Source organism: Kitasatospora sp. NPDC001660, assembly GCF_053596725.1.
The window spans coordinates 1-56,313 of the sequence record NZ_JBSFGU010000017.1; the positions used below are offsets into that span (position 1 = coordinate 1).

General features: G+C 73.5%; 51 protein-coding genes, 5 tRNA genes and 1 pseudogene (1 of these 57 only partly in view). 18 read left to right on the forward strand and 39 right to left on the reverse strand.

Annotated elements, in window-relative coordinates:
* On the reverse strand, positions 1-196 hold a 196-nt coding region (locus tag ACWCXH_RS19790), incomplete at its 3' end, for a hypothetical protein (RefSeq protein WP_449802726.1).
* Positions 197-359: 163 nt separating this feature from the next.
* Between ACWCXH_RS19790 and ACWCXH_RS19795 the strand changes: the two genes are divergently transcribed.
* A complete protein-coding gene (locus ACWCXH_RS19795) occupies positions 360-929 on the forward strand; it encodes a CGNR zinc finger domain-containing protein (RefSeq protein WP_449802727.1) in 570 nt (189 codons plus the stop codon).
* A gap of 30 nt (positions 930-959) precedes the next feature.
* On the opposite strand, the gene ACWCXH_RS19800 is transcribed toward ACWCXH_RS19795, so the two are convergent.
* Entirely contained in the window at positions 960-1,412 is a 453-nt protein-coding gene (locus tag ACWCXH_RS19800; protein WP_449802728.1) for a hypothetical protein, read from the reverse strand.
* Between the two features lie 109 nt (positions 1,413-1,521).
* Here ACWCXH_RS19800 and ACWCXH_RS19805 point away from each other — a divergent pair, with 109 nt between their 5' ends.
* Complete coding sequence (locus ACWCXH_RS19805) at positions 1,522-2,022, forward strand: DsbA family protein (RefSeq protein WP_449802729.1); 501 nt, start codon at positions 1,522-1,524, stop codon at positions 2,020-2,022.
* Between the two features lie 12 nt (positions 2,023-2,034).
* On the opposite strand, the gene ACWCXH_RS19810 is transcribed toward ACWCXH_RS19805, so the two are convergent.
* The 3 genes from ACWCXH_RS19810 to ACWCXH_RS19820 are packed head-to-tail and all read right to left on the reverse strand — an operon-like array spanning position 2,035 to position 4,845.
* Positions 2,035-2,877, reverse strand: coding sequence for a GNAT family N-acetyltransferase (locus ACWCXH_RS19810; RefSeq protein ID WP_449802730.1), 843 nt, complete (start codon positions 2,875-2,877; stop codon positions 2,035-2,037).
* Between the two features lie 47 nt (positions 2,878-2,924).
* Positions 2,925-3,755: an aminotransferase class IV gene (locus tag ACWCXH_RS19815; protein ID WP_449802731.1), complete on the reverse strand. Its 831-nt coding sequence runs from the start codon at positions 3,753-3,755 to the stop codon at positions 2,925-2,927.
* Between the two features lie 40 nt (positions 3,756-3,795).
* Positions 3,796-4,845 (reverse strand): chorismate-binding protein, encoded by a 1,050-nt coding sequence (locus ACWCXH_RS19820; protein WP_449802732.1) that lies wholly within the window; start codon positions 4,843-4,845, stop codon positions 3,796-3,798.
* 227 nt (positions 4,846-5,072) lie between these two features.
* On the opposite strand from ACWCXH_RS19820, the gene ACWCXH_RS19825 reads away from it, so the two are divergent.
* From ACWCXH_RS19825 to ACWCXH_RS19845, 5 genes are all read left to right on the forward strand, one after another.
* A tRNA-Gly gene (locus tag ACWCXH_RS19825) sits at positions 5,073-5,145 on the forward strand.
* A 40-nt stretch (positions 5,146-5,185) separates the two neighbouring features.
* Positions 5,186-5,259 (forward strand) — tRNA-Cys (locus ACWCXH_RS19830).
* A 34-nt stretch (positions 5,260-5,293) separates the two neighbouring features.
* A tRNA-Val gene (locus tag ACWCXH_RS19835) sits at positions 5,294-5,365 on the forward strand.
* Positions 5,366-5,406: 41 nt separating this feature from the next.
* Positions 5,407-5,478: transfer RNA gene (locus tag ACWCXH_RS19840), tRNA-Val, on the forward strand.
* A gap of 41 nt (positions 5,479-5,519) precedes the next feature.
* Positions 5,520-5,591, forward strand: a tRNA-Val gene (locus ACWCXH_RS19845).
* Positions 5,592-5,864: 273 nt separating this feature from the next.
* On the opposite strand, the gene ACWCXH_RS19850 is transcribed toward ACWCXH_RS19845, so the two are convergent.
* Positions 5,865-6,062, reverse strand: coding sequence for a hypothetical protein (locus tag ACWCXH_RS19850; protein WP_449802733.1), 198 nt, complete (start codon positions 6,060-6,062; stop codon positions 5,865-5,867).
* 424 nt (positions 6,063-6,486) lie between these two features.
* Here ACWCXH_RS19850 and ACWCXH_RS19855 point away from each other — a divergent pair.
* Positions 6,487-7,737: pseudogene (locus ACWCXH_RS19855) on the forward strand (protein kinase domain-containing protein); the annotation flags it as partial.
* A 930-nt stretch (positions 7,738-8,667) separates the two neighbouring features.
* Here the strand turns inward: ACWCXH_RS19855 and ACWCXH_RS19860 are convergent.
* A complete protein-coding gene (locus tag ACWCXH_RS19860; protein ID WP_449802734.1) occupies positions 8,668-9,474 on the reverse strand; it encodes a TrmH family RNA methyltransferase in 807 nt (268 codons plus the stop codon).
* 100 nt (positions 9,475-9,574) lie between these two features.
* Between ACWCXH_RS19860 and ACWCXH_RS19865 the strand changes: the two genes are divergently transcribed.
* Complete coding sequence (locus ACWCXH_RS19865; protein ID WP_449802735.1) at positions 9,575-12,316, forward strand: SpoIIE family protein phosphatase; 2,742 nt, start codon at positions 9,575-9,577, stop codon at positions 12,314-12,316.
* A gap of 74 nt (positions 12,317-12,390) precedes the next feature.
* On the opposite strand, the gene cobA is transcribed toward ACWCXH_RS19865, so the two are convergent.
* From cobA to ACWCXH_RS19950, 17 genes are all read right to left on the reverse strand, one after another.
* Positions 12,391-13,668 (reverse strand): uroporphyrinogen-III C-methyltransferase, encoded by a 1,278-nt coding sequence (gene cobA / locus ACWCXH_RS19870; RefSeq protein ID WP_449802736.1) that lies wholly within the window; start codon positions 13,666-13,668, stop codon positions 12,391-12,393.
* Positions 13,669-13,771: 103 nt separating this feature from the next.
* Positions 13,772-17,623: a nicotinate-nucleotide--dimethylbenzimidazole phosphoribosyltransferase gene (gene cobT / locus ACWCXH_RS19875; RefSeq protein ID WP_449802737.1), complete on the reverse strand. Its 3,852-nt coding sequence runs from the start codon at positions 17,621-17,623 to the stop codon at positions 13,772-13,774.
* 505 nt (positions 17,624-18,128) lie between these two features.
* On the reverse strand, positions 18,129-19,388 hold the full coding sequence (gene cbiE, locus ACWCXH_RS19880) for a precorrin-6y C5,15-methyltransferase (decarboxylating) subunit CbiE (protein WP_449802738.1): 1,260 nt from the start codon (positions 19,386-19,388) through the stop codon (positions 18,129-18,131).
* 142 nt (positions 19,389-19,530) lie between these two features.
* On the reverse strand, positions 19,531-20,166 hold the full coding sequence (locus ACWCXH_RS19885; protein ID WP_449802739.1) for a GNAT family N-acetyltransferase: 636 nt from the start codon (positions 20,164-20,166) through the stop codon (positions 19,531-19,533).
* A gap of 212 nt (positions 20,167-20,378) precedes the next feature.
* Positions 20,379-21,203, reverse strand: coding sequence for a MetQ/NlpA family ABC transporter substrate-binding protein (locus tag ACWCXH_RS19890; RefSeq protein WP_449802740.1), 825 nt, complete (start codon positions 21,201-21,203; stop codon positions 20,379-20,381).
* 57 nt (positions 21,204-21,260) lie between these two features.
* Positions 21,261-21,989, reverse strand: coding sequence for a methionine ABC transporter permease (locus ACWCXH_RS19895; RefSeq protein ID WP_449802741.1), 729 nt, complete (start codon positions 21,987-21,989; stop codon positions 21,261-21,263).
* Positions 21,986-23,011: a methionine ABC transporter ATP-binding protein gene (locus tag ACWCXH_RS19900; RefSeq protein WP_449802742.1), complete on the reverse strand. Its 1,026-nt coding sequence runs from the start codon at positions 23,009-23,011 to the stop codon at positions 21,986-21,988. Before ACWCXH_RS19900 ends, ACWCXH_RS19895 begins: the two co-directional genes overlap by 4 nt.
* Positions 23,012-23,540: 529 nt before the next feature.
* Positions 23,541-24,044, reverse strand: coding sequence for a GNAT family N-acetyltransferase (locus ACWCXH_RS19905; protein WP_449802743.1), 504 nt, complete (start codon positions 24,042-24,044; stop codon positions 23,541-23,543).
* A 293-nt stretch (positions 24,045-24,337) separates the two neighbouring features.
* Positions 24,338-24,595: a hypothetical protein gene (locus ACWCXH_RS19910; protein ID WP_449802744.1), complete on the reverse strand. Its 258-nt coding sequence runs from the start codon at positions 24,593-24,595 to the stop codon at positions 24,338-24,340.
* Between the two features lie 109 nt (positions 24,596-24,704).
* A complete protein-coding gene (gene argH, locus ACWCXH_RS19915; RefSeq protein WP_449802745.1) occupies positions 24,705-26,129 on the reverse strand; it encodes an argininosuccinate lyase in 1,425 nt (474 codons plus the stop codon).
* A 51-nt stretch (positions 26,130-26,180) separates the two neighbouring features.
* Positions 26,181-27,374, reverse strand: a complete 1,194-nt coding sequence (locus ACWCXH_RS19920; RefSeq protein WP_449802746.1) for an argininosuccinate synthase — start codon at positions 27,372-27,374, stop codon at positions 26,181-26,183.
* Between the two features lie 148 nt (positions 27,375-27,522).
* Positions 27,523-28,071: an arginine repressor gene (locus ACWCXH_RS19925; protein WP_449802747.1), complete on the reverse strand. Its 549-nt coding sequence runs from the start codon at positions 28,069-28,071 to the stop codon at positions 27,523-27,525.
* Positions 28,072-28,088: 17 nt separating this feature from the next.
* Positions 28,089-29,300 (reverse strand): acetylornithine transaminase, encoded by a 1,212-nt coding sequence (locus ACWCXH_RS19930; protein WP_449802748.1) that lies wholly within the window; start codon positions 29,298-29,300, stop codon positions 28,089-28,091.
* On the reverse strand, positions 29,297-30,172 hold the full coding sequence (gene argB, locus ACWCXH_RS19935) for an acetylglutamate kinase (protein ID WP_449802852.1): 876 nt from the start codon (positions 30,170-30,172) through the stop codon (positions 29,297-29,299). The genes ACWCXH_RS19930 and argB overlap by 4 nt, the downstream gene beginning before the upstream one ends.
* 129 nt (positions 30,173-30,301) lie before the next feature.
* Positions 30,302-31,456 carry a bifunctional glutamate N-acetyltransferase/amino-acid acetyltransferase ArgJ gene (gene argJ, locus ACWCXH_RS19940; protein ID WP_449802853.1) on the reverse strand — a complete coding sequence of 385 codons (1,155 nt, stop codon included), beginning with the start codon at positions 31,454-31,456 and terminating at the stop codon, positions 30,302-30,304.
* A 14-nt stretch (positions 31,457-31,470) separates the two neighbouring features.
* Complete coding sequence (gene argC / locus ACWCXH_RS19945) at positions 31,471-32,499, reverse strand: N-acetyl-gamma-glutamyl-phosphate reductase (RefSeq protein WP_449802749.1); 1,029 nt, start codon at positions 32,497-32,499, stop codon at positions 31,471-31,473.
* A 115-nt stretch (positions 32,500-32,614) separates the two neighbouring features.
* Positions 32,615-33,817: a methyltransferase gene (locus tag ACWCXH_RS19950; protein WP_449802750.1), complete on the reverse strand. Its 1,203-nt coding sequence runs from the start codon at positions 33,815-33,817 to the stop codon at positions 32,615-32,617.
* A gap of 80 nt (positions 33,818-33,897) precedes the next feature.
* Between ACWCXH_RS19950 and ACWCXH_RS19955 the strand changes: the two genes are divergently transcribed.
* Positions 33,898-34,302, forward strand: coding sequence for a VOC family protein (locus ACWCXH_RS19955; RefSeq protein ID WP_449802751.1), 405 nt, complete (start codon positions 33,898-33,900; stop codon positions 34,300-34,302).
* A 9-nt stretch (positions 34,303-34,311) separates the two neighbouring features.
* The gene (locus ACWCXH_RS19960; protein ID WP_449802752.1) at positions 34,312-34,686 is read left to right on the forward strand and encodes an RNA-binding S4 domain-containing protein; all 375 of its coding nucleotides are present in this window, start codon (positions 34,312-34,314) and stop codon (positions 34,684-34,686) included.
* Between the two features lie 61 nt (positions 34,687-34,747).
* On the opposite strand, the gene ACWCXH_RS19965 is transcribed toward ACWCXH_RS19960, so the two are convergent.
* Together ACWCXH_RS19965 and ACWCXH_RS19970 are read right to left on the reverse strand one after the other, a co-directional pair.
* Complete coding sequence (locus tag ACWCXH_RS19965; protein ID WP_449802753.1) at positions 34,748-35,293, reverse strand: HD domain-containing protein; 546 nt, start codon at positions 35,291-35,293, stop codon at positions 34,748-34,750.
* Positions 35,294-35,440: 147 nt separating this feature from the next.
* A complete protein-coding gene (locus ACWCXH_RS19970) occupies positions 35,441-36,328 on the reverse strand; it encodes an SAM-dependent methyltransferase (RefSeq protein ID WP_449802754.1) in 888 nt (295 codons plus the stop codon).
* A gap of 234 nt (positions 36,329-36,562) precedes the next feature.
* On the opposite strand from ACWCXH_RS19970, the gene ACWCXH_RS19975 reads away from it, so the two are divergent.
* Together ACWCXH_RS19975 and ACWCXH_RS19980 are read left to right on the forward strand one after the other, a co-directional pair.
* On the forward strand, positions 36,563-37,471 hold the full coding sequence (locus ACWCXH_RS19975) for a polysaccharide deacetylase family protein (protein WP_449802755.1): 909 nt from the start codon (positions 36,563-36,565) through the stop codon (positions 37,469-37,471).
* Positions 37,472-37,499: 28 nt separating this feature from the next.
* On the forward strand, positions 37,500-38,489 hold the full coding sequence (locus tag ACWCXH_RS19980; protein ID WP_449802756.1) for a ketopantoate reductase family protein: 990 nt from the start codon (positions 37,500-37,502) through the stop codon (positions 38,487-38,489).
* An 18-nt stretch (positions 38,490-38,507) separates the two neighbouring features.
* Here the strand turns inward: ACWCXH_RS19980 and ACWCXH_RS19985 are convergent, their stop codons facing one another.
* Positions 38,508-39,326 (reverse strand): SDR family NAD(P)-dependent oxidoreductase, encoded by an 819-nt coding sequence (locus ACWCXH_RS19985; RefSeq protein WP_449802757.1) that lies wholly within the window; start codon positions 39,324-39,326, stop codon positions 38,508-38,510.
* Between the two features lie 306 nt (positions 39,327-39,632).
* On the opposite strand from ACWCXH_RS19985, the gene ACWCXH_RS19990 reads away from it, so the two are divergent.
* Entirely contained in the window at positions 39,633-40,502 is an 870-nt protein-coding gene (locus tag ACWCXH_RS19990) for a 3-hydroxybutyryl-CoA dehydrogenase (RefSeq protein WP_449802758.1), read from the forward strand.
* A gap of 75 nt (positions 40,503-40,577) precedes the next feature.
* On the opposite strand, the gene ACWCXH_RS19995 is transcribed toward ACWCXH_RS19990, so the two are convergent.
* From ACWCXH_RS19995 to infC, 11 genes are all read right to left on the reverse strand, one after another.
* Positions 40,578-41,669, reverse strand: coding sequence for a sugar ABC transporter substrate-binding protein (locus ACWCXH_RS19995; RefSeq protein ID WP_449802759.1), 1,092 nt, complete (start codon positions 41,667-41,669; stop codon positions 40,578-40,580).
* 291 nt (positions 41,670-41,960) lie between these two features.
* On the reverse strand, positions 41,961-42,941 hold the full coding sequence (locus tag ACWCXH_RS20000; protein ID WP_449802760.1) for a hypothetical protein: 981 nt from the start codon (positions 42,939-42,941) through the stop codon (positions 41,961-41,963).
* On the reverse strand, positions 42,938-43,864 hold the full coding sequence (locus ACWCXH_RS20005; RefSeq protein WP_449802761.1) for an ATP-binding cassette domain-containing protein: 927 nt from the start codon (positions 43,862-43,864) through the stop codon (positions 42,938-42,940). The genes ACWCXH_RS20000 and ACWCXH_RS20005 overlap by 4 nt, the downstream gene beginning before the upstream one ends.
* The gene (locus ACWCXH_RS20010; RefSeq protein ID WP_449802762.1) at positions 43,864-44,301 is read right to left on the reverse strand and encodes a GntR family transcriptional regulator; all 438 of its coding nucleotides are present in this window, start codon (positions 44,299-44,301) and stop codon (positions 43,864-43,866) included. The genes ACWCXH_RS20005 and ACWCXH_RS20010 overlap by 1 nt, the downstream gene beginning before the upstream one ends.
* 121 nt (positions 44,302-44,422) lie before the next feature.
* Entirely contained in the window at positions 44,423-46,924 is a 2,502-nt protein-coding gene (gene pheT / locus ACWCXH_RS20015; RefSeq protein WP_449802763.1) for a phenylalanine--tRNA ligase subunit beta, read from the reverse strand.
* Positions 46,924-48,045 carry a phenylalanine--tRNA ligase subunit alpha gene (pheS, locus tag ACWCXH_RS20020; RefSeq protein ID WP_449802764.1) on the reverse strand — a complete coding sequence of 374 codons (1,122 nt, stop codon included), beginning with the start codon at positions 48,043-48,045 and terminating at the stop codon, positions 46,924-46,926. Before pheS ends, pheT begins: the two co-directional genes overlap by 1 nt.
* Before the next feature lie 279 nt (positions 48,046-48,324).
* On the reverse strand, positions 48,325-49,428 hold the full coding sequence (locus tag ACWCXH_RS20025) for an ATP-binding protein (RefSeq protein ID WP_449802765.1): 1,104 nt from the start codon (positions 49,426-49,428) through the stop codon (positions 48,325-48,327).
* Between the two features lie 108 nt (positions 49,429-49,536).
* Positions 49,537-50,403: a TrmH family RNA methyltransferase gene (locus ACWCXH_RS20030; RefSeq protein ID WP_449802766.1), complete on the reverse strand. Its 867-nt coding sequence runs from the start codon at positions 50,401-50,403 to the stop codon at positions 49,537-49,539.
* A gap of 113 nt (positions 50,404-50,516) precedes the next feature.
* Positions 50,517-50,912, reverse strand: a complete 396-nt coding sequence (gene rplT, locus ACWCXH_RS20035; protein ID WP_030055649.1) for a 50S ribosomal protein L20 — start codon at positions 50,910-50,912, stop codon at positions 50,517-50,519.
* A 109-nt stretch (positions 50,913-51,021) separates the two neighbouring features.
* A complete protein-coding gene (gene rpmI, locus ACWCXH_RS20040; RefSeq protein ID WP_153460093.1) occupies positions 51,022-51,216 on the reverse strand; it encodes a 50S ribosomal protein L35 in 195 nt (64 codons plus the stop codon).
* Between the two features lie 141 nt (positions 51,217-51,357).
* Positions 51,358-52,044, reverse strand: coding sequence for a translation initiation factor IF-3 (infC, locus tag ACWCXH_RS20045; protein WP_449802854.1), 687 nt, complete (start codon positions 52,042-52,044; stop codon positions 51,358-51,360).
* A 478-nt stretch (positions 52,045-52,522) separates the two neighbouring features.
* On the opposite strand from infC, the gene ACWCXH_RS20050 reads away from it, so the two are divergent.
* Positions 52,523-52,900, forward strand: coding sequence for a DUF1844 domain-containing protein (locus tag ACWCXH_RS20050; protein ID WP_359824182.1), 378 nt, complete (start codon positions 52,523-52,525; stop codon positions 52,898-52,900).
* A gap of 74 nt (positions 52,901-52,974) precedes the next feature.
* On the opposite strand, the gene ACWCXH_RS20055 is transcribed toward ACWCXH_RS20050, so the two are convergent.
* Positions 52,975-53,748 carry an SseB family protein gene (locus ACWCXH_RS20055; protein ID WP_449802767.1) on the reverse strand — a complete coding sequence of 258 codons (774 nt, stop codon included), beginning with the start codon at positions 53,746-53,748 and terminating at the stop codon, positions 52,975-52,977.
* 97 nt (positions 53,749-53,845) lie between these two features.
* On the opposite strand from ACWCXH_RS20055, the gene ACWCXH_RS20060 reads away from it, so the two are divergent.
* The 3 genes from ACWCXH_RS20060 to ACWCXH_RS20070 form a co-directional block, all read left to right on the forward strand.
* Positions 53,846-55,060 carry an alanine racemase gene (locus ACWCXH_RS20060; RefSeq protein ID WP_449802855.1) on the forward strand — a complete coding sequence of 405 codons (1,215 nt, stop codon included), beginning with the start codon at positions 53,846-53,848 and terminating at the stop codon, positions 55,058-55,060.
* Positions 55,061-55,117: 57 nt separating this feature from the next.
* Positions 55,118-55,522: a hypothetical protein gene (locus ACWCXH_RS20065; RefSeq protein WP_449802768.1), complete on the forward strand. Its 405-nt coding sequence runs from the start codon at positions 55,118-55,120 to the stop codon at positions 55,520-55,522.
* Positions 55,523-55,773: 251 nt separating this feature from the next.
* Positions 55,774-56,313, forward strand: the 5' portion of a protein-coding gene (locus tag ACWCXH_RS20070) for a lytic polysaccharide monooxygenase auxiliary activity family 9 protein (RefSeq protein ID WP_449802769.1). Its footprint extends 384 nt past the window's final position; the window shows 540 of its 924 coding nt (coding positions 1-540); it begins with the start codon at positions 55,774-55,776; its stop codon lies off the right edge, out of view.

Genomic DNA, 56,313 nt, shown 5'->3' on the forward strand with positions numbered 1-56,313 from the left:
CCTTGCCGGTCTGCAGGGCCGAGCCGATGCCCTCGAAGACGTCCGGGACCTCGGCGTCGGCGGTCTTGCGCGGGGTCCCCGCTCTGGTGGGAGCGGGGCCGCAGCACCGCAGGCGCCCGGCACCGGGGCCGGCCACCCCTTCGGGTGGTCGGCCCCGGTGCCGGGCGCCGCTGGTTTTCGGTGGCGGATCGATCATTTGCGCGCGTTATTCGATTGACCGCCGTCCACTTTCCGTCACATTGACGCCATCCGTACATACCTTCGAAAGAAGGCGCCGTCCTTCCGCCGCACGGCCCGGTATGGTCTGGGGTAACCGCAGACGCGGGGTAACGCAGTCCCCCTCCGCGAGGAGTCCCCACGTGCTGATCACCCATGACACCGAGTGCGCACTGAGCACCCTCGTCGAGCTGCTCAACACCGCGCCCGAGGTCTGCGGCACCGAGCTGCTGCCGGACGTGGCCGCGCTGGACGCCTTCGTGATCCGCCAGGAGATCAGCGAGATCGACTCGCTCACCGAGGACGACCTGGGCAGCGTGCAGGAGCTGCGCTCGCGACTGCGCGAGGTGTTCGGCACCGAGTCCACCGCGGCGGCGTCCGAGCTGGTCAACGCGATCGTCGCGGCAGCCGGGACGACGCCCCGGCTGATCAACCACGACCACCACGGGTGGCACATCCACTACTTCGCGCCGCACGCCGCGCTCGGCGACCACCTGGCCGCCGAGCTGGGCATGGCGCTGGCGTTCATCTTCATGGCGGGCGAGAGCGAGCGGCTGCGCCGCTGCGAGGCGCCGGACTGCGCACGCGTCTTCGTGGACCTCTCGCGCAACCGCTCCCGCCGCTACTGCGACAGCCGCACCTGCGGGAACCGGCTCCACGTCGCCGCGTACCGGGCGCGGCAGCGCTCGGCGGAGGCCGTGCCCTCCAGCTGAGGCCGCCGCCCGTACCGCTCCGGGCCCCGGTCAGATCCCGCGCTTGCGGAGGATCTCCTCGATGTCGGCGAAGTCGCCGAGGCCGTCGTCCTGCTTCTTCGCCGCCGCCCTCCTCGGCGCCTGCTCCGGCTGCGCCACCGCGGGCCGCTCGGGCGCCCCGGGCGCCGCCGAGTGGGTCTCCGGGGCCCCGACCGCGCCGCGGCGGCTCACGAAGCGTGTGGTGAGCAGCAGGGCGACGGAGATGCCGAGCAGCACGATGCCGGTCCAGACGCGGGGGTCGAAGACCAGTCTGGCGGCCCACTTGGCGAACTCGTCGCCGATCGTGCGGGCGACGGGGAACAGGCCGGTCAGGTAGAGGCCGGCGGGCAGCAGGGCGACGGCGAACCAGCGGGTCGCGGAGAGGAAGCGGCGTCGGTAGGCGCGCAGGCCCGCGACGGCGACGCCGGCCGCCGTGAGCGCGAAGCCGAAGGCCGCGGTCAGCACGGCCGTGCCCCGTCGTGTCCGGTCGTCCTGGTCATCGGTGCCTCCTGTCACTCGGCCCTCGGGCACACCGCGGGGCGGCGCGGAGGCCCACTAATGGAACACTGGGGGAATGATCGATGGTTCCCTTCCCCGTCTCGAGTTCTGGTGCGACCTCCAGTGCCCGGACTGCCGCACCGCCCTGGACGACGTACGGGCGCTTCGTGCGCAGTACGGCGACGCGCTGCAGGTGGAGCTGCGGCACTTCCCGCTGGAGAAGCACAAGCACGCCTACGCGGCCGCCGAGGCGGCCGAGGAGGCGTTCGCGCAGGGGCTGGGGTGGCCCTTCGTGGAGGCGCTGCTGGCCCGGGTCGAGGAGCTGGACGCGAAGGGGCAGCAGGTGCTGCTGGACGTCGCGCGCGAGACCGGGGTGGACGCCGAGGAGGTCGACACGGCGCTGATCGACGGCCGGCACATGCTGACCGTGGACGCCGACCAGGCCGAGGGCAGGGCGATCGGGGTGAAGGGCACCCCGACGTACGTGATCGCCGGGAAGCGGCTGGACGGCGGGCAGAGCCAGGACGGCCTGCGCGCCCGGATCGTCGCCATCATCGAGGAGGAGAAGGCGTCCTGACGGTGCGTCAGCTCACAGCGGCTTGCCGTAGAGGCGGTTGGTGACCTCGTAGCCGAGCGAGGCGTAGAGCCGGATCGCGACCTCGTTGGCGGTGAAGACGTTCAGGCCGAGGGTGTGGACACCGGCGGCCAGGCACTCGCGTTCGGCGAGCAGCATCAGCGTGCGGCCGTGTCCCCGGCCCCGGTGGACCGGGGACACCTCGACGACCATGACCCAGGCGAGGGGTTCGCCGTCCGGCAGGTCGCGCAGGTGGAGGTCCACCCAGAGCGAGCCGAGCGGCTCGGCGCCGTCGGCGCCGCAGAGGCGGCGCAGGGCGACGCCGGGGCTGTCCGCGCCCCGCGGGAGCAGGCGCTGGTGGTCAACGCCGGATTTGGCGCGGGACTGCTCCTCGGTGAGGCCCGAGTCCCGCAGCGAGCGGACGTAGTCCTCCGCGGCCCGGTCGAGCCAGGCCGGGAATTCCTCGGCTCCGATCGCTCGCGCGGTGACGCCGGCGGGCAGGCCGGGGGGCATGGTCAGGCGCTTGGCCAGGTTCCGCATCCGCTCGGTGTACCCGAGGGCGGCGGCGAGGCCGCGGGCGACCTGCGCGGGCTCGGGGACGCTGACGTCCACGCGGGTGCAGCCCCAGCCGCGCAGCACCTCCTCCGCGGCCAGTGCGCCGAACGTCCCGCGACCCCGGCCGCGCCCTTCATGGATCTCCAACTCGGCGATCTCGCCCCAGAGTTGGCTACCGTGCGGGACGGCGGTGGTGCGCAGTGCACCGACCGGACGGCCGTTGGCGCAGATCTGCCAGCGTCTGGTGCAGCCCCCCGCGGGGGTGGGTGTCTCGGGGCCCTCGGGGCGCAGCGTGGAGGTCATGTGGTGGTCCCTTCCCCACGCCGGGCGGGTTATCCGCGGGAGGCGGATCACGGGTCGAGGTCGTCGCCGCTGCGCTCGGCGAAGACGGCCATGGCCTTGGCGGTGACCGGGCCGATCCCGGGCAGTTCGCGGTCGTCGACGCGGGTGACGGCCTGGACGTCGCGCAGGGTGGAGGTCAGGAAGACCTCCTCGGCGTCCTGGAGGGCTTCGAGCGGGAGGTCGGTCTCCTCGGCGCCGCACCACTCGATGACGAGGGCGCGGGTGATGCCGGCCAGGCAGCCGGAGGCGAGGGTGGGGGTGAGCAGCCGGCCGCCGATGACGACGAAGACGTTCGAGCCGGTGCCCTCGCAGAGCAGGCCGGCGGTGTTCGCGAACAGGGCCTCGGAGGCGTCGGCGCGGTGGGCGGCGGCGAGGGCGACGACGTTCTCGGCGTAGGAGGTGGTCTTGAGGCCGGCGACGGCGCTGTGTTCGTTGCGGCGCCAGGGGACGACGGCGACGGCGGTGGTGTCGGGGCGCCGGTTCACGGCGCCGATGGCGGCGACGAGGGTGGCGCCGGAGTCGCCGCGCTCGGAGCCGAGGGGGGCGTTGCCGCCGGTGTAGGTGACGCGCAGTCGGCCGAGCGGCATGGGGTTGGCGGCGAGGACCTGGGCGCAGGCCTCGCGGACCTGGTCGTGGTCGGGGTCGGGCAGGCCGAGGCCGCGGGCGGAGCGGGTGAGGCGGTCGAGGTGGCGGGTGAGGGCGAAGGCCTCGCCGTCGGCGGCCTTCATGGTCTCGAAGACGCCGTCGCCGGTGGTGAGTCCGTGGTCGAGGACGGAGACGGCGGCCTCTCCGGAGTCGACGAGCGTGCCGTTGACCCAGCTCTTGGTGGGGGTGTGCATCGAGCGCTGCTCCTCGGCAGGGTGGCTTCAGGGAGGTTCTTCAGGGGGTTTCGCTGCCCGACGCTATCGCGACCAGGCGGGCGGCCTTCAGTTCGGTTTCGGCCCACTCGCGGTCGGGGTCGGAGCCCCAGGTGATGCCGGCGCCGGTGCCGAAGCGCAGCACGGGGGTGGCGGGGTCGGTGCGGTCGATCCAGAAGGTGCGGATGCCGACGGCGAGTTCGCCCTCGCCGCGGTCGGCGTCGACCCAGCCGACGGCGCCGCAATAGGGGCCGCGGGGAGCGGTTTCGAGGGCTTCGATGATCCGCAGGGCGCTGGACTTGGGTGCGCCGGTGACGGATCCGGGCGGGAAGGTGGCGTCCAGGAGCTCGGGCCAGCCGGCGCCCTCGCGCAGGGTGCCCTCGACGGTGGAAACGAGGTGGACGAGGCCGGGGTGCTTCTCGACGGCGCACAGGTCGGGGACGGTGACGCTGCCGGTCGCGCAGACGCGGCCGAGGTCGTTGCGGACCAGGTCGACGATCATCACGTTCTCGGCGTGGTCCTTGTCGAGGAGGTCGTCCTCGGTGCGGCCGGTGCCCTTGATCGGGCCGGAGGAGACGGCGCGGGCGGTGCGGCGCAGGTAGAGCTCGGGCGAGGCGGTGGCGATCTCGACGCCGTGGTCGGGCAGGCGGATGGTGCCGGCATAGGGGGCGGGGTTGCCGTGGGCGAGCAGTCCGGTGAGGGCGTCGATGTCGCTGCGGTCGGGGTCGGGCAGCGGTGCGGAGAGCACGCGGCAGAGGTTGGCCTGGTAGACCTCGCCGGCGGCTATGTGCTCGCGGATGCGGCGGACGCCCGCCGTGTAGGCGGCGCGGTCCAGGGAGCTGTGCCAGCTGCCGGCATCCGGTCCGCGCCAGCCGGCGCCGGAGGGGGGCGCGGGGGCGGGGCGGACGTCGTCGAAGCGGGCACAGGTGAGGCGGCCCTCGAAGTCGTGGGCCACGGCCCAGTAGCCGGTGGAGTCGAGCGCGGCCGGGTCCGAGGTGACGTCGCGCAGGCCGGTGGCGAGGCGGCCGCCGAAGCGGGCGAGCGGGCTGTGGGGGGCGGTGCGGCCGGACACGGTTCTCCTGCGCGGTGGTGCTTGGGCGGCGGTGCCTGAAGTGTAGGTCGGGAGCGCTCAACGGGCCCGGGGGCGTACGGCGGGACGAGCAGGCGCGAGCGGCTTTCGGGTGTGCACCGAGTGCACGCTGCGGGAACGGATTTTTAGCTGGCCCGGGAATCCGCTAGAGTTCAACACGTCGCCAGGGAGCGCAGCCGGAGAAAAGCGGTGAAGGTCCCGGGAGACAGGCGGACGTGGCTCAGTTGGTAGAGCATCACCTTGCCAAGGTGAGGGTCGCGAGTTCGAATCTCGTCGTCCGCTCGATGGAGAACAGTGTAAGATCGTTCTTCGAGTGTTGCCTGGTGGAGTGGCCGAGAGGCGAGGCAACGGCCTGCAAAGCCGTGTACACGGGTTCAAATCCCGTCTCCACCTCCAAGAGGATCACCCGGTTCGGCCGGGAGACCTCCCCGCGCGATTAGCTCAGCGGGAGAGCACTACCTTGACACGGTAGGGGTCACTGGTTCAATCCCAGTATCGCGCACGTCGGATCCTCCGGGGTCTGCTGCAGGACCGCCACACCAGGCGCGATTAGCTCAGCGGGAGAGCACTACCTTGACACGGTAGGGGTCACTGGTTCAATCCCAGTATCGCGCACGTCGGGCCCTCCGGGGTCTGCTGCAGGACCGCCACACCAGGCGCGATTAGCTCAGCGGGAGAGCACTACCTTGACACGGTAGGGGTCACTGGTTCAATCCCAGTATCGCGCACAGTAACGGCCGGGGCCGCGATCCATGAGGGTCGCGGCCCCGGCCGTTTCGGCGTTCCCGGCGTGCGCGCGAGGCGTGCCCGCAAAGAGAAGAGCCGCGTACGGTCGCCCTCACCGACGTCCGTACGCGGCGTCTCCGCCTGCCGGGGTGCTCTGCGCACCGCTCCTCGCCCGTCCGCGTCTCAACGCGGGCGCGGCCTCCCCGGCGACACTGGCTCCCCGTCCCCAGGGGATCAGTGCCCGTTCTGCGGCCGGCCACGGGGCCGGCCAAGTCTCAGTGGGTGATCAGATCGATGACCACCTGGGCCTGGTGCGCCATCTGGTCCCAGCCGCCGAACAGCGCCACCAGCAGCACCGCGCACGGCAGGGCCATGGCCAGCGCCACCGCGGGGTGACGAGTGGGCTCCGCGGAGCGGGGCAGCGTGAAGGCCGGCCGACGGCGGCGGGGGGTTCCCGTGAGCTGCGGTGCCATGCCCTTACTCCTGATCCGGTCTCGGAGCCGTTCTTCCGGTCGAGTTGGCGCGGTGGACGGCTTACCTCGGGGGACGAGCTCCCGTCCACCGCTGAGGACAACGCTATGGCGCAGGGGGCCATCCGGGCGTCATGCCGTCGTATTGTTCCTCGGGCCTCCCGGAGGATGACGCTCAGACTTGGGGACTACTACCGGAGGGGGAGACCCTCTTCGCCCGGTCCCCGAGGGAACCCTGAGAGGCGACCCCGAGAACCGTCTCGCCACCCCCATGACCAGCAGGTCAGTGCAAGATCCGACAATCACACGGTGGCTTGAGGTGTTGCGTATCAGCACACCGCATCGGGCAGTCCGTAAGCTGTGCCAGACAGGAACTGACGATGCCCCAACCGACGGGGCCTCACCCACAGGCTGACGGGGAACGGACATGGCGATGATGCGGCTGAGGCGTGAGGACCCCCGCATCGTCGGGCCGTACCGCCTCCACCGGCGACTGGGGGCCGGCGGCATGGGCGTCGTCTACCTCGGCTCCGACCGGCGCGGGCAACGGGTCGCCCTCAAACTGATCCGCGCCGAGCTCGCCGAGGACCAGGAGTTCCGCACCCGCTTCGCCCGCGAGATCGCCGCCGCCTCGCGCATCCGCGGCGGCTGCACCGCCCGCGTCGTCGGCTCCGACATCGAGGCCGACCGTCCGTGGCTCGCCACCGCCTACGTGCCCGGGCCCTCCCTCTACAAGCGCGTCGGCGACGAGGGGCCGCTCAGCTGGCAGGAGGCCGCCCGGATCGGCGCCGCGCTCGCCGACGGGCTCGTCAAGGTCCACGAGGCCGGCGTCGTCCACCGCGACCTCAAGCCCTCCAACATCCTGCTCTCGCCCCGCGGTCCCCGGATCATCGACTTCGGCATCGCCTGGTCGCGCGGCGCCAGCACGCTCACCCACGTCGGCACCGCCGTCGGCTCCCCCGGCTTCCTCGCGCCCGAGCAGGTCCGCGGGGTCGCCGTCACGCCCGCGACCGACGTGTTCGCCTTCGGCGCGACCCTCGCGTACGCGCTCACCGGGGACACACCGTTCGGGTCCGGGGCCTCGTCGGAGGTCATGCTGTACCGGGTCGTGCACGAGGAGCCCGACCTGTCGGCCGTACCGCCCCAGCTCGCACCGCTGATCCGGGCCTGCCTGGCCAAGGAGCCCGGCGAACGGCCCGGCGCGGCCGCCCTGCACGAGCGGCTCAGCGAGCTCGCGGCACGGGGAGCGGCGACCAACGGCGGCGGGCGCGTCACGCGGCGCGCTGCGACGGCACCCGTGCCCGGGGCGGACGCTTCGGGCGGTGTGCGGCACGGGGTGCCCGCGCCCGGGCGGTCGCCGGACCCGGCGGCCGCGGCACACGCCCGGGCGGCGGCGGGAAGCCGGCTGGGGCCCGCCGGGCCCGGCGAGGCGCAGCGGCGCCCGCAGGGGGCGGCCGCTCCACACCCCAGACCCGAGGCGGCGTCGGGGGGCCGGCCGGTCCGGGACCGTCAGCAGACGCCGACGCCCGGCCACTTCGGCGGCCACTCCGGCGGCCGCGACCGCGGGCGGCTCCGGGACCGTCAGCACACCCCCGCCCCCGGGCGGCCCACCACCGCGCGGCAGCGGCTGCTGCGGCAGCGGCTCGTCGTCTTCGTGACGGTGACGATCGGGGTGGCGCTGGCCATCGCGGTGGCGCAGGGGTGCGAGAACCGGAGCAACCAGGGGCTTCGGCCCTCGGGCTTGCCGGCGATGGTCGTCTCCCCCGCCGAGCGGGCGGTGGGCAGGACGTCGGTGGACGGCACGGCGGTGACCGCCACGCCTTCGGTGGCGCCGTCGCCGACGCCTTCGTCGACGCCGGTGGTGGCGGCGCGGGGTGGGGCGGGCTCGGGCTCCGGCCCCGCCGACCTGGCGTTGGCCCCGGCCCAGGGGGCCGGGCCGGCCGTGGACTGGCCCAACCGCACGTACCCCGACGCAGCGGGCGGCCCGGGGATCGCGCTCCGGGACGGACGCTCGGCCACGGGCGGGCCGCAGCTCGCGCTCAGCTCGGTGCTGCCGGCCCGGTACAAGGGGGCGCCGGCGACGGTGGTCGTGCTCCGCCGGGCGGAGGGGTCGGTGCCGGTCGACCTCGTACAGCTGTACACCTTCGCCGGGAACAGCCCGGTCGCTGCCGCCACGCGCTCTTCGACCGCCGATCCGCAGGCCACGGCCTCCTGGCGGCTCGACGGCGGGGCGGTGGTCAGGGAGGAACGCGTCGCCCAGACGGGGGCCGTCACCTCCACCCGCTACACCGTCCGGCCGGACGGCTCCCTCGACGAATCCTGGCCCGGGGCGGGCGCCTCCGGCGGCGCGGGCCTCACCGCCATTGCCCCGGCCGCCGCGGCCCCGGCTCCGCCGACTGCTCCGGCGGGCTGAGAGCGGGAAGCCGGCCGGGCCGACGCCGAGGTGGGGTCGGAAAGCGGCTCGGCGGGAACGTGCGGGTCGTCGCCGCCCGCCGTGCGCAGTTCCCCGCGTCCCTGGCCGGGCACGGGGATTGAGGCAGGCGGGGGCACAAGGGCTGTGGCCGCCGGGGGCTGAGGGGGAAGGCGGGACAGTTCGGCGGGACCCGGGCTATGGGGTCGTCACGGCGTAGAAGGCCACGGCTGCTGCTGCGCCGACGTTGAGGGAGTCGATGCCGTGGGCCATCGGGATGCGGACGGGGCGGTCGGCGGCCTTGATGGCGTTGGGGGTGAGGCCGTCGCCTTCGGCTCCGAGCATCAGCGCGGTCTTGGGGAGGTGCTGCGGGGCCAGGGTCGACAGGTCGACGGCGGTCTCGGCGGGGGTGAGGGCGAGGAGGGTGAATCCGGCGTCGCGGACGGTGGTCAGGGCGGTGGGCCAGGGGTCGAGGCGCGCGTAGGGGACGGCGAAGACGGCGCCCATCGAGACCTTGACGGCGCGCCGGTAGAGCGGGTCGGCGCAGTCGGGTGACAGGAGGACGGCGTCCATGCCGAGGGCGGCGGCGCTGCGGAAGATCGCGCCGAGGTTGGTGTGGTCGACCAGGCCTTCGAGGACGGCGACCCGGCGGGCGCCCGCCAGCACGGCGGCGGCGTCCGGGAGGGGCTTGCGCTCCATCGAGGCGAGGGCGCCGCGGTGCACGTGGTAGCCGGTGACGGCCTCGGCGAGGGCCGGTTCGACGACGTGGACGGGGGCGTCGGCCTCGGCGATGACGTCGGCCATGACGTCCAGCCACTTGGGGGTCAGCAGCATCGACCGCATGCGGTAGCCGGCGGCGAGGGCGCGGCGGATGACCTTCTCCCCCTCCGCGATGAACAGGCCCTCGGCGGGCTCGCGCCGGCGGCGCAGTTCGACGTCGGTGAGGCCGGTGTAGTCGGCGAGGCGGAGGTCGGCCGGGTCGGTGATGGTGCTGGGTTCGGACACCCTGCGATCTTGCCAAGCCCGGGCGGTGAAGGCCAAACGGCCGAAGGCGGCGGGCGGCTTGACCTTGGCCCCGCGGCGATCGGAGTGCAAACATGACCGTATGGCCCGATTCCCGGGTCGATCATGGGCTCCGTCGGCCTCTGGTGCCACTGGTTCCGCCGGCTCCTCCGGTGGACGCCCTAACGGTCGGCAACAGCAGCCGCGCACCCGTCGCGCGTGGCCGGTGAAGCTCCGGTCCGTGGCCGGTCAGGTGCTCGTGCTGCAGATCCTCGTGGTGCTGCTGGTCGTGGTGGCCGCCGGGGTGGCGCTCGTCGTGCAGTCCCGCAACGACGCGGACAACCAGGCCCGCAGCCGGTCGGTCGCGGTCGCGCAGACCTTCGCCCATTCGCCGGGCATCGTCGAAGCGTTGCACTCCCCCGATCCGACGGCGATCCTGCAGCCGGAGGCGCAGGCCGCACGAGTCGCGTCGGGCGTCGACTTCATCGTCGTCATGAACAACGACGGCATCCGCTACACCGGCCCCGACCCGGCTCGGATCGGCCAGAAATTCATCGGCACCTACGAACCCGCCCTGCACGGGCACGTGGTGGTCGAGCAGGTCAACGGGACGCTCGGCCCGCTGGTGCAGGCGGTCGTCCCGGTGTACGCGCCGGACGGCTCGGTGGCCGGGCTGGTCTCGGCAGGCGTCACGCTCGCGAACGTGAGCACCGTGAGCGAGCGGCAGCTGCCGGTGGTTCTGGGCGCCACCGCGGGCGCGGTCGCGCTGGCGATGCTCGGGACGGCGCTGATCAGCCGGCGGCTGCGGCGCCAGACGCACGGGCTCGGGCCGGCCGAGATGACCCGGATGTACGAGCACCACGCGGCCGTGCTGCACGCGGTGCGCGAGGGCGTGCTGATCGTCGACGAAGACGAGCGCCTGCTGCTCTGCAACGACGAGGCGCGCCGGCTGCTCGGCCTGCCGCCTGACGCCGAGGGGCGGCTGGTGACCGAGCTGGGCCTGGAACGCGCTCCCGAGGAACTGCTGACCGCCAACCTGCCGGTCACCGACCAGGTGGTGATGGCCGGGGAACGGCTGCTGGCGGTGAACATCCGGCTCACCGACCGGCACGGCGGCCCGCCCGGCTTCGTGGCGACCCTGCGCGACTCCACCGAGCTGCTGGCGCTGTCCGGACGGGTCGAGGTGGCGCAGCGCCGGCTGCGGCTGCTGTACGACGCCGGGGTGACGGTGGGCAATTCGCTGGACATGACGCGGACCGCGGAGGAGCTGGCGCACGTTGCGGTGCCGCGGTTCGCGGACTTCGTGACGGTGGACCTGGCCGAGCAGGTGCTGGCGGGCGAGGAGCCGCCGCCGGGCCCGTCGCTGGGGCGGATGCGCCGGGCGGCGGTGGCGGGTGTCCGGGCCGACGCGCCCTTCTACCCGGTGGGGACGGTGCTGGACGTGGTGCCGTCGACGCCGCTGGCGGGGGCGCTGCGCAACCAGGAGCCGACGCTGGAGCCGCGCCTGGCCGAGGAGACCGAGTGGCGGGAGCAGGACCCGGAGCGGTCGCGGCAAGTACTGGCGTACGGGGTGCACTCGCTGCTGCGGGTGCCGCTGCGGGCGGGCGGGGTGCTGCTGGGGGTGGCGCGGTTCTGGCTGGCGGACCGAGCGGAGCCGTTCGAGGCGGACGATCTGGTGCTGGCGGAGGAACTGGTGGCCCGTGCGGCGGTGTGCATCGACAACGCGCGCCGGTTCACCCGCGAGCACGCGATGGCGGTGACCCTCCAGCACAGCCTGCTGCCGCGCAGCCTGCCCGCGCAGAACGCGCTGGACGTCGCGCACCGGTACCTGCCGGCGCAGGAGGGCGTGGGCGGGGACTGGTTCGACGTGATCCCGCTGCCGGGCGCGCGGGTGGCGCTGGTGGTCGGGGACGTGGTGGGGCACGGGCTGCACGCGGCGGCGACGATGGGGCGGCTGCGCACGGCGATCCACAACTTCTCGACGCTCGACCTGCCGCCGGACGAGCTGCTGGGGCACCTGGACGACCTGGTGAACCGGATCGACCAGGACGAGGCGGCGAGCGGGGAGGCCTCCGAGCTGGCCGGGGCGACCTGCCTGTACGCGATCTACGACCCGGTGACGCGGCGCTGCACGCTGGCGAGCGCCGGGCATCCGCCGCCGGCCGTGGTGGGCCCGGACGGGCGGGTGGGGTTCCCGGAGCTGCCGACCGGGCCGCCGCTGGGGCTGGCGATGCTGCCGTTCGAGACGGCCGAGCTGGAGCTGGTGGAGGGCAGCCGGCTGGTGCTGTACACGGACGGGCTCGTGGAGGACCGCGACCGGGACATCGACGAGGGGCTGGAGCAGCTGCGGGCGGCGCTGACCGGACCACCGCGCACGCCGGAGCAGACCTGTGCGGACGTGCTGGGCGCCCTGCTGCCGGAACATCCGCAGGACGACATCGCGCTGCTGGTGGCGCGGACCCGGGTACTGCCGACGGACCGGGTGGCGGAGTGGGACGTGCCGTCCGACCCGGCTGCCGTGGGGCAGGTCCGGAGGGCGGTGACGGAGCGGATGGCGGCGTGGGAGCTGGACGAGGCCGCGTTCGTCACCGAGCTGATCCTGAGCGAGCTGGTGACCAACGCGATCCGGTACAGCTCCGGGCCGATCCGGGTGCGGCTGCTGCGGGACCGGTCGCTGATCTGCGAGGTGTCGGACGGCAGCAGCACCTCGCCGCACCTGCGGTACGCGGCGACGACGGACGAGGGCGGGCGCGGGCTGTTCCTGGTCGCGCAGTTCGCGAACCGCTGGGGGACGCGGTACACGGCGACGGGGAAGGTGATCTGGACGGAGCAGCCGCTGGAGTAGCGCGCCGTCCTTGGAGCGGGAAGTCGGGTGGGCCGGCTTCCCGCTCCGGGGGCTGCTTCCGGAAGCTCCGGGGACTACTTCTGGAAGGCCGCCGCGAGCACGTTGACCACGTCGCCGATGACGATCACCGCCGGCGGCTTGATCCCCTCGGCCTCGACCACGGCGCCGACGGTGGCCAGGGTGGCGTCCACCCGGCGCTGGGCCGCGGTGGTGCCCTCCTGGACGATCGCGACCGGGGTGTCCGCCGGACGGCCGTGCTCGACGAGCTTCGCCGCGATCGCCGCGATCTTGTCCACGGCCATGAGCAGCACCAGGGTGCCGCTCATCCTGGCAGCGGCCTCCCAGTTGGTGAGCGAGCGCTCGTCGTCCGGCCCGACGTGGCCGGAGATCACGGTGAACTCGTGCGTCATGCCGCGGTGGGTGACCGGCACCCCGGCCGCCGCCGGGACGCTGATCGAGCTGGAGATGCCCGGCACCACGGTGACCGGCAGCCCGGCCTCGGCGCAGGCGAGCAGTTCCTCGCCGCCGCGGCCGAAGACGTACGGGTCGCCGCCCTTGAGCCGGACCACGAACTTGCCGGCCTTGGCGTGCTCGATCAGCGTCCGGTTGATCGCCTCCTGGGCCATGAACCGGCCGTACGGGATCTTGGAGGCGTCGATCACCTCGACGTGCTCGGGCAGTTCGGCCAGCAGCTCGCGCGGGGCGAGGCGGTCGGCGACGACGACGTCCGCGTCGGCGAGCAGGCGGCGGCCGCGCACCGTGATCAGGTCCGGGTCGCCGGGGCCGCCGCCGACCAGCGCCACGCTCCCCCGGCCTGACGGCCGGGAGGTACCCCCGGCGCCGTGGGCGCGGTACTGGCGGGCGGCCAGCGAGCCGTCCCGCAGGCCGTCCACGATGGCGTCGCGCAGGGCGGCGGAGTGGCGCGGGTCGCCGGTGAGGACGGCGACGGTGGCGCCCGCGTCCCGGCCGCTGGCCGGGGTCCAGGCGGTCGCGGCGGCAGCGTCGTCACTGCGGGCGCAGAACACCCGCTCGCGCTCGGCCTCGGCGCTGACCTGCGCGTTCACCGCCGGGTCGTCGGTGGCGACCAGGGCGTACCAGGCGTCGGCCAGGTCGCCGTCCCGGTAGGGACGGGCGTGCCAGGTGAGCTCGCCCGCGTCGGCCATGGCCTGGACGGCCGGAGTGGTGCCCGGGGATATCAGGTGCAGGTCCGCGCCGGTGGCGATCAGCGCGGGCAGCCGGCGCTGCGCGACCTGCCCGCCGCCCACCACGACCACGCGGCGACCGGCGAGCAGCAACCCGACCGGGTAGGGGGTCCGGCCTTCGGTGCTGGGGTGCGGGGTGGGCGCGGTCATCGGCGGTGCTCCTGATCGGGAGTGAGGGTGCGGGGGTGCGGACAGACGCCGCTCCGCGAACCGGCGCGCCCTCGGGCCGATCCGCGGAGCGGTGACGGGAACGTCAGGCCTTCTCGGTGACCCCGGCGGAGTCGAAGGTGGCTACATCGTGCATCGCGCGGGCCGCACTCTGCACCAGCGGCAGGGCCAGCAGGGCACCGGTGCCCTCGCCGAGCCGCAGGTCCAGGTCGATCAGCGGACGCAGGCCGAGCTTCGCCAGTGCGGCCTGGTGGCCGGGCTCGGCGGAGCGGTGGCCGGCGATGCAGGCCGCCAGCACCTCGGGGGCGATCGCCTTGGCCACCAGGGCGGCCGAACCGGCGATCACGCCGTCCAGCACGACCGGGGTGCGCAGCGAGGCGGCGCCCAGCAGGAAGCCGGCGATGGCGGCGTGCTCCAGGCCGCCGACGGCGCACAGGACGCCGATCGGGTCGGCCGGGTCGGGCTGGTGCAGGGCCAGCGCGGCGCGGATGACCTCGACCTTGTGGGCGTGCATCTCGTCGTCGATGCCGGTGCCGCGGCCGGTGACCTCGGCCGGGTCGAGACCGGTGAAGACCGAGATCAGGGCGGCCGAGGCGGTGGTGTTGGCGATCCCCATGTCGCCGGTGACCAGGGCCTTGTTGCCGGCCGCGACGAGGTCGCGGGCGGTCTCGATGCCGACCTCGATCGCCTTGAGGGCCTCCTCGCGGCTCATCGCCGGGCCCTGGGTCATGTCGTCGGTGCCGGGCTTGACCTTGCGCGGCAGCAGGCCGGTGGCCCGGCCCTGCTGGACGGCGTCGGGCAGCTCGGCGGCGACCCCGACGTCGACCACGCAGACCTCGGTGCCGATCTGCTTGGCGAAGGCGTTGATCACCGCTCCCCCGGCGAGGAAGTTGCCGACCATCTGGGCGGTCACCTCCTGCGGCCAGGGGCTGACGCCCTGGGCGTGCACGCCGTGGTCGCCCGCGAAGATCGCGACGCAGGCGGGCTCCGGGACCGGCGGCGGGCACTTGCGGGACAGGCCGCACAGCTGGGCGGAGATGATCTCCAGCATGCCGAGCGAGCCGGCCGGCTTGGTCATCCGCTTCTGGCGGTCCCAGGCCTCGCCGAGCGCCTTGGCGTCCAGCGGGCGGATGCCGCGCAGGGTGTCGGCGAGCAGGCTCTGCGGCTCCTCGCCGGGCAGCGCGCGGTTGCCGTACTGCTCCTCGTGGACGACCCAGGACAGCGGGCGCTTCTTGGCCCAGCCCTGCTGCTCCAGCTCGGGCTCGTCCGGGAAGGAGTCGACGAAGCCGACGCACAGGTAGGCGACGACCTCCAGGTGCTCGGGCAGGCCGAGCTCGCGGACCAGCTCCTCGTCGTCGAAGAAGCTCACCCAGCCGACGCCCAGGCCCTCGGCGCGGGCGGCCAGCCAGAGGTTCTCGACGGCCAGGGCGGCCGAGTACGGGGCCATCTGGGGCTGGGTGTGGCGGCCCAGGGTGTGCCGGCCGCCGCGGGTGCGGTCGGCGGTGACCACGATGTTGACCGGGGTGTCGAGGATGGCCTCGATCTTGATCTCGCGGAACTGCTTGGCGCGGCCCTTGGGCAGCGAGTCCGCGTACGCCTCGCGCTGGCGCTCGGCCAGGGCGTGCATCCGCTTGCGGGTCTTGGCCGAGCGGATCACCACGAAGTCCCACGGCTGCGAGTAGCCGACGCTGGGCGCGGTGTGGGCGGCCTCCAGGACGCGGATCAGCACCTCGTGCGGGATCGGGTCCGGGCGGAAGCCGTTGCGGATGTCGCGGCGCTCGCGGATCACCTGGTGGACGGCGTCGCGGCCGGCGTCGTCGTAGCCGGGGGCGGCGGGGCCGCGCGGCTCGGCGGGCTCCTGCTCGGCGTCCTGGGCGTCGGTCTCCTGGGCGTCGGCGGGCCGCTCGTCCGTGTCCGGCTGGTCGGAGGCCGACTGCTCGGCGGCCTCCTGGGCGGGCCCGGCAGTGGCGTCTGCGGTGGCCTCGCCCTCGACGGGAGCGGGCTCGGCCTCGGCGGCGACGGCCTGCGGCTCGGTCTCCGGGGTCTCGGCGGCGGCGGGCTCGGCGGCCTCGACCATCTCGGCGGCGGCCCGGGTCTGCTCGGTCTCGGGGGCGGCGGGCTCGGCGGCCTCGACCACCTCGGCGGCGGCCCGGGTCTGCTCGGTCTCGGGGGCGGCGGGCTCGGTACCCTCGGCGGCCGGCTCGGCCGGGGCCTCGACGACCTGGGCCTCGACGGGCGCGGCCTCCTGCGGCTGCCCGGCCTCGACGGCGGTGACGGCCTGACCGGACGGCATCTCACCGGTGCCGGCCGCGGTCTCGGCCGCGGCCTGCGGCTCGGCGTGAGCGGCCTCGGCGCCCTCGACGACCACCGGTGCGGCGGCGACCGGCTCGGCCTCGGGCGCGACGGCCTCGACCGGCTCCGCGCCCTCGACGGCCGCAGCCTCGGCAGCCGGAGCGTCGACCGCCTGGGCTTCGACCGCCTGGGTCTCGACCGGAGCGGTCTCGACCGGAGCGGCCTCGGCAGCCTGGCCCTCGACGGCCTGTCCCCCGACAGCCTGTCCCTCGGCCGCCTGGACGTCGACCGGCGCCGCCTCCACGACGACGGCCCCGGCGGGCTGCGCCGGCTCGCCCTCGACGACGGCCTGCGGCGCGGCCTCGGCAGGCGCTATGGGAGCGGGCTGCTGCGCAACGGCCTCCTCGGCGACCGGCGCCGGCTCGGTCGCCTCGACCTGCGGCAGGCCGTGCGGGGTCGGCGCGGCCAGGAAGGCGGAGATGCGGCGGGGCTGCTGCGCGGCCTGACCGGCCTGCTCAGCGGACGTGGGAGCCTGCGCGGGCTCCTCGGCGACGGGCGCCTCGACAGCCTGCGGAGCGGCCTCGAAGGGCTCCGCCACGACCGCCACGACCGGCTCGACCGGCTCGACGGCCTGCGGCGCGGCCTCGGCCACCGACTCGACGACCGGCTCGGCGACGGCGGCCTCGACCACCTCGACGACCTCGATCGCCCCGGCCGTCGGCACGGCCACGCCCCCGGCGACCGGCTCCCCGAGCGGCACCTGCACGCCGCCCGGGATCTCCTGCGCGGCCTGCGGGAGCTGAGCGTCCACCAGCGCGACCGGCACGTCCGTGACCGGCACCGCGTCGACGGCCGGCGGCACCGGCGCGACCGGGACGGGCGCCGCCATCGGCGCCGGGGCCTCGGCGGGGCGGCCGACGACCGGAATGCCGTGCGCGGGCGTGCTGCCCTGGGACGGGCCGCGGTCGGCGAGCGAGCGGACCGGGACCTGGCCGGTCATCAGCGACGGGTCCGGGATCGGCGGACCGGCGTGCAGCGGGCGGCGCGGCTGCTGAGCCGGCGTCACCGGCTCCTGGACCTGCAGCGGCACCGGCGCGACGGGCACGGCCTGCGGGGCGTGCTCGGCACCCGGCACCGGCGGCTCCACCGGCGGCCAGGACGGCTCGACCGGCATGCCGTCCTGGAACGGCCCAGCCGGGATCTGTCCGGTCGGGATCTGCCCGGCCGCGGCGTGCTCGGCGGGGACGGTGCCGAGCGGCTCGCCCCACGAGCCCTGCGGGCCGGGCATCAGCAGGACGTCGTCCTCGTCGTCGAGCCCGTCCGCCTGGTCGGGCTGGTCAAGGAAGTGGAAAGCCGGGCGCGGGGCACCCGGGTCGACCGCCCAGCCCTCGCCGGGCACGCCGTAGTTCTGCACGCCCTGCGGGTGGCCCTGCGCCGGGATGAAGCCGACGGCGGGCGGCACCGCGCCGTGGAGGCCGGGCCCGGTGGGGTTCGGGATCACACCGCCGTCCGTCATGACACCCGGTACGGGTGCGACGCCCTGCACGGGTGCGGCGGCGACGCCCTCCGGGCCGCCGATCGGGTCGGGCCCGGCGTGCAGGTGCTCCGGCAGTCCCTCGCCCGGGACGTGGCCGCCATCGGTCATTGTCAAAGCTCCTTCCAGGCCGCTGCCGCGCCCTCGGCGACACGATCACCGACCGCAACGCCCATCCGCACGGGCCGGGCCTGCACCGACCCGCCCCTCAACCACATGCGGCCGCCGCGCCGAGGCGCTGCGGCCAAAGTCCTTCCGGCGCGCTGCGGCACCCCGGCCCGCGCGCCTCCCCTGCGGGGCGGCGCGCCATCTGAAACAACGACAGCCCGGGGCGACCGGCACCACCGCACCGGACCCTACGGCATTCTCCAGGTCCGGCACGCGGCCCGTCGAATCGCCCACACTCCGAACCCGGCCGGGTAGCACCACGTCAAAAAGGTGACAAACCGACCGGATCGGGCAGGTCATCGACCGCTGCCGCCGACCAGGACGCCACACTACCGGCCCGGCGCCGTCACCTCTCGAATCAGTGTCCGGATGCGACCTGGATCACCGCCGACCCCCCTCGGCATCCCGCCGCCATTTTCACCCGGAACACCGGCCGCGCCCCGGGCCTTCACACGATCTGCTCACCCCAGAGCAACAGCGCGCCCGGCCTGCCCGCCCCCAGTGCCACCCCTCCGCCGTCCGCGGCGAGCAGCGGGGTCGACTGCAGCAGCGCGCCGTCCGCCCGGTAGCCGGCCTCGCCGATCGCCCGGCGGAACTCCTCGGCCTCGGCGAACGTGCGGGCCACGGCCACGAACCGTTCGGGCTTGCGGGCCAGCACCGCGCGCACGACGCCGAGGCCGCCCGACTCGACCACCGCCGCGTCCGGCTCCGGCAGTCCGCCCAGCACCTCGGGGCCCTGCCCGTGCACCGTCTCCACCTCGACGCCGTACCGGCGGGCGTTGACGGCGATCCGGGCGCAGGCCGAGCGGGAGGCCTCGACGGCGACGACGGCGGCGCCGAACCGGGCCGCCTCCACGGCGAGGGCGCCGCTGCCCGCGCCGACCGACCAGACCAGGTCTCCCGGACGAGCACCCAGACGGGCCAGCACCAGGGCGCGCGCGTGCGCGGGGAGCGCCTCCGACGCGCCGGGATCGTCCGCCGCGCGCCCGGCGCCCGCGTAGGCGTCGCCGGGGAGCGCCCAGCCGCGGTCCGCGCCGGGGAAGCCGAGCGGGCGCCCCGCGAGCCAGCCGGCCGCCTCGTCCACCGGCCCGGCCGGGACGCCGCCGTTGCCGCCGATGACCAGCACGACGTTGGGATCGCGCCAGGCGTGGTCGGCGATCCGGTCGGAGGTGAGGACGGTGACGTCCTCGTCGGGCGTGCCGAGGGCCTCACAGACGACGAACGTCCGGTGCACCCCGTGCAGCATGAGGGCGAGTTCGCCCGGCCCGGCGCCGGGGGCGGTGAGCACCGCGACCTTGGGGTGGGCCCGGCAGATGTTGGCCGCGCGGCGCAGCCGGCCGCCGTGGGCGCTGACCACCTGGGCGTCCTCCCACGGCATGCCGGCCCGGGCGAAGGCGGCGGCGACGGAGGAGACGGCGGGCAGGACTTCCAGTTCGAGGCCGTACTCGGGGCGGCGCAGGGTGCGGACGACACCGAAGAAGCCCGGGTCGCCCTCGGCGACCACGACGGCGGCACCGCGGTGCTCGGCGATCCTGCGGGCGGCCTGCCGGATGTTGCCGAGCGCGATCCGCTCGGCGGTGGGCGGCACCGGGAGGGCGCCCAGTTGGTAGGGGGCGCCGGCGACCAGGGTCGCCGCGGCGAGGGCCGCGCCGGCGGCCTCGGTCAGCGGCGTGCCGTCCCACCCGATGACCGTGATCCGGTCAGCCATCTGCGGCCGTTCTCCCTCGACTCGGTGCGCCGACAAACCGCGCCGCAGTTCGGCGCCCGACAGAGGCTACCGGGTGTGATCCCTTCGGCGGCGAAATCTCGCACACGTGTGCGTGAAGCCCGGGGGGCGGTTCCGTGGGGAGTCAGTCGCGCAGGACGTAGCGGTGGTCGCCGTGCCGACCGGGTTGCTGCGGCTCGGGGGCCTCCATGTCCTCGGGGAGGAGGCTCCACAGGATGACGTCGCTGCGGCTCTCTTCCACCACCTCCCCGGACTCCCCCCGGACTATCCAGGCACTGCGCAGCACGCCCTCGCTGATGCCGCCGATCTTCTGGGCGACCTGCTGGGCGGCGGTGTTCCCGGCGGCGGTGCGCATCTCCAGGCGCAGGAAGCCGCGGTCCTCGAAGAGCCACTGGGCGACGCCGAGGACGGCCTCCGGCGCGTAGCCCTCGCCACGTGCCCAGGCGGCGGTGACGTAGGCGATCTCGGTGGTGCGCAGCCGCCAGTCGGTGCCGCGCAGCTCGACCAGGCCGACCAGGCGCTGGGTGAGGTGCTCGGTGACCGCGAAGACGATGCCGCGCCCGGCGGCCCGGTGGGCGGGGGCGACGTTGCGGGCGAGGTCGGCCGCGTACTCCTCGGTGAAGGGGTGCGGCAGGTCGGTCCAGGCGAGGACGAGGTCGTCGGCCATCATCGTGGCGAGACCGGGCGCGTCGTCCTCCGAAAGCGGCCGCAGCAGCAGCCTTTCGGTGCTGATGGCGGTCTCGGGGAAGCTCGCTGCCATGCCGTCTCTCCTCGCCGGGTCGTGAACACAACACCGTACGCCTCCGGCGCACCCCGGGTACCACGCGGTGCGCCGCCCGCACGACGGTACGTCAGAACGCCTCCGGCCCGGGGCGCCCCTCGTGCATACTGCCCGACCGGGCCCCCGCCGAGGTGCGGCGGGGGCCCGGTCGGACGTCACGGGTGTGCAGGTGTGCGGGGTGGGACGGACGGTCAGAAGGCCGGGATGACCGAGCCCTTGAAGGTGTCGTCGATGTACTTCTTGACCTCGTCGGAGTGCAGCAGCTCGGCGAGCTTCTTGACCCGCGGGTCGTTCTCCTTGCCCTTCTTGACGGCGAGGATGTTGGCGTACGGGTTGCCCTCGGCCTTCTCCAGGACGAGCGCGTCGGTGGCCGGCTTCAGCCCGGAGTCGAGCGCGTAGTTGCCGTTGATGACGGCGGCGTCGAGGTCGGCGACGGAGCGGGGCAGCTGGGCGGCCTCCAGCTCCTTCCACTTGAGGTTCTTCGGGTTGCCGGTCACGTCGGCCGGGGTGGCGGTGGTGGTGACGCCGTCCTTGAGCGTGATGAGCTTGTTGTCGGCCAGCAGCTTGAGGGCGCGCCCCTCGTTGGTGGCATCGTTCGGCAGGCCGATGGTGGCGCCGTCCGGCAGGTCGGCGATCGACTTGACCTTCTTGGAGTAGACGCCCAGCGGCTCCAGGTGCACGGGCTCGACCGGGACGATGTCGGTTCCGTGCTTCTTGTCGAAGTCCTCCAGGTACGGGACGTGCTGGAAGTAGTTGGCGTCGGCCGAGCCGTCCTGCACCGCGGTGTTGGGGGTCACGTAGTCGGTGACCTCCTTGATGTCGAGCTTCAGACCCGCCTTGTCCGCGAGGTTGTCCTTGACGAACTTGAGGATCTGGCCGTGCGGGGTGGGGCTGGCGATGACGGTCAGCGGCGCGTTCGGGTCCGAGGACGACGAACCGGAGCTGCCGCACGCGGCCAGCGAGAGGGCGAGGCCCGCGGTGGCGATGACGCTGGTGAACTTCAGGGCGTTGCGCACGAAAAGTGCCTTTCTGCGTGGTGCGGGGAGCCGCGGCCGGAGTCGGACGCGGGAGGTCTAGGAGGCGACGAGGTCCTCGTCGCGGGCCGCCGGGGCGCCGCGGAGCAGCCGGGTCCGGCCGCCGGAGCGGCCGCGGTCGGCGAGGCTGCGGACGGCGAAGTCGCCGATCAGCTGGACGGCGGTGACGAGGATCACCAGCTCGGCGACGATGACCCACATGAAGGCCGTCTCGAAGCGCTGGTAGCCGTAGTTGACGGCCAGGGTGCCGAGGCCGCCGCCGCCGACCGTGCCGGCCATCGCCGAGTAGCCGATCAGCGTGATGACCGTGGTGGTCACCGAGGCGGCCAGGCCCGGCAGCGCCTCGGGCAGCAGGGTCTTGCGGACGATCGTCCAGGTGCCGGCGCCCATCGCCTGGACGGCCTCGACCAGGCCGCGGTCGACCTCGCGGACGGAGGTCTCGACCAGGCGCGCGAAGAACGGGATGGCGCCGATCGTGAGCGGCACGGTCGCCGCCTGCCAGCCGATGGAGGTGCCGACCAGCCAGCGGGTGAAGGAGATCAGGGCGATCATCAGGATGATGAACGGCACCGAGCGGGCGATGTTCACGACGGAGCCGATGGCCTTGCTGACGGCCCGGTTGGCCAGCAGACCGCCCTTGTCGGTCAGCACCAGCAGGACGCCCAGCGGCAGGCCGATCAGCACCGTGAACAGCGCGGAGAGGCCGACCATCTGGAAGGTCTCCTGCGTGGCCGGCCCCATCAGGGCCTGCATCTGGTCCCAGGTCATGCCACCGCTCCGTCCGCCGCGCCGAGTACGTCCACCTGCAGGCCCTGCTCGCGCAGGTAGCCGATCGGCACCACGTTGTCCTGGTGGCCGCCGGGCAGCTCGACCCGCATGCGGCCGACCATCCGGCCGGCGATGGTCTCCACCGCGGCGCCCAGGATGTTGATGTCGATCTGGTAGGTGCGGGCGAGCTGGGAGACGAACGGCTGGGCCGAGGTGTCGCCCTGGAAGGTGATCTCCAGCACGGTCGAACCGGGGTGGCCGGTGCCGGACTCGCCGAGCGGGAACAGCTCGCGGGCCAGCTCGGAGCCGGGCCTGGCGAGCAGGTCGGTCAGCTCGCCCGACTCGACCACCCGGCCGCCGCGCATCAGGGCGGCGGAGTCGCAGACGGACTTGATGACGTCCATCTCGTGGGTGATCAGCAGGACCGTCAGGCCGAGCTGCCGGTTGAGGTCGCGCAGCAGCTTGAGGATCGAGCGGGTGGTCTCCGGGTCGAGCGCCGAGGTGGCCTCGTCCGAGAGCAGCACCTTCGGGTCGCCGGCCAGAGCGCGGGCGATGCCGACGCGCTGCTTCTGGCCGCCCGAGAGCTGATTGGGGTAGCTGCGGGCCAAGGCGGCGAGGCCGACCAGGTCGAGCAGTTCGGCGGCCTTGCGGCGGCGCTCGGCGCGGTCGAGACCGATGATCTCCAGCGGGAGCTCGACGTTCTGCTGCACCGTCCGCGAGGACAGCAGGTTGAAGTGCTGGAAGACCATGCCGATCCGGCGCCGCGCCTCGCGCAGCTCCCGTCCGGCCCGGTTCTCGCCGCCGGACAGCGCGGTCAGCTCGACCCCGTCCACGGTGACGGTGCCGGAGGTCGGGCGCTCCAGCATGTTCACGCAGCGGATGAGGGTGGACTTGCCGGCGCCGCTGGTGCCGACGACTCCGTAGACCTCGCCCGGCCGGACGTGCAGGTCGACACCGGCGAGGGCGGTCACCTCGCGGCCTCGGGAGCGGTAGACCTTCGTGAGGTCCGTGGTGGTGATCACAACTGCTTCCGTGGGTCAGGGGCGGGCGACGTGTCGACCGCCCGACCGGGTTGCGGTCGGCGGCGTCCACGGCGCTTCGCCAGGGGGATCCGGACCTGCCACCCCCTTGACCGTGGCCGCTGGACGGCCGGGCCGCGCGACGGCGTGGCCCCTACGAGTCATCGGCAGCCGCGGGTGTGCGGGCATGCGGACGGAAGGGGGTGCGACAGGCTGGGCGCGCTCACACGGACGGGAGCGGGGCGCCGGGGTCTCGCTTCGGGGCGCGAGGAGTGGGGACGGTGGCCCTCAGCAGTGACACATTCGACGGCACATGGAACGCTCACCTGCCGGCAGGGTGCCGGTGGGGGTCCAATTCGTCGTCGCAGTCATGTGAGCCAGTAAATCAGATGGGCTGTTCGCGGCCCAATTATGTGGATGCACTGTCCATAATGCGGACACTCGCGACCTTGACCTGCGAAAATGTGACTCGGCGCCGCCTCCGGGGTGTCCGGATCGTGGCGGCGCCGAGTCAGCGGGGCAGCGGGGAGGCTCAGGCGGTCGCGGCGAGCGGGGCCGCGACGGGCTTCTCCAGGTGCACGAAGCTCAGGCGGCCGCTGACCTGCTCGACGCGGGTCTGCCGGTAGCCCTGGCGGGCGTACAGGCGCAGGTTGCCGAGGCTGCGGTGGCCGGTGAACAGGTGGTAGGCGGTGACGGGGCTCCCGCCCTCGGCGAGGCGGCGCTCCAGGGCGTCCAGGAGGCGGCCGCCCAGGCCGTGCCGCTGCATCCGGGGGTGGACGACGAGGCGCGCTATCCGGCCGATGCCGTCGCCGTCGACGCGGCCGCGGACGGTGCCGACGACCTCGTCACCGAGGCGGGCGACCAGGACGTGCTGCTCGGACAGTTCGGCGCGCAGGCTCGCCAGAGTCTGCGTGAGGGGCTCGATCGCCCAGTCGCCGTACAGCTCGGCCTCGGCCTGGTAGCCGAGGTACTGGAGCTTGAGGATCTGCTCCGCGTCCTCGGCGTCCGCCGCCGAGATGATCACGCTCATGCCCATGTGCCGGGGCCTCCCCATCGTCGTGCGCGGCGCGCAGAGGGTGACGCGCTCACGCTCAGTATCCGAGCGGTCGCGGCACCGTCAAGAGCTAGGTTCGCCAGCGCTCTACCCGTGCGTCAGCTTCTCTCAACCTTTTGGAGGCCCGACGTGGCGAGGGTCACGCGGGTGAAGGCCGGGGGATCGGAGGCCCGCGTGAGAGTGAGGGGAGGGGCGGCGAAGGCCCGACGTGGCGGGGTCACGCGGGTGGGGGAGGCCCGGGCGGGGGTGGGTGTGGGGAGGGTCACCCGGCGGGGTCACGGGTAGCGCTCGGTGCGGAGGAGGGCGCGGAGGCAGGCGAGGCAGCGGGAGCGGGTGGGGCCGATGGAGCCGCGGGGCATGCCGAGGCGTTCGGAGAGTTCGCGGTAGGTCGGGGGCGGGTCCTCGGCAAGGGCGGCGACCAGCTGGGGGCAGCGGCCGGGCAGGGCGGCCACCGCGTCGCGGACCACGCGGCGGCGGCGCTCGGCGAGGAACTGGTCCTCGGCGGAGGGGACGGTCGGCAGGATGGGACACACGCCGTGCTTGACCCGGCCCGGCCGGGGCCGGTTACGCCCCGCCGGTCGCGCGTACGGGACAGGGGCGCGACGGTCCGCCCGCCACGCCCCTCCCCCGCTGCACCAGAAGTCAGCCCTGGACCCAGTCCTGCTGGGCGGCCAGGTCGGCCTTGACCTCGGCCAGCTGCACGGCCACCGCGGACGGCGCCGTGCCGCCGCGCCCGCTGCGGGCCGCGATGGCGCCGTGCACGCTGAGGACCGACCGGACCTCGGGCGTCAGGTGCTCGGAGATCGAAGCGAACTGCTCGTCCGTCAGGTCCGACAGCTCGATGCCCTGCGCCTCGCAGACCTTGACGCAGGCGCCGGCCACCTCGTGCGCGACCCGGAACGGCACACCCTGCTTGACCAGCCACTCGGCGATGTCGGTGGCGAGCGAGAAGCCGGCCGGCGCCAGCTCCTCCAGCCGCTCCCGGTGCACGGTGAGGGTGGCCATCATCCCGGTGAACGCGGGCAGCAGCACCTCCAGCGTGTCGCAGGAGTCGAAGACCGGCTCCTTGTCCTCCTGGAGGTCCCGGTTGTAGGCGAGCGGCAGCGCCTTGAGGGTGGCCAGCAGGCCGGTCAGGTTGCCGATCAGTCGGCCGGACTTGCCACGGGCGAGCTCGGCGATGTCCGGGTTCTTCTTCTGCGGCATGATCGAGGAACCGGTGGAGAAGGCGTCGTGCAGCGTGATGAAGCCGAACTCCTTGGTGTTCCAGATGATCACCTCCTCCGCGATCCGGGAGAGGTTGATGCCGATCATCGCGGTCACGAACGCGAACTCGGCGACGAAGTCGCGCGAGGCCGTGCCGTCGATGGAGTTGGCGACCGAGCCGCCCTCGAAGCCGAGGTCGGCGGCGACGGCCTGCGGGTCCAGGCCGAGCGAGGAGCCGGCCAGCGCCCCGGAGCCGTACGGCGAGACGGCCGTGCGGGCGTCCCACTGGCGCAGCCGCTCGGCGTCCCGGCCGAGGGCCTGCACGTGCGCGAGGACGTGGTGGGCGAAGAGGACGGGCTGGGCGTGCTGGAGGTGCGTGCGACCCGGCATCGCGGTGTCGGGGTGCGCCTCGGCCAGCTTGACCAGGGCGTGCTGGAGGTCCAGGAGCAGCCCGCCGATGGTCTTCGCGTGGTCCCGCAGGTACATCCGGAACAGCGTGGCGATCTGGTCGTTGCGGGAGCGGCCGGCCCGCAGCTTGCCGCCGAGTCCGGCGCCGAGCCGCTCCAGCAGGCCGCGTTCCAGGGCGGTGTGGACGTCCTCGTCGGCGACGGTGCCGGTGAAGGTGCCGGCCTCGACGTCGGCGAGCAGCTGGTCCAGCCCGGCCAGCATGGCGGCGAGCTCGTCGCCGCTGAGCAGGCCGGCCTTGTGCAGGACCCGGGCGTGGGCCTTGGAGCCGGCGATGTCGTAGGGCGCGAGGCGCCAGTCGAAGTGGACCGAGGCGGAGAGCTTGGCCAGGGCCTCGGACGGGCCGTCGGCGAAGCGCGCGCCCCAGAGGCGGACGTCGGCGTTCTGGTCGGCGGTCATCGCGTGGGCTCCTTACGGGGGACGGGTGTTGGGGGACTCTAGCGGGGCGGGTCAGGCGAGGTCGCGGCGGGCGGCGAGCTTCGAGGACATTCCGAAGATCTCGATGAAGCCCTTGGACATCGACTGGTCGAAGGTGTCGCCGGTGTCATAGGTGGCGAGGTTGAAGTCGTACAGCGACCGGTCGGACCTGCGGCCGTCGACGACGGCCCGGCCGCCGTGCAGGACCATCCGGATGTCGCCGGAGACGTACCGGCTGGCCTCGTCGACGAAGCCGTCCAGCGCGCGCTTGAGCGGGGAGAACCAGAGGCCGTCGTAGACGAGTTCGGCCCAGCGCTGCTCCACCTGCCGCTTGTAGCGGGCGAGTTCGCGCTCGACGGTGACGTTCTCCAGGGCCTGGTGGGCGGTGATCAGGGCGATCGCGCCGGGGGCCTCGTAGATCTCCCGGGACTTGATGCCGACCAGCCGGTCCTCGACCATGTCCAGCCGGCCGACGCCCTGGGCGCCCGCCCGCCGGTTCAGCTCCTCGACGGCCTCCAGGACGGTGACCTTGCGGCCGTCGATCGCGACCGGGACGCCGGCCTCGAAGGTGATGACGACCTCGTCGGCCTCGCGCGGGGTGGCCGGGTTCTGCGTGTACTCGTAGACGTCCTCGATCGGGGCGTTCCAGATGTCCTCCAGGAAGCCGGTCTCGACGGCCCGGCCGAAGACGTTCTGGTCGATCGAGTACGGCGACTTCTTCGTGGTGGCGATCGGCAGGCCCTTGGCCTCGGCGAAGGCGATGGCCTTGTCCCGGGTCATCGCGTAGTCGCGGACCGGGGCGATGCACTTCAGGCCGGGGGCCAGGGAGTTGATGCCGACCTCGAAGCGGACCTGGTCGTTGCCCTTGCCCGTGCAGCCGTGGGCGACGGTGGTGGCGCCGTGCTTCTTCGCGGCGGCGGCCAGGTGCTTGACGATGACCGGCCGGGAGAGTGCGGAGACCAGCGGGTACTGGCCCTGGTAGAGCGCGTTGGCCTTGATGGCCGGCAGGCAGTACTCGTCGGCGAACTCGTCGCGGGCGTCCGCGACCTCGGCCTCGACGGCGCCGCAGTCCAGCGCGCGCTGACGGATGACGTCGAGGTCCTCGCCGCCCTGGCCGACGTCGACGGCGACGGCGATGACCTCCGCGCCGGTCTCCTCGGCGATCCAGCCGATGCAGACGGACGTGTCCAGTCCACCCGAGTAGGCGAGTATGACGCGCTCGGTCACGGCTTTCTCCTCTCAACTCCGCGTTCGGGGCCGTACAGGTTTGCGGCGATGGGCATAAGTATGCACTATGCCGTATGAAACGCAAAACCCCGGCCGGTGGAGTCCACCGGCCGGGGCCCGGGGGTCGTTCGTCGCGGGGTCGTGCGCGCTACTGCGCCTTGGCCTGGGCGAGTTGCATGAGGTGGTCGGCGAGCGCCTGCCCGCCGGACGGGTCCCGGCTGATCAGCAGGACGGTGTCGTCGCCCGCGATGGTGCCGATGATCTCGAACACCTCCGCCTGGTCGATCGCCGAGGCGAGGAACTGCGCGGCCCCCGGCGGGGTGCGCAGGACGACGAGGTTGCCGGAGGCGGTGGCGGAGACCATGAGCTCGCCGGCCAGACGGGCCATCCGGCCCTCGCTGGCCGACTCCCCCATCGGCGCGCGCGGCGTGCGGTCGCCGCCCTCGGCCGGGACGGCGTAGATCAGCGCGCCGTCCCGGTTGCGGATCTTGACCGCGCCCAGCTCGTCCAGGTCCCGGGAGAGGGTGGCCTGGGTCACCACGAGTCCGTCGTCGGCGAGCAGCTTGGCGAGCTGGCTCTGCGAGCGCACGGGCTGGCGGGTGAGCAGGTCCACGATCCGCCGGTGGCGCGCGGTGCGGGTCTGCGGCACCTGCGGCGACGGGCCGGCGGCGGACTGGCCGGAGCTGGAAGCGGTCATGTGATTATTCTCCCGGACTACCGTCGGCTCGCATCGCCCGGGGCGCCCTCGCGCACCGCCTTCAGGATGCCCGGCAGGGCCGCGAGGAAGGCGTCCGCCTCCTGCTCGGTCAGCACCAGCGGCGGAACGAGCCGGACGGCGTCCGGGACGGCGGCGTTGACCAGGAAGCCTGCCTCCTGCGCGACGGCCTGGACCTGCGCCGAGACGGGCTCGGTGAGCACGATGCCGAGCAGCAGACCGGCGCCGCGCACGTGCGACACCAGCGGGTCGCCGAGCGCCTCGACGCCGCTGCGCAGCCGCTCGCCGACCTTGCGGACGTGCTCCAGCAGGCCCTGCGACTCGATGGTGTCGAGCACCGCGAGCCCGGCCGCCGCGGCCACCGGGTTGCCGCCGAAGGTGGTGCCGTGCTGGCCCGGGGTGAGCAGCTCGGCCGCCGGCCCGAAGGCGAGCACCGCGCCCATCGGCAGGCCGCCGCCCAGCGCCTTGGCGAGGGTGACGACGTCCGGCTCGACGCCCTCGACGGCCTGGTGGGCGAACCAGTGCCCGGTGCGGCCGACGCCGGTCTGGATCTCGTCCAGGACCAGCAGGGTGCCGGTGGCGCGGGTGATCTCGCGGGCGGCGAGCAGGTAGCCCTCGGGCAGCGGGATCGCGCCGTTCTCGCCCTGGATCGGCTCCAGGAAGACGGCGGCGGTCCCGGTGGTGACGGCCGCCCGCAGCGCCTCGACGTCGCCGAACGGGACGTGGGTGACGTCGCCGGGCAGCGGGCGGAACGGGTCCTGCTTGGCGGGCTGGCCGGTGAGGGCCAGGGCGCCCATCGTCCGGCCGTGGAAGCCGCCTTCGAGGGCGACCAGGTGGGTGCGGCCGGTGCGGCGGCTGATCTTGAACGCGGCCTCGTTGGCCTCGGCGCCGGAGTTGCAGAAGAACACCCGGCCGCCCTCCCGGCCGTCCAGCTTCAGCAGCCGCTCGGCGAGGGCGATGGTGGGCTCGGCCATGAAGAGGTTGGAGACGTGGCCGAGGGTGGCGATCTGCCGGCTCACGGCCTCGACGACGGCCGGGTGGGCGGTGCCGAGGGCGTTGACGGCGATGCCGCCGAGCAGGTCGGTGTACTCCTTGCCGTCCGCGTCCCACAGCTTGGCGCCCTCGCCGCGGACCAGCGGGATGCGCGGGGTGCCGTAGTTGTCGGTGAAGGCGTGCTGCCACCGCTCGGCGAGCTGCTCGTTGTGCGTCATGCCAGTCCCCCGGTCACGGTCGGTTCGTCGTCCGGCACGACCATCGTGCCGATGCCCTCGTCGGTGAAGATCTCCAGCAGGAGGCTGTGCGGCACCCGGCCGTCCAGGACCCTGGCGGTGCCCACGCCGGAGCGGACGGCGCGCAGGCAGCCCTCCATCTTGGGGAGCATGCCGCTGGCCAGGCCGGGCAGCAGCGCCTCCAGCTCGCTCGCGCCGAGCTGGCTGATCACGTCGTCGGAGTCGGGCCAGTCCTTGTAGAGACCCTCGACGTCGGTGAGGACGACCAGCATCTCGGCGCCGAGCGCGACCGCGAGGGCGGACGCGGCGGTGTCGGCGTTGATGTTGTAGACGTGGCCGTCGGTGCCGCGGGCGATCGAGGAGATCACCGGGATGCGGCCGTCGGCGATCAGCGCCTTCACGGCGCCGGCCTCGATGTTGACGATGTCGCCGACCAGGCCGATGTCGACCTGCTCGCCCTCCACCACCGCGTAGCGCTTGACGGCGGTCATGGTGTGGGCGTCCTCGCCGGTCATGCCGACGGCGAACGGGCCGTGCGCGTTGAGCAGGCCGACCAGCTCGCGCTGCACCTGCCCGGCGAGCACCATCCGGACCACGTCCATGGTCTCGGGGGTGGTGACGCGCAGGCCGTTGGTGAAGCTGGACTCCAGGCCAAGCTTGTCCAGCTGGGCACTGATCTGCGGGCCGCCGCCGTGCACGACGACGGGGTGCAGTCCGGCGTAGCGGAGGAAGACGACGTCCTGGGCGAAGGCCGCCTTGAGGCCGTCGTCGACCATGGCGTTGCCGCCGAACTTGATCACGACGGTCTTGCCGTGGAAGCGCTCCAGCCACGGCAGCGCCTCGATCAGCGTCATGGCCTTCGGCAACGCGGTGTTGTTGCGGGCCTGTTCGCCCTTGGGTGCGATCTGCACGGATTTCCCTCGTCGGAACGGATGTCGCGGATCAGGATGCGGACCAGGATGTCGCGGACGAAGTGACGCCGATCAGGTCGAGTAGGCGCTGTTCTCGTGAACGTAGTCGGCCGTCAGGTCGTTGGTCCACAGCGAGGCGCTCGCCGTCCCGGCGTTGAGGTCCGCGGTGATGACGACCTCGCGGCCGGTCATGTCGACGAGGTCACGGTCCTCCCCCACGCTGCCGCCCCGGCACACCCAAACGCCGTTGATGGCGACGTCCAGCCGGTCGGGGTCGAAGGTGGCGGTGGTCGTGCCGATCGCGGCCAGCACCCGGCCCCAGTTGGGGTCCTCGCCGTGGATGGCGCACTTGAGCAGGTTGTTGCGGCTGATCATGCGGGCGACGTCGACGGCCTCGTCCTCGGTGGCGGCACCGGTGACGTCGATCCGGATGTCCTTGCTCGCGCCCTCGGCGTCGGCGATCAGCTGGCGGGCGAGGTCGGCGCTGACGGTGCGGACGGCCTCGGCGAACTCGGCCTCGTCCGGGGTGACGCCGCTGGCGCCGGAGGCGAGCAGCAGGACGGTGTCGTTGGTCGACATGCAGCCGTCGGAGTCGATCCGGTCGAAGGTGGTGCGGGTCGCGCCGCGCAGGGCGGCGTCGAGGGCGCCGCTGTCGAGGGCGGCGTCGGTGGTGAGGACGACCAGCATGGTGGCGAGGCTCGGGGCGAGCATGCCCGCGCCCTTGGCCATGCCGCCGATCGTCCAGCCGGCCGGGCTGGTGACCTGGGCGGTCTTGTGGACGGTGTCGGTGGTCTTGATGGCGATCGCGGCGGCCTCGCCGCCGGTCGCGCTGAGCTCCCGGGCGGCCAGGGCGACGCCGGGCAGCAGCACGTCCATGGGCAGCCGCTGGCCGATCAGGCCGGTGGAGGCGACGGCGATCTCGGCCGCGTTCAGCTTCAGCTCCTCGGCCGCCTTCTCGGCGGTGGCGTGGGTGTCCTGGAAGCCGAGCGGGCCGGTGCAGGCGTTGGCGCCACCGGAGTTGAGGACGACGGCGCAGACCTGGCCGCCCTTGAGGACCTGCTCCGACCAGAGGACGGGCGCGGCCTTGACCCGGTTGGCGGTGAAGACACCGGCAGCGGCGAGCGAGGGGCCGTCGTTGACCACCAGGGCGAGGTCCGGGGTGCCGGAGGCCTTGATGCCGGCGGTGACCCCGGCGGCGCGAAAGCCCTTGGCCGCCGTCACCCCCACGTTGGTGCTGCTGCTCACGGTGCGACTCCGTTCACGGGAAGGCCGAGCTCCTCGGGCAGTCCGAGGGCGATGTTCATGCTCTGCACCGCGCCGCCCGCGGTGCCCTTGACGAGGTTGTCGATCGCGCTGATCGCGATGATCCGGCCGGCGGCCTGGTCCAGGGCAACCTGGACGAGGGCGGTGTTGGCGCCGTACACGCTGCTGGTCTGCGGCCACTGCCCCTCGGGCAGCAGGTGGACGAACGGCTCGGCCGCGTACGCCTCGGCGTAGGCGGCGCGCAGGCCCTCGGCCGTCACGCCGGGCCTGGCCTTGGCGGAGCAGGTCGCGAGGATGCCGCGCGGCATCGGAACGAGCGTGGGGGTGAAGGAGACGGTGACCGGCTCGCCCGCGACCGGGGTGAGGTTCTGCACCATCTCGGGGGTGTGCCGGTGCACGCCGCCGACGCCGTACGGGCTCACGTTGCCCATGACCTCGCTGCCGAGCAGGTGCGGCTTGGCCGCCTTGCCCGCGCCGGAGGTGCCGGAGGCGGCGACGACGACGGCCTCGGGCTCGGCGAGCCCGGCCGCGTACGCCGGGTACAGCGCGAGGGAGACGGCCGTCGGGTAGCAGCCGGGCACCGCGATCCGGTTGCTGCCCTTCAACACGGCCCGGTGACCGGGGAGTTCGGGCAGGCCGTAGGGCCAGGTGCCGGCGTGCGGGGTCCCGTAGAACTGCTCCCAGTCGGCGGCGGCCCTGAGCCGGAAGTCGGCGCCGCAGTCGACGATCAGCACGTTCCGCCCGAGCGCCTCGGCGACGGCCGCGGACTGGCCGTGCGGCAGCGCGAGGAACACCACGTCGTGGTCGGCCAGCACCTCGGGGGTGGTGGGTTCGAGGACGCGGTCGGCGAGCGGGATCAGGTGCGGCTGCAGCGCCCCCAGCTTCGTGCCGGCGTTCGAGCCGCCGGTCAGCGCCCCGATCTCCACCTCCGGGTGGCCGAGCAGCAGGCGCAGCACCTCGCCGCCCGCGTATCCGCTCGCGCCGGCGACGGCGACTCGCAATGCCATGGCGTTCCTCCTTCGTCGTGGCATGAATATACGCAGCACGGAACATTCATGCAAGAAGTCTGTGCGGGGGCCGCCCGGTGGGGCCGGGCGGGGGTCTGCCGGGACCCGGCGGGGCTCAGCGCTTGACGGCCCGCAGCACCACGAACTTGGGGTTCCCCGCGACGAGTTGGCAGTTGCCGAAGAGGCGGCGCAGCTTGACGTGGTAGCCGAGGTGTCGGTTGCCGACCACCCAGAGTTCGCCCCCAGGGCGCAGGGCGCGGCGGGCGCCGGTGAACATCCGCCACGCGGTGGCGTCGGTGGTCGCCTGGTGCGAGTGGAACGGCGGGTTGTTCAGGACGAGGTCCACCGAGCCGGGTGCGATCACCCCGGGCGCGAGCGCGTCCGCCGTCAGGAACTCGGCCGGGGCGTCCGGGCCGAGGTTCGTCCGGAACGTCTCCTCGGCGGAGGCGACGGCCTGGTGGGACTCGTCGACGAAGACCAGCTCGGCGCCCGGGCCGGCCAGCGCGGCGGCGGTGCCGACCACTCCGTTGCCGCAGCCGAGGTCGACCACGCGGTCGCCGGGGGCCGGGGTCGGCAGGTGGCCGAGGAAGAAGCGGGTGCCGATGTCGAGGTGCTCGGCGCAGAAGGTGCCGGCGTGGTTGACGACGGTGCGCCCGGAGGCGGGGCCGATGTCGCCGGGCAGGGCGTAGCGGTGCGGCCACGGACTGGGGCCGGGGTCGAGCACCGGGTCGGGCGTGCAGAAGATCAGCCGGGCCTTGCGGACGGCGAGCGAGGTGCGGGTGGGGCCGAGGATCCGCTCGAAGAGCTGCAGGGTGGAGGTGTGGATCTCGGTGACCATGCCGGTGCCGATCACCACCGTGCCGGGGTGGACGGCGGGGGCGAGCCGGTGCAGCTGGTCCTCCAGCAGGGCGAGGCTCTTGGGCACGCGCACCAGCAGGACGTCGATCCGCTCCGGCGGGGTGTCGCGGGTGGTGAGCAGCCGGGCCGGGTCGACGGGGGCGCCGGCCCGGGCCAGGTTGGCGCGGGTGGCCTCGCGGCCGAGGTGGGAGTCGCCGATCTGCACGGGTTCGTACGCGGCCAGTGCGGTGGCGAGGGCGCCCCAGCGGTCGCCGAGGACGACGACGCGGCGGCCGGCCAGCCCGGTGGCGGTGCCGTCGGCGCTGTCCGCCTCGCCCGCGAGGTGGCGCAGGAGGTACTCGTCGGCGGCATCCCAGGCGCGCAGCCGCTCGCGCGGCTCCTCGGGGTGGCGGGTGAGGTCGAAGGTGCCCCACGGGGTGGTGAACGGCAGCGTGGCGGCGGGCGTGCTCTGGGGATTCATCGTGTTCTCAGGCTATCCGACGGCCCGGCGGTAGACGGGGACGGATACTGGAAGAGCCCCGACCGAGAGGGGTGAGGGCGATGGACTGGAAGCTCGAAGTGGTCGTGCTCCCGGTGGCGGACGTCGACCGGGCGAAGCAGTTCTACGAGGAGCAGGCCGGCTTCACGGTCGATCACGACACCCGGCTTCGGGACGGGGTCCGGGTGGTCCAGCTGACGCCGCCGGGCTCCAGGTGCTCGATCGTCGTCGGCAACGGCGTGATCGAGGCGCCGCCCGGGTCGGTCAAGGGTCTCCAGCTGGTGGTGGCGGACATCGACAAGGCGCACGCGGAGCTGGCGGCGCGGGGCGTGGAGGTCAGCCCGGTGCAGCACTTCGAGGCGGGGACGCGGGTGAACGGGCACGGCGAGGCCTGGAACTCGTTCGTGTTCTTCAACGATCCGGACGGGAACGGCTGGGCCGTCCAGGAGGTCCCGGCGACTGCATAGACTTCCGCAATGGCTGAAGACGAGGGAAGCGTCCGCGTGGACAGCTGGATCTGGTCGGTCCGGCTCACCAGGACGCGTGCGCTGGCGGCGGCCGCCTGCCGGGCGGGGCACGTCCGGGTGAACGGCGAACGGGCCAAACCGGCCCAGCCGCTGCGGCCGGGGGACGAGGTCCGGGTCCGCGAAGAGGGCTACGAGCGGGTCGTCATCGTGCGAAAGCCGATCCGCAAGCGGGTCGGCGCGGCCGTGGCGGCCGAGTGCCTGACCGACCAGAGCCCGCCTCGACCGCCGCGCGAGTTCGTCGCGCCGGTCTTCGAGCGCGACCGCGGCGCCGGGCGCCCGACCAAGCGCGAGCGCCGCGAGCTGGACGAGCTGCGCGGACGCTGAACCCAGGGCCCGCCTTCGGACCCCCGCCTGCCGTGCGACGCCGGGAGTTCGAGCACGGGCCCTACCGCACGGGGTGTGCGGCCTGCACGGCGAGGCGGCGCGGGGCGTCGTCGCCGATCCGGGTCAGCAGGTCGTCGAGGGCGAGGAACGCCTCCCAGGGCTCGCGGCCGGTGGCGGTCGCGAGCCGCGCGACCACACGGTCCTCCAGGTCACGGACCCGGCTGTTCTTCCAGGCCTTGTCGGCGAGGCTGACCAGCAGCTCCTCCACGGTGACGCCGGGCTCGCCCCAGCTCGCGTGGCTGCGGGCGAAGCGGGCGAGCCGGTCGGGCACGCCGTGCGCGCGCAGCAGGGCGTGCCCGGCCGGCTCGTGGGCGGATCCGGGGGCGGAGAGCTCCTCGGGGTGGACGGTCTTGCCGATGTCATGGGTGGCGGCGCCGTACAGCAACGCCTCGCGGTCGACGTCCAGGCCGGTCGCGGCGCAGAAGTCGGCGATCGTCACGGCGACCTCGTGCACGAGCGCGAGGTGCGCGCGCAGCCGGGGCGGGGCGTCGAGGGTGTCGAGCAGCCGGGCGGCGTCCGGGGGGAGGGGTGGCAACGTCGTGGTCACGCCGCAGGCTAACCCGGACGGGTGAGGGAGTGTCAGTGCCGCCGTCTAGTGTGCGGAGCAGTGCGGGACGGTCCCGGCACCGGGAGGGGGGTGCCGGGGCCTGCCCGCGATGAGCCGGACGTCCTGTGGAGGTGCTGCTGGAGGCGGCTATTTCTTGAACGCGACGCCCGCGTACGCGGACACGTCCTGCCAGCCCTCGGGGAGGTCGGTGGTGGAGACGTGCCCGGCGGTGGGGCGCCAGAGCGGGAGTTGGACCAGGCCGGGGCCGGCGAACTCGAAGTCGCCGAAGAAGGGTTCGACGCTCGCGCGCGGGCGCAGCACCAGCGGGGCGCTCGCGCCCTTGTAGATGCGGGCGCCCTCGTCCGCGCTCTGCCGGGAGGCGAAGTCGGGGCTGCCGTGGGACAGGATCAGCGCGCTGCCGGGGGCGAGCGCGTCGCGCAAGGTGGCGACGATCTGCTGCGCGCCTTCCTCGTCGCGTATGAAGTGCAGGACGGCGACCAGCATCAGCGCGACCGGCTCGGCCAGGTCGACGGCGGCGCGCAGGGACGGGTGGCCGAGGATCGCGGCCGGATCGCGCAGGTCCGCCTCGATGACCGACGTGTGCCCGGCGGGGTGGCCGGCCAGCAGCGCGCGGGCGTGGGTGGCGACGATCGGGTCGTTGTCGACGTACACGACGCGGGCGTCCGGGGCGACCTTCCGCGCGACCTCGCTGGTCGAGCCCGCGGCGGGGATGCCGGTGCCGATGTCGACGAACTGCCGGATGCCCAGACCGGCCACGAACTCGACGGCGCGGCCGAGGAATTCGCGGTTGGTGCGGGCCAGCAGCGGCAGCGCCGGGTAGGCGGCGATGGCGGCCTCGGCGGCCTTGCGGTCGGCCTCGAAGTTGTCCTTGCCGCCCAGGTAGTAGTCGTACATCCGGGCGGTGTGCGGTATCCCGGTGTCGAGCTCGGTCGGCGGCTGCCAGTCGTCCGCCCCGACCCAGGCCCAGTCGGTGCCGCCGTCCGCCCCTGCCCTGTCCACGGTGTCCTCGTGCATGTCGTGCCGCCCCCCATTGCTCACTGCCTGCCCGCTGCGGGAATGTCCGCCGCGGTGGTGCGCCGCCCCCGTAGCACGCGGTGCGACCGGATCGTATCCGACGACACTCCGTGGGAACACGGCAAGTTCAGGTTCACGCAGCACCCGCTCCGAGGTGCGTGCACGTCAAGCGGGGAGTCCGCGCGCGCAATCCCGGATCGCCGCGACGGCGCGTCGTCTCTATGCTGGCTGCCGATGACTGCCGATCGCCGCGCCGTACTGCGCACCTCCGCCAAGCTGGCCGCCCTCACCGCCGCCGGCGGGTTCCTCACCGCGTGCGGAGGCGGTGCGCCCCGCCGCGCCGACCCGGGCGCGCTCGCCGTGCACCCGGGCAACGTCGATCCACAGCACTCCGACCCGCAGCACACCACCGACCCCGCCTGGAGCGGCGGCGAGGGCCCGGCCTCCGCCGAGCCGACCGCGCCGCAGCCCACCGCCACCGCGACACCCGAGGCCGCCACCGCGCCGCCCACCCCGCCCGTGCTGCCGCCGCTCGCGGCCGGCACCCCGGTCGAGGTCGCGTACGGGCCGCGCAGCGGCAAGAACGTGGCGCTCACCTTCCACGGCAGCGGCGACCCGAAGCTCGCCACCGCCCTGCTGGAGATCGCCGAGCAGCGCGGCGCCAAACTGACCGTCATGGCCGTCGGCAGCTGGCTCGACCAGCAGCCGCAGATGGCCCGGCGGATCCTCGACGCCGGGCACGAGCTGGGCAACCACACCCAGAACCACCTCAACATCTCCGCGATGGCCCCGGACCAGGCCCGCGCCGAGATCGCCCAGTGCGCGGACCGGCTGCAGCGCCTCACCGGCTCGATCGGCCGCTGGTTCCGTCCGTCCGCCTCGCAGTACGCCACCCCGATGGTGCGCGAGCAGGCGAGGGCCGTCGGCTACGAACACGTCCTCTCCTTCGACGTGGACCCGCGCGACTACACCGACCCGAGCGCCGCCGAGCTGCAGCGACGGGTCCTCAACTCGGTGCGCGGCGGCTCGGTGGTCGCCCTGCACATGGGCCACCAGTGCACGGTGGACGCGCTGCCGGCCATCCTGGACGGCCTCGCCAAGTCCGGCCTCAAGCCGGTGACCGCCAGTCAGCTCTGCGCGTAGCCCCGGATTCCCGTGCCATGCTTCACGCATGCGCTACATCATCATCGGGGCGGGCGCGGTCGGCGGCACGATCGGCGCCCGGCTGCACGAGAGCGGGCGCGACGTCGTCCTGGTCGCGCGCGGCGCGCACTACGCGGCGCTGCGCGAGCACGGGCTGACGTTCGGCGCGCCGGACGGCACCCGGACGCTGCCGATCCCGGCCGTGTCCGCGCCGAAGGAGCTGGAGCTGCGCCCGGACGACGTCCTGGTGCTCGCCGTCAAGACGCAGGACACCACCGCCGCGCTGGCCGCGTGGGCGCCGCGTCCGGTCACGGGCGGCGGGACGGCGGGCGAGCGGCTGCCGCTGGTGTGCGCGCAGAACGGCGTGGAGAACGAGCAGCTCGCGCTGCGCCGGTTCCGCGAGGTGCTGGCGGTGTGCGTCTGGATGCCGTCCACCCACCTGGAGCCCGGGCGGGTCAGCGCCGGCGGCACGCCCGTCAGCGGGGTGCTGCGGATCGGCGGCTACCCGGCGGGCGGCGGCGGTGAGCGGGCCGCCCGGATCGCCGCCGACCTGGAGCGGGCCCGGTTCAGCGCCCCGGTCGAGGCCGAGGTGATGAGCTGGAAGTACACCAAGCTGCTCGGCAACCTCGGCAACGCGCTCAACGCCGTCGCCGGGCCGTACGAGGGCGAGCTGCGCCGCGGGCTCCACCGGCGGCTGATGGCCGAGGGCACGGCCGTCCTCGCCGCCGCCGGGATCGCGCACCACGACCCCGAGGAGATGGTCCGGCTGATGGACGAGGCGCTGCGGATCGAGCCGGTGGGAGGCGTCACGCGCGGCGGCAGCTCGACCTGGCAGAGCCTGGCGCGCGGGGCGGGCTCGCACGAGACGGACTACCTGAACGGCGAGATCGTGCTGCTCGGGCGGCTGCACGGGGTGCCGACGCCGGCCAACGAGGCGTTCCAGCGGCTGGTCGAGGAGTTCGCCCGGACCGGCCGGACGCCGGGCAGCCTGACCGACGAGGAGCTGGCCGCGATCTGAGCGAAGCCCCGGCCGCCCTCACGCCATCGGATCGTCCTCCTTGTACGGGCGCAGCCGCAGCGTCCTGGCGTCCGCCTCGCGGATCTCCTCCGCACGGCGGACCAGCTCCTCCAGGTCGTCCCGCTCGGCGTGGATGAAGCGCCCGTGCAGCGCGTCGAAGCGGCCCCGGGCGGCGTCGGCGGTGACCGCGACCATGTACGGGATCGAGGCCCAGGCCTTCGTGTCCCGGAACATCGGCATCCCGGCCGTCATGTCGGTGGCCACCGCGCCCGGGCTGATGTCGAGCACGACGACGTTGTGCTCGGCGAGCGAGTCCGCCATGTTGTCGGAGAGCTGGAGCAGCGCGCCCTTGGACGTCGCGTACGCGGTGTAGTGGCCGTCCGGGCGCAGCGCGAAGCCGGAGTTGAGGTTGACGATCCGGCCGCGGCGGCGCTCGACCATGCCCGGCAGGACGCAGCGCAGGAGGTTGTAGGGGCCGCGCAGGTTGGTCTCGACGACCTGCCACCACTGGTTGGGGTCGGTCTCCCAGAGCGGGACCTCGGTGCGGTCCACGAGTCCGGCGTTGTTGACGAGCAGGTCCACCGGGCCGAGGTCCCGCTCGACGAGCCGGACGGCCTCGCGCACCGAGCCGGGGCGGGTGACGTCGGCCGTGACGGCGACGCCGCGGGCGCCGTGCTTGACGCACTCCTTGAGCGTCTCGGTGAGCGTCGCGTGGGTGCGGCCCACCAGTCCGACGGCCATGCCCTCGGCGGCCAGCCCGATGGCGATCTCCCGGCCGATCCCCCGGCCGGCACCGGTGATCAGGGCGACCTGCCCTGTGAGTGATCCCAACGGCACTGCGTCCTCCCTCGTCCGTCCCCGGCCCCGTCTGCGGCATTCTGTCGGCCGCGGGGCGGCGGCAGGTCCGGGCGCACGGGCGGGCGGAGCGCCGTCACCTGTTCGGGTGTGTGGTGCCGCTCGCGGCACCGGGCCGGGGAGGGGGTGACCTACTGGCCGGTACGGAGTAGTAACGTCGTCGGGACGGCGCACCGGTGCACCCATTCCGGCACACCGGCCCGTAGTCCAGCAGCACGCTGGGCCGACCAGCACCACGCTGGGCCACCTGTCGCTGGGCGACCCCCAGCACCACCGAAGGGCAAGTGAGTGAGTGACATCGCGCGTGTCGGAGTGATCGGCTGCGGCCTGATGGGGTCGGGCATCGCGGAGGTCTTCGCCCGGGCCGGGCTGGACGTCCTGGTGTCGGAGGCCAGCGGGGAGGCCCTGGAGTTCGGCCGCACCCGGCTGACCAACTCCCTGGAGACGGCGGTCAAGCGCGGCAAGCTGTCCCCCGAGCAGCGGGACGAGGCCCTGGCCCGGCTGTCCTTCACCGTCGACCTGTCCGACTTCGCCGACCGCGACCTGGTCGTCGAGGCGGTCGCCGAGCGCGAGGACATCAAGGTCCAGATCTTCCAGACGCTGGACCAGGTGATCGAGCGCCGCGACGCGATCCTCGCCTCCAACACCTCGTCGATCCCGATCGTCAAGCTGGCCGCCGCCACCTCGCGGCCCGAGCAGGTCATCGGTCTGCACTTCTTCAACCCGGCGCCGGTGCAGAAGCTGGTCGAGGTCATCCCGACCCTGACCACCTCGGCCGCCACCACCGGGCGGGTCGAGGCCTTCGCCTCCGAGGTGCTCGGCAAGGAGCCGATCCGCGCCCGCGACCGGGCCGGCTTCGTCGTCAACGCCCTGCTCGTGCCGTACCTGCTGTCCGCGGTGCGGATGTTCGAGTCGGGCGTCGCCACCGCCTCCGACATCGACAAGGGCATGGAGGCCGGCTGCGCCCACCCGATGGGCCCGCTGCGGCTGTGCGACCTGATCGGCCTGGACACCATCGTGTCGATCGCCGAGTCGATGTACGACGAGTACAAGGAACCGCTGTACGCCGCTCCCCCGCTGCTGTCCCGGATGGTCGACGCCGGCCTGCTGGGCCGCAAGTCCGGCCGCGGCTTCTACGACTACACCGCGAGCGTCTGAGCCGCTGCGCGAAGGGGCGCGCCCGCACCGGCCTTCCGGTGCGGGCGCGCCCTCCTTCCGGCCCGAAGGCCTCCGTTACTGGACGCCGGCCGAGGCGCAGGCCGCCGCGAACTGCTGGGTGCAGATGTCGGACGCCTTGTAGAGACCGCCGCCGACCACCGTGGCCTCCACCTTCGACTTGGTCACCACGATCGGGGTGAGCAGCAGCGAGGGGATCTGCAGCCCGTTGCTGTCGGTGAGCGTGGTCGCGGTCGTGCTGATGTCCATGCCCTCGGCGAGCTGGACGGCGATGCTGCCGGCCGCGTCCGTCTCCGGCTTGTACGGCTTGTAGATGGTGTACGTCTGCTCGCCGGTGAGCACCCGGCGCACCGCGTCGATGGACGCGTCCTGGCCGCCCACGGGAACGTTCTTGATGCCCGCGGCCTTCAGGGCGTCGATGACGGCGCCGGCCATGCCGTCGTTGCCGGCGTAGACGGCCTGGATGCCGTCCTTCCCGAGGCTCTGGATGGCCTCGTTCATCTTCGCCGTGGCGACGTCCGTCTTCCACTCGCCGGACTGCTCGTAGGCGATCTTCTTGACCTTGCCGTCCATCGCCCGGTGCGCGCCCGCCTTGAACTGCGCGGCGTTGGGGTCGGACTCGGCGCCGTCGATCATCACGACGTTGGCCGAGGAGGCCTTCGGGCCGAGCGCGTCGAGCAGGGACTGGCCCTGGAGCTCGCCGGTGCGCTCGTTGTCGAAGGACACGTACGCGGCGACCTTGCCCTGGGCCAGGCGGTCGTAGGAGACGACCTTCACGCCCTTGGCGTTGGCGGCGTCGACCCACGGGGCGGTGACCTTGGAGTCGACCGGGTCGAGCAGGATGACCTTCACGCCCTTGGCGAGCAGGTCGTCGAACTGCTTCTTCTGGGTGATCGCTTCGCCGCCCGCGTTGGCGTAGTTCACGGTGCACTGCGGGCAGAGGCCGGTGACCGTCTGCTCGATCAGCGGCTTGTCGAACGCGTCGTAGCGCGTGGAGGAGGCGTTGTCCGGCAGGAGGAGACCGATGGCCTCGCCGCTTCCACCGGCGGCCGGTTTCTGCGTCGCACCGGTCTGCCCGCAGGCCGCGAGAGTGAGTGCGAGCGACACGGCGGCCGTGCCCGTGACCGCGAGACGCATGGCTCTGTTCATGATCGGTGGTGCCTCCTGTACTGCGCCGCGAACGGTGCGGCAGGGGAGGGAGTCAAGCTGCACCGGGCGAATGCGTCAATAAGGGAAGGAGGCTTCGTTATCCCCTCTGCTCGATTCGTTACGGGATCAACAAGACTTTCACACTTTCGAAGATCGAATTCAGGGGAAAGGATTGATAATTCAGGAGACTTATTAATGACCTGGGCGGGCCGTGGGGGGCCGGGGGAGAGAACGCCCCGGCCCACCGGGGCTCAGCCGGCGCGGGTTGAGGCCGACGTTTCGTCCTCTCCGCTAGACGGCCCGTCGGCGCACCCACCACACCGCCGCCGCGCAGGCTGCGACCCCCAGGACCACCATCCAGCCGGCCTCGATGAACTGGAACGGCCAGAAGCGGTCCGCCGGCTGGTACACCTGGTGCGCGGCGTAGCCGCCGTCGCGCACCATGGCCTGGAGGTGGGCGAAGTCGCCGCCGCGGTCGTAGAACTCGTTCGCGCCGATCCGGTTCCCGGCCGGGTCCGAGAACCAGACGTCCAGCACCCATCGCCCGTCCAGCGCGAGCGGTGTCATCGAGTGCACCGCCTCCTCCAGCGGCGGCCGGTAGTGCGCCCGAAGCGCCTCCGCGACGAAGGGCAGGGCCACCGAGACCGCGAGCCCGGCCCCCACCGCCACCACCGTGCGGCGCAGCACCGCGCCCGCGAGCACCGCCACGCCGAAGGTCAGCAGGAGGCGGCCGACCATCACCGGCCAGGTCTGCATGAAGATGTCCGGGTTGAACTGGCCCGCCCCGCGGACCAGCGGCTCGCTCCACCAGCGCTGCACCACCCCGAACAGCGCGGCCACGACCACCAGGGCCCCGCCGGCCACGGCCAGCGCGCCGACCGTCCAGCGGGACCGGCCGGCGCCCTGGGTCCACGCGAAGCGGACCGTGCCGTGCTCGAACTCCCGCGCCAGCAAAGGACCTCCGACGAACGCGCCGAAGGCGCCGCCGAGCACGTAGAGCACCTCGGAGAGGGTCTGCATCGTTCTGCCGTACTGGTTGAGGAACAGCTTGTACTTGGTCAGGCAGGCCTCGGTGTCCGGATCGCAGGAGTCCGCGCCGAGGCGGTGCAGACTGGCATGGGCGAGCCAGCCGTGGAGCAGTAGCGCGGCGGACAGCGCCGCCATCACGACGACCAGGGTCAGCACCGCCGTGCGGTGGCGGATCGCGGCGGCCCGCAGGACGGCGCTGCGGGGCGGCGAGGCGGTGGCCGCGCCGAGGGCGAGTGTGCTCACGACTGCAGGACCTTCTCGTTCGGACGGACGGCCCCGCGCGGGCCGGGCAGGGCGGAGGCGGTCGGCTCGCGCAGGTAGGAGAGCACCAGCTCCTCCAGGCCGACGCGCTGTTGGTGCCAGCCGGCGGACACCGGCGCGTCCGCGCCGCCGGTGCGGACCAGCAGGTGCGACTGGGCGCCGGCCCGGCGGTCGCGCACCACCGGCAGGCGGGCGGCGACCGCGTCGGCCTCCCCCGTCGGGCCGGTCAGCATGCGGTGGCCGGCCAGCAGGTCGTCCACCTCCCCGGCCACCTGGATCCGGCCGCCGCCGAGCACCACCAGGTAGTCGCAGGTCTGCTCCAGCTCGTTGACGGCGTGCGAGGAGAACACCACCGACAGTCCGTCCTCGGCCACGGCGGTCAGCAGCACGGCCATGAAGTCGTGCCGGGCCAGCGGGTCCAGTGCGGCCAACGGCTCGTCCAGCAGCAGCAGTTCGGGCCGCTTGGCGAGCGCGAGGGCGAGCGAGACCTGGGCCCGCTGGCCGCCGGAGAGACGGCCGTACTTACGGTCCAGCGGGATGCCGAGGCCCTCCAGGTGGGTCCGCGCACGGGCCTCGTCCCAGCGGCGGTTCAGGTGGCGGCCCATCCGCAGCAGGTCACGGACGGGCAGGCCCGGGTAGAGCGCGGCACTCTGGGCGACAAAGCCGATCCCGTCCAACGCGGCCGGGGACCCCGGGGGCCGGCCCCCGAGAACGGTCAGCGCGCCCTCGCTGGGCAGGGTCAGGCCGGCGGCCAGGCCCAGCAGGGTGGACTTGCCGGCGCCGTTCGGGCCGACCAGCGCCACGACGTGCCCGGCCGGGACGGCGAGGTTGCAGTCCCGCAGCGCCCAGGAGCGGCGGTAGCGCTTGCCCAGTCCGCCGCAGTCGATCACCGTGTCCGTGGCCATCACGCCACCACCCCGTCCCTACCCTCGCGCAGGTCGCGCAGCGCGTCCTCGAACACCGCGACCATCCCCCCTTCGTCCAGCCCGGCGGCCCGCGCCGAGCGCATCCAGTCCAGCAACCCCCCGCGCAGCGCCGCCCGTTCGCGCAGCGGCACCACTCCGGGGGGCAGCCCCCGCACGAACGTGCCCTGCCCGCGGCGGCCCGCGGCGATCCCCCGATGCTCCAGCTCCCGGTACGCCTTGAGCACGGTGTTGGGGTTGATCGCCAGCCCCGCCACCACCTCCCGCACCCGTGGCAGCCGGTCCCCTTCCGTCAACCAGCCCATGCGCAGCGCCTGTTCGACCTGCTGCACGAGCTGGAGGTAGGTCGGGACGCCGGAAGCCGGATCGAGGCGGAACTCGATGGGCGAGGGCCGGTCGTCACCTTTATCTACTTCCATAGGTAAAGAGATAAACGATGACGTGATGGATCGTCAAGCCGCGAAGCCGACCGTGGAGAACGCGAAGGGCCCCGCCCCGGACCTCGCGGTCCGGGGCGGGGCCCTCTCGGGCGCTGCGGGATCAGGCCCCGCGCAGCACCGCTCCCGTGCGGGTGACGGCCTCGGCGACGGCGGCCTCGCGGGCGGCCGTGGCCTCGTCGGCGGTCAGGGTGCGGTCGGCGGCGCGGAAGCGCAGCGCGTAGGCCAGCGACTTCTTGCCCTCGCCGACCTGCTCACCGGTGAAGACGTCGAACAGCCGGATGGCCTCCAGCAGTTCGCCCGCGCCGGCGCGCAGCGCGGCCTCCACGTCGGCGGCCGGGACGGCCGTGTCGACGATCAGCGCGACGTCCTGGGTCGCCACCGGGAAGCCGGAGACGGCCGGGCCGTTGACCTTCTCGGCGCCGTCGGCGGTGAGCAGGTCGATGTCGACCTCCATCGCCGCCGTGCGGGCCGGCAGGCCGAGCGCCTTGACGACGCGCGGGTGCAGCTCGCCGGCGTGGCCGACGACCCGGTCGGTGCCCGCGACGACGAGCTCCGCGCAGCGGCCCGGGTGCCAGGGCGCCAGCTGCCCCTGGCGGACGGTCAGCTCGACGCCGGCCGCGCGGGCCACCGTGCGGGCCGCCTCGACGGCGTCCGCCCAGGAGGCCTGGGCGCCGTTGCCCCACCAGCCGGAGGGCATCCGCTCGCCCGCGAGGGCGACCGCGACCCGGCGCGGCTGGTCCGGCAGCGCGGCGTCCAGCTCGGCGAGCTCCTCGTCGCTCGGGCGCCGGTCGACGGCCGGGCGCGGGGCCACGGTCAGCTCGTCCTTGGGCAGGAAGACCGTGCCCGTCTCGTAGATCGCCAGGTCGGTGTTGCCGCGGCCGATGTTGCGGCGCAGCGCCCCGAGCAGGCCCGGCAGCAGCGTGGTGCGCAGCGCCGGCTCCTCGTCGTTGAGCGGGTTCACCAGCTTGACGGTCCGGCGGCGGCGGTCGTCCGCCTCCAGGCCGAGCGCCTCGAAGGCGGGCGCGCCGAGGAACGGGTAGTTGTTGACCTCGACGTAGCCGGCGCCGGCCAGCGCGACGCCGATCCGGCGATGGGTGCGCTGGGCCTCGGTCAGCCCCTTGCCCGGCGGCACGTTGGGCATCCGGGCGGGGACGTTGTCGTAGCCCTCCAGCCGGATGACCTCCTCCGCGAGGTCGTACGGGTCGGTGAGGTCGGGGCGCCAGGTCGGCGGGGTGACCTCCAGGACGTCGGCGCCCGCGACCGAGCAGCCGATCTCCTGCAGGCGCCGGGTGACGGTCTCGCGGCCGTACGCGGTGCCGGCGACCCGGTCGGGCAGGTCCGCGGCGATGGTGATGGTGCGCACCGGGTGCGGCGCGGCGACCTCGGTGACCCCGGCCTCGGCGGTGCCGCCGGCGATCAGGACCAGCAGGTCGACGGCGCGCTGCGCGGCAGCACGGGCGGCCTGCGGGTCGACGCCGCGCTCGAAGCGCTTGGACGCCTCGGAGGGCAGCTTGTGCCGCTTGGCGGAGCGGGCGATGGCAACCGGGTCGAAGTGCGCGGCCTCGATGATCACCTCGGTGGTGCCCGGGCCCGCGGCCGGGTCGAGGATCTCGGTGGAGGCACCGCCCATGACGCCGGCCAGGCCGATCGGGCCGCTGTCGTCACAGATCAGCAGGTCCTCGGCGGCGAGCTTGCGCTTGACGCCGTCGAGGGTGGTGAGGGTCTCGCCCTCCGCCGCCCGGCGGACCGTGATCGGGCCGTTCACGCGCTGCTTGTCGTAGGCGTGCAGCGGCTGGCCGACCTCCAGCATCACGTAGTTGGTGATGTCGACGGTCAGCGAGATCGGGCGGATGCCGGCCTTCTGGAGGCGGCGCTGCAGCCAGATCGGGGACTTGGCGTTCGGGTCCACGCCGACGATCGTGCGGGCCACGAAGCGGTCGCAGCCGGCCGGGTCGTTGACCTCGACCGGGTAGCCGAGGGAGTTCGCCGGCGGCACGTCGAGCAGCGCCGGGTCGGCCAGCGGCAGCCCGTACGCGGCGGCGGCCTCGCGGGCGACACCGCGCATGGACAGGCAGTAGCCGCGGTCCGGGGTGACGGCGATGTCGAGCACCTCGTCGACGAGCTGGAGCAGCTCGATCGCGTCGGCGCCGGGCTCGTACTCGGGCGGGAGCACGATGATGCCGTTGTGGTCGTCGCCCATGCCCAGCTCGCGGGCGGAGCAGATCATGCCGGCCGAGGTGTGGCCGTAGGTCTGGCGGGCCGAGATCGGGAACGGGCCGGGCAGCACGGCGCCCGGGAGCACGACCACGACCTTGTCGCCGACCGCGAAGTTGGTGGCGCCGCAGACGATCTCCTGCGGCTCGCCGGTGCCGTTGGCGTCGCCGACGTTGACGAAGCAGTGCCGGATCGGCTTCTTGAAGCCGGACAGCTCCTCGATGGAGAGCACCTCGCCGACCACCAGCGGGCCCTTGAGGTCGCCGCCGAGCTGCTCGACGGTCTCGACCTCCAGGCCGGCCCGGACCAGACGCTCGGCGACGTCACGACCGGTCTCGCCGGCCGGCAGGTCGACGTACTCGCGCAGCCAGGAAAGCGGGACGCGCATCAGATCTCCATCCCGAACGGGAGGGTGAAGCGCACGTCACCCTCGACCATGTCGCGCATGTCGGCGACGTTGTGACGATTCATCAGGATCCGCTCCAGGCCCAGGCCGAAGGCGAACCCGCTGTAGCGGTTCGGGTCGACGCCGCAGGCGACCAGCACCCGCGGGTTGACCACGCCGCAGCCGCCGAGCTCGATCCAGCCCTCGGAGGAGCAGGTGCGGCACGGGCGGTCCGGGTTGCCGACGCTCTCGCCGCGGCACACGAAGCACTGCAGGTCGATCTCGGCGCTCGGCTCGGTGAACGGGAAGTACGAGGGGCGCCAGCGCAGTTCGAGGCCGCCGCCGATCAGCTTCTCGACCAGCACCTCGATGGTGCCCTTGAGGTCGGCGAAGGTGATGCCCTCGTCCACCGCGAGGCCCTCGACCTGGCGGAAGACCGGGGTGTGGGTGGCGTCCAGCTCGTCGGTGCGGTACACCCGGCCCGGGCACACGACGTAGATGGGGGGCTCGCGGTCGAGCATGGTGCGGGCCTGGACCGGGGAGGTCTGGGTGCGCAGCACCACGCCGGAGTCGGCGGAGCCGTCCGGGGCCTGGACGAAGAAGGTGTCCTGCATCGAACGGGCCGGGTGGTCCGGGCCCAGGTTGAGGGCGTCGAAGTTGAGCCACTCGGCCTCGACCTCGGGGCCCTCGGCGACCTGGTAGCCCATCGCGACGAAGGTGTCCTCGATGCGCTCGGCCAGCGTGGTCAGCGGGTGGCGGGCGCCGCGCGGGATGCGGCCGTAGGGCAGCGTGACGTCCACCGCCTCCTCGACCAGCACGCGGGCGTCGCGCTCCGCCTCCAGCTCGGTCTGCCGCTTGGCGAGCGCCTGGTTGACGGCGCCGCGGGCCTGGCCGATCAGCTTGCCGGCAGCGGCCTTGGCGTGCGGGGGCAGGGCGCCGATCTCGCGGTTGGCGAGGGAGAGCGCGGAGCGGTCGCCGGTGTGGGCGACCTTGGCCTGCTTCAGCTCGTCGAGCGTGGTGGCGGCGGCGAAGGCGGCGACGGCCTCGTCCCGCGCCTGCTCCACCACCTCGGGCTTGAGGGCCTCGACCTCGACCGGGTCGTACGACTTGTTGGGTGCCGACATCTCTATCTTTCCCGTGCTCCTGCTCGTCCGTGCTCAGGTAAGGGTGGCTCCCCCTCCTTGCCCGCCCTCGGGCAGGAGGGGCCCATTGCGCTACGCCCGGCGTGGCCGGGGCACGGGCAGCCGTTTCTCCGTACGACGGGGAAGAGGGGTGTCCGCGGCACAGCCGCACAGGGCGTCCCACAACGCCAAAGGTCGAGTGTAGTCGCAGCGCGTAGCGCGGCTGCCGTCAAGCCCGTCCGGGGCCGACTTCAGGGGCTGCTCAGAGCATGCTGTGCTCTTTCAGAGCATGAAGTCCGGAACGCCGGCGGGCAGGATAAATCGGAACCGGGCGCCGCCGCCGGGTGCGCGGTCGACGCGGATCGAGCCGCCGTGGGCCTCCACGATGCCCTTGACGATATAGAGGCCGAGGCCGGTGCCGCCGCGCTTGGAGCCGCGCCAGAAGCGGGTGAAGACGCGCGGCATCGACTCCTCGGGGATGCCGCTGCCTTCGTCGCTCACGGTGACCGCTGTGCCTTCCACGATGCGGGGCGGGGTGCCGGAGCGCTCCCAGACGGGCGCCTCGACGACCTCCTTGGCCGGTGCCACCTCGATGGTGACAGTTCCCTCGCCGTGCCGCACCGCATTTTCCAGCAGGTTGGCGAGCACCTGGTCGACCTTGTCCGGGTCCGCCCACAGCACGGTGAGCGGCTCGGTGATCCGGATGTCGAAGCGCTCCTCGGGGATGCCGGTGGCAACCTTGCGCTCGACGTGCCGGCGCACCGCCGCGGCCAGGTCGACGACCTGCTTGCGCAGCTCCAGCCGGCCGGCGTCGATCCGCGAGATGTCCAGCAGCTCGGCGATCAGGCGGGTGACCCGGTCCGCGTCGGCGTCGACGGTCTCCAGCATCAGCCGCTTCTGCCCGTCGGTGAACCGCTCCCACTTGGCCAGCAGCGTCGCGGTGAAGCCCTTGACGCTGGTCAGCGGCGAGCGCAGCTCGTGCGCGACGGTGGCGATCAGCTCGGCGTGGCTGCGCTCGGTGCGGCGCCGGGCCTCGGTGCCGCGCAGGGCGATCACCAGGCGCTCCAGCGGGCCCAGCGGCACGGCCCGCACGTAGCGGGCGGAGACCAGCACCTCGCGGCCGCCGGGCAGCAGCAGGTTGCGCTCGGGCTGGCCGGTGCGGATCGCGAGGCCGCCGTACGGATCGGTCAGCGGCCACCAGCGGCGCCCGTCCAGGTCCTCCAGCGGGAGGACGTCGTCCAGGTCGCTGCCGAGCGCGGCCTCCGGGGGCACGCCGGTGATCCGGGCCGCGGCCCGGTTGAAGCGGACCACCCGGCCCTGCGCGTCGGCGACCACCAGGCCGTCCGGCAGGTCGTCCGGGTCGAGCTCGGGCCCGTTGCCGACCATGGGTCTCCTCCCCGATTACCCACCGTGCCGTTCCCCCCACCGAGGCAGACCCTAGCGCCTCCGTGCCCCCGGCAGTAGGGCCTGACGGGTGGATCGTGCGGGGCGCCGTCAGCCGTTCGAGCGACACCCGCCGGGCCGGCGCTGCGCCCTGGCCGATGCGTAGAGGCAGACGGCCGCGGCGGTGGCCAGGTTGAGGCTCTCGGCGTGCCCGTGGATCGGGACGCGCACGACCTCGTCGGTGAGCGCGCGGGTCTCCTCCGGGAGCCCCCACGCCTCGTTGCCGAACACCCATGCGCCGGGCGCGCCCAGGGTGCCCTCGTCGAGCTCCTGGTCGAGGTCCCGCTCCCCCGCGCCGTCGGCGGCGAGCACCCGGATCCCGGCCGCGCGCAGCTGCCCGACCGCCTCCTCGACCGGCACGCCGACGGCGACCGGCAGGTGGAACAGGCTGCCGACGGAAGCCCGGACGGCCTTCGGGTTGTACAGGTCCACGGAGGCGTCGGTGAGCACCACGGCGTCCGCGCCCGCCGCGTCGGCGGTGCGCAGCACAGTGCCGGCGTTCCCGGGATCGCGGACGTGGGCGAGGATCGCGACGAGCTTCGGGCGGGCCGCGAGGACGTCGGCGAACGGGGTGTCGATGAAGCGGCAGAGCGCGACGATGCCCTGCGGGGTCACCGTGTCACAGATCCCGGCGATCACCTCGTCGGTGGCGGTGAGCACCGCCAGCCCCTCGGCGCGCGCGGCCTCGACGATCCCGGCGTGCCGCTCGGCGGCCTCCGGGGTCGCGTAGACCTCGACGACGGCGTGCTCGCCCGAGCCCGGCAGCCGGCCGTACGCGACGGCCTCCCGGACCGCCTGCGGGCCCTCGGCCAGGAAGCGGCGCTCCTTGGTGCGCTGGTTCCGCTTGGCGAGCCGGCGGGCGGCGACGACGCGCGGCGAGCGCAGGGAGGTCAGCAGGGGGGTGTCGGTGCTCGGCATGGTCTCGTTCTCTGGTGGCTCTGTGACGGGGGCGCTGAAGGACAGGGAAAACGCAGAACCGGACCCGCAGGAGAGCCTGCGGGTCCGGTCAGAGCTCAGCCGATCCTGGAGGATCAGGCGGCGTCGGCGGCAGCCTTCGGGGCGTTGACGTCGGCCGGCAGCGCCTTCTGGGCGACCTCGACCAGGGAGGCGAACGCGCCCGGGTCGTTGACGGCCAGGTCGGCCAGCATCTTGCGGTCGATCTCGACGCTGGCGGCCTTCAGGCCCTGCACGAAGCGGTTGTAGGTGATGCCGTTGGCACGGGCCGCAGCGTTGATGCGCTGGATCCACAGCTGACGGAAGTCGCCCTTGCGCTTCTTGCGGTCGTTGAAGTTGTAGACCAGCGAGTGGGTGACCTGCTCCTTGGCCTTGCGGTACAGGCGCGAACGCTGGCCACGGTAGCCGCTGGCGCGCTCCAGGATGACCCGGCGCTTCTTGTGGGCGTTGACTGCCCGCTTGACGCGTGCCACTTGATTACTCCTTGGGTTGGACCACGGACTACTTCACGCGGTCCGTCATTCGAATGGGTCGGGAAGGATCAGCTGCCCCGCACACGGCTCGCGCCGGGCGGGAGGGCGATCACTTGCCGAGAAGCTTCTTGATCTTCTTGGCGTCAGCGGGGGCCATCTCGATCGTCCCGGCCAGCTTGCGGGTCAGCGTCGAGGGCTTGTGCTCCAGGAGGTGGCGGCGGCCGGCGCGCTCGCGCAGCACCTTGCCAGAGCCACTGATCTTGAAGCGCTTGCTGGCGCCACTGTGCGTCTTCTGCTTCGGCATTTCGCCGTATCTCCTCGTCGGTCCCGTTCACGCCCGCGCGGTCTGCGCCACGCGGGCGTGAACTGGATGGATCTGCGGTGACCGGGCGGGACGCCCCGTCACCGTTGGGGGCCGGCCCCGGACTGCCGTGAGCCTCGCGGCTCAGGCGCCCTGGGGTGCGGCCGGCTGCTCGACCGGAGCGTCGGCCTCGGGGGCCGTGGCCTCGGCCGGGGCGTCCTGCGCCTCGGTCTCGGCGGCGTCCGGGCCGGTGGTCCGGCCCAGGCGCTCGGCCTTGCGAGCGTCCGCGGCGGCGCGGGCCTCGGCCATCGCCTCGGTCTTCTTCTTGTGCGGGCCAAGAACCATGATCATGTTCCGGCCGTCCTGCTTCGGCGAGGACTCGACGAAGCCCAGCTCCTGGACGTCGTCGGCGAGCCGCTGCAGCAGACGGAAGCCCAGCTCGGGGCGGGACTGCTCACGACCACGGAACATGATCGTGATCTTGACCTTGTCGCCCTGCTTGAGGAACCGGACGACGTGACCCTTCTTGGTGTCGTAGTCGTGCGGGTCGATCTTCGGCCGGAGCTTCATCTCCTTGATGACCGTGTGCGCCTGGTTCTTGCGCGCCTCACGGGCCTTCATGGCCGACTCGTACTTGAACTTGCCGTAGTCCATGAGCTTGCACACCGGCGGCCGGGCGGTCGCCGCGACCTCGACCAGGTCGAGGTCGTACTCCTGCGCGAGCTCCAGCGCCTTGGCAAGCGGCACGATGCCGACCTGCTCGCCGCTGGGACCGACGAGTCGCACCTCCGGGACGCGAATCCGGTCGTTGATGCGGGGCTCGGTGCTGATGGGGCCTCCTCGGTTGCACCTTCTGCGATGCGGCCGTCGGACGGCGGTCGCACGTAGTGGACTCGACCACTGGGCGGGGCTTCATTCGTGCTGCGCTGCCCGGCACCTGCTCGGCACCGTGTGCACCGCGACACGAAAAAAGCCCCGCTCGGTACAAGCGGGGCTCCACACAACCGGGGGCGGCGCCCGATGCGGGGCGCTGCGGCGACTCGGCGCCGTGGCGCCCGTCGCGGACCGGACCCGTCGACCGCGAGGCCGATCAGGTGGGAGACTTTCGCGGTTGCCCTCTCGGGCCTCCTGAGTGGAGCCTCCACTTGCTGGCCAGGTGCCCATGAGGGATCCCGGCCGGTCAGTCTCGAAGCATACAGCGCCGAGGGTTCGAATGCTATTCCGCCCCGGCGCACCGCACTTTTCTGCGCATGACAGGGCCCTTGTACGCTCCACGTGTACCCACAAGGCACGACGGAACGAGCCCCCCTTGAGCAGCGAGCCCACCCAGAACCCCGGCGCGGACGACGACGCGATCGGCTTCGACGACCTGACCCGGGACATCGCCGAGGTCCCCGCCGTCGAGGTGATCACCACCGTCGCCGTGCACCTGATGAGCGCCGCGGCCGTCAAGTGCGGCCTCGCCGAGGGCGGCGAGAAGGACAAGGACCTCGACGAGGCCCGCAAGCTGATCACCGCCCTGGCCGGGCTGGTCACGGCCGGCGCCCCGGAGATCAGCAACTTCCACGCCGCCCCGCTGCGCGACGGCCTGCGCTCGCTCCAGCTGGCCTTCCGCGAGGCCTCCGTCGTGCCGGACGCGCCGGGTGCCGGTCCGGGCGAGAAGTTCACGGGGCCGGTCTACTCCTGAGCGGTGACCGATGAGGACCACCTCCGGAATTTCGGAGGTGGTCCTCGTTCGTTCCTACCGCCGGTACAGCGGCTTTACCGCCGGTACAGCGGCTCGCCCGGCAGCTGCGCGCTCGCCGGCAGCACCGCCAGGTCCAGGCCGCGGTCGAGGCGGACGCGGAGCACCGGGTCCGCGGCCACCGCACGGCCGACCTGCTGGGCCGCCGCCTGCACGCCCGCCTGGTCCAGCGCCGGGTCGAACACCACCGCGAGCACCCCGTCCGAGCCCTCGCCGGGCCCCAGCAGGCCGGACACCACCTGCGGCTGGCCCGCCAGCACCGCCCGCACCGCCTCGCGCACCTCGGGGTCGCGCAGCGGCGGCAGGTACGGCCGGTTCTCGGCGAGCGCGCGCAGGCGGGCGCCGGTCAGCCGGTACGGCACCGGGCCGGCCGGGTCGATCAGCAGGGTGTCGGCCTTCTCCGAGAACGCGACCATCGCGGCCTGCGGGGCCGCCACCGGCGCCGGACGGGCGTCGGCGCGCCAGCGGGCGAGCGTCTCCAGCGACGTGAAGGCCGGCAGCGCGCGGCGCCCGTCCGGGGCCTCCAGCACCGGCACCGCCATGTCGCTGGTCTTGTCGTGCCTGTGCCCGTGCTCGTCCACCTCGACCTCGCCGAGCAGGGCGACGATCGGGACCATCAGCCGGGTCGGCGTGAGCGCCGTCAGCACCTCGGGCTCGGCCGTCCGGTCCTGCGACCAGTGGGCGAGCGCCGCGGCGAGCGCCGGGTCGGCGGTGCCGTCGTCGTCGCCGAAACCGGGGTTCGGGATGCTCTTGCCGACGAACGCCGGGTTGGAGAAGTCTTTGCGGTCCACCCGGCCGACCCTATGCCACCCCGTGCCCGGAGCCGCACAAATCCGCACGCTCCCCCTACCCACGGGTAGCCGGGTGTGGCAGCCTGCGCGCATGGTGATGCCCGAAGCCGCTCCCGCCGCCACCCCGGTCTCCGACCGCGCCCGCTACGACCGGGCGACCGCGCACCTGGACGGGCCGGTCGCCGTCGTCGACCTCGCCGCCTTCGACGCCAACGCCGCCGACCTGGTCCGCCGCGCAGGCGGCAAGCCGATCCGGGTGGCCGGCAAGTCGCTGCGCTGCCGGGCCCTGCTGGAGCGCGTGCTCGCCGCGGACGGCTTCGCCGGGGTGATGAGCTTCACCCTCGACGAGTCGCTCTGGCTGGCCCGCACCGGCGTGCGCGACGTCCTGCTCGCCTACCCCTCCACCGACCGGGAGGGCTTCGCCGCGCTGACCGCCGACCAGGAACTCGCGCGCGAGATCACCGTCGTCCTCGACGACCCCGCCCAGCTCGACCTGATCGACAGGGCCCGCGCGGGCGACGCCGAGGTGCGGGTCTGCCTGGAGCTCGACACCGCGCTGCACCTGCTCGGCGGACGCGTCCGGGTCGGCGCCCGCCGCTCGCCGCTGCGCACGCCCGAGGACCTCGGTGCCTTCGCCGAACTCGTGCAGCACCGCCGGGGCTTCCGGGTGGTCGGCCTGATGGCGTACGAGGGACACGTCGCCGGCGTGGGCGACCGGGTGCCCGGGCGGCCGGTGCGATCGCAGCTGATCCGGCTGATGCAGGCGAAGGCCCGCACCGAACTGGCCGAGCGGCGCGCGGCCGTGGTCCGGCGGCTGCGGCGGGTCGCCGAGCTGGAGTTCGTCAACGGCGGCGGCACCGGCAGCGTCGAGAGCACGGTGGCCGAGCGCGCCGTCACCGAGGTCGCGGCCGGCTCCGGGCTGTACCAGCCGCGGCTGTTCGACAACTACCGCACGTTCCAGGGCCGACCGGCCGCGCTGTTCGGCCAGCCGGTCGTGCGCCGCCCCGGCGTCGGCGTGGTGACGGTGCTCGGCGGCGGCTACCCCGCCTCCGGCGCGGCCGGTCCCGACCGCTCCCCGGTGCCGTACCTGCCCGAGGGCCTGCGCTACGACCCGATGGAGGGCGCCGGCGAGGTGCAGACCCCGCTGCTCGGCGCCGCCGCGGACGACCTGCTGATCGGCGACCGGGTCTGGTTCCGGCACGCCAAGGCGGGCGAACTGTGCGAGCGCTTCGCCGAACTGCACCTGGTGGAGGGCGACCGGATCGTCCGGACCGTCCCGACGTACCGGGGCGAGGGGAAGACGTTCCTCTGACGCTTCGTCCGGCTCTGCCCTACGGTGGTGCCGACACACGAGCCACAAGGGGGCGCCATGGAAGCGGAGATCGTGCAGCAGATGGTGACGTCGGGCGCCTCGTCGCTGGCCGGGCTGATGGCCACCGCGGCGTGGGGGCAGGTCAGTTCGCGAGTCGCCCGGCTGTTCGGGCGCGGCGAGGACGACGAGGCGACGAGCGCCGACCTCGAGGTGATCCGGGCCGAGGTGGTGGAGGCCGGCGACGACGAGGACGCGCTGGCGGACCAGACGGCCGTGCTTCGCACCCGGCTGCGCCGCCTGTTCCGCGACCACCCCGAGGCGGTCACCGAACTCCGGGCGATCCTCACCGAGTTCGTCCCCGAGCAGGAGCCCGGCTCGACGTACATCTACAACACGATCGAGGACGGGACCTACAACCAGACCGTGATCCAGGCCGGCTTCTACAACGAGCGGAAGCGCTGACCTTTCCGGAGCCTTAAGCGGGCCCGATGGAACGCCCAACCCGGGTGTTCCGTCGGGCCTTCGCGCTGTTCTGGACCCTACAGTCCGTCAATAGCCGTATTACTCCTACTACTCCCGGCTATTGCCAGCTGGTCCAGACCAATCCTACGCTCTGCCCGGGGGTCCGCGATCCGGGCCGCGGCCCCCGAACGGGCAGGCGTGTCCGCTCCCCCCACACCCGCCCGGAACGACGGTCAAGGAGTCCCCACCCCATGTCCATCAAGCGAAGTGCCCTGTCCGTCGGCGCGGTCGGCGCCGCGGTCCTCGCGATGGCGGCGGCCACCACCGGCACCGCCGGCGCCCACGGCACGATGACCGGCCCCGTCAGCCGGGTCGCGGCCTGCTACGCCGAGGGCCCCGAGCACCCCGTCTCCCAGGTCTGCAAGGACCTCGTCGCGGCGAGCGGCACCCAGCCGCTCTACGACTGGAACGAGGTCAACATCGCCAACGCCGACGGCAACCACCAGGCGCTGATCCCGGACGGCAAGCTCTGCTCGGCCAACCGCGACAAGTACCAGGCCCTGGACTGGCCGCGCACCGACTGGCCGGCCACCCCCGTCAGCGCGGGTGCGTTCACCTTCCGGTTCCGCACCACCGCGCCGCACGTCGGCACCCAGACCGTCTACATCACCAAGCAGGGCTACGACCCCGCGCAGCCGCTCAAGTGGTCCGACCTCGACCCCACCCCGGTCGCCCAGGCGCAGGTCGACCGCACCGCCACCGACGGGTACTACACCTACCCGGGCACGCTG

Coding starts and splice junctions, on each gene's coding strand:
- argB (WP_449802852.1), bottom strand. CDS start 30,172: ATGACGCTGATCGAGGCGCTGCCGTGGCTGGAGCGCTTCCACGGCAAG.
- ACWCXH_RS19810 (WP_449802730.1), bottom strand. CDS start 2,877: ATGACCTCCACGCTGCGCCCCGAGGGCCCCGAGACACCCACCCCCGCG.
- pheT (WP_449802763.1), bottom strand. CDS start 46,924: ATGCGCGTCCCGCTTTCCTGGCTGCGCGAGTACGTCGACCTGCCGGCC.
- ACWCXH_RS19930 (WP_449802748.1), bottom strand. CDS start 29,300: ATGACGCACAACGAGCAGCTCGCCGAGCGGTGGCAGCACGCCTTCACC.
- ACWCXH_RS19950 (WP_449802750.1), bottom strand. CDS start 33,817: ATGAATCCCCAGAGCACGCCCGCCGCCACGCTGCCGTTCACCACCCCG.
- cobA (WP_449802736.1), bottom strand. CDS start 13,668: ATGACCGCGCCCACCCCGCACCCCAGCACCGAAGGCCGGACCCCCTAC.
- ACWCXH_RS19805 (WP_449802729.1), top strand. CDS start 1,522: ATGATCGATGGTTCCCTTCCCCGTCTCGAGTTCTGGTGCGACCTCCAG.
- ACWCXH_RS19925 (WP_449802747.1), bottom strand. CDS start 28,071: ATGACCGCTTCCAGCTCCGGCCAGTCCGCCGCCGGCCCGTCGCCGCAG.
- ACWCXH_RS20065 (WP_449802768.1), top strand. CDS start 55,118: ATGGAAGCGGAGATCGTGCAGCAGATGGTGACGTCGGGCGCCTCGTCG.
- argC (WP_449802749.1), bottom strand. CDS start 32,499: ATGGCATTGCGAGTCGCCGTCGCCGGCGCGAGCGGATACGCGGGCGGC.
- pheS (WP_449802764.1), bottom strand. CDS start 48,045: ATGTCGGCACCCAACAAGTCGTACGACCCGGTCGAGGTCGAGGCCCTC.
- ACWCXH_RS20030 (WP_449802766.1), bottom strand. CDS start 50,403: ATGCCGAGCACCGACACCCCCCTGCTGACCTCCCTGCGCTCGCCGCGC.
- ACWCXH_RS19850 (WP_449802733.1), bottom strand. CDS start 6,062: ATGGCACCGCAGCTCACGGGAACCCCCCGCCGCCGTCGGCCGGCCTTC.
- ACWCXH_RS19895 (WP_449802741.1), bottom strand. CDS start 21,989: ATGACCTGGGACCAGATGCAGGCCCTGATGGGGCCGGCCACGCAGGAG.
- cbiE (WP_449802738.1), bottom strand. CDS start 19,388: ATGGCTGACCGGATCACGGTCATCGGGTGGGACGGCACGCCGCTGACC.
- ACWCXH_RS19970 (WP_449802754.1), bottom strand. CDS start 36,328: ATGCACGAGGACACCGTGGACAGGGCAGGGGCGGACGGCGGCACCGAC.
- ACWCXH_RS19995 (WP_449802759.1), bottom strand. CDS start 41,669: ATGAACAGAGCCATGCGTCTCGCGGTCACGGGCACGGCCGCCGTGTCG.
- argH (WP_449802745.1), bottom strand. CDS start 26,129: ATGACCGCCGACCAGAACGCCGACGTCCGCCTCTGGGGCGCGCGCTTC.
- ACWCXH_RS19955 (WP_449802751.1), top strand. CDS start 33,898: ATGGACTGGAAGCTCGAAGTGGTCGTGCTCCCGGTGGCGGACGTCGAC.
- cobT (WP_449802737.1), bottom strand. CDS start 17,623: ATGACCGATGGCGGCCACGTCCCGGGCGAGGGACTGCCGGAGCACCTG.
- ACWCXH_RS19980 (WP_449802756.1), top strand. CDS start 37,500: ATGCGCTACATCATCATCGGGGCGGGCGCGGTCGGCGGCACGATCGGC.
- ACWCXH_RS19960 (WP_449802752.1), top strand. CDS start 34,312: ATGGCTGAAGACGAGGGAAGCGTCCGCGTGGACAGCTGGATCTGGTCG.
- ACWCXH_RS20005 (WP_449802761.1), bottom strand. CDS start 43,864: ATGGCCACGGACACGGTGATCGACTGCGGCGGACTGGGCAAGCGCTAC.
- ACWCXH_RS19815 (WP_449802731.1), bottom strand. CDS start 3,755: ATGCACACCCCCACCAAGAGCTGGGTCAACGGCACGCTCGTCGACTCC.
- ACWCXH_RS20025 (WP_449802765.1), bottom strand. CDS start 49,428: ATGGTCGGCAACGGGCCCGAGCTCGACCCGGACGACCTGCCGGACGGC.
- ACWCXH_RS19865 (WP_449802735.1), top strand. CDS start 9,575: ATGGCCCGATTCCCGGGTCGATCATGGGCTCCGTCGGCCTCTGGTGCC.
- rpmI (WP_153460093.1), bottom strand. CDS start 51,216: ATGCCGAAGCAGAAGACGCACAGTGGCGCCAGCAAGCGCTTCAAGATC.
- ACWCXH_RS20010 (WP_449802762.1), bottom strand. CDS start 44,301: ATGGAAGTAGATAAAGGTGACGACCGGCCCTCGCCCATCGAGTTCCGC.
- ACWCXH_RS20060 (WP_449802855.1), top strand. CDS start 53,846: ATGCCCGAAGCCGCTCCCGCCGCCACCCCGGTCTCCGACCGCGCCCGC.
- ACWCXH_RS19885 (WP_449802739.1), bottom strand. CDS start 20,166: ATGGCAGCGAGCTTCCCCGAGACCGCCATCAGCACCGAAAGGCTGCTG.
- ACWCXH_RS19975 (WP_449802755.1), top strand. CDS start 36,563: ATGACTGCCGATCGCCGCGCCGTACTGCGCACCTCCGCCAAGCTGGCC.
- ACWCXH_RS19905 (WP_449802743.1), bottom strand. CDS start 24,044: ATGGGCATGAGCGTGATCATCTCGGCGGCGGACGCCGAGGACGCGGAG.